Raw genomic sequence first — 57671 nt, forward strand, 5'->3', positions numbered from 1 at the left:
AACCTGTTCAAGCCCTTTTTCCAGGCGGAGGCGGCGGGGCCGCGCGTCATCGGCGGCACGGGCCTGGGACTGCCCATCGTGCAGCGCCTTTGCATGAAGATGGGCGGCGACATCTCGGTGACGAGCCAGCGCGGCACCGGCACCAGCATCCACGTCGGGCTGCGGCTGATCGTGCTGCCGGCGCCCGAGCTGGAGCCCGAGTCCATGACGGCTGCTCCGGAGATCTCCCCGGACCAGCGGCGTGAATACAGGCAGCGCTTCAATGTTCTCGTGGTCGATGACCATCCCGCCAACCGCCTGCTGCTGCAGCGGCAACTGGGCTTCCTGGGTTTCCACTGCGAGACGGCGGAAGACGGCAAGGTGGCGCTGGAAATGTGGGAGAAGCAGCCCTTCGACATCGTCATCACCGACTGCTCCATGCCGGTGATGGATGGCTACGTGCTCACCCGCACGATCCGCAGCATCGAACGCGCGAAGCGGCTGCCGCGCTGCCCGGTGCTCAGCTGCACGGCCCACGTGCAGGAACACGAACGCCGCAAGGCGCTGGACGTGGGCATGGACGAATGCCTGATGAAGCCGATCAGCGTCGATGGCCTGCTGGAAGCACTGCAACGCCATCTGCCCGAGGATGAGCAGGTGCACGCCCCTTCGGCGTCCGCGCCCGCAAGGAGTGCTGGCGGCCCATTCGACCTCGCCTCACTGCAGGATTTCTCCGGCGGCGACGCCAAGATCGAAGCCAGCTTTCTCGAGGCCCTGCTGCGCACCAATATCACCGACCTGGAAGAGCTCTCAGAGCTGGTGCAATCCGGCGCGGGCAAGGAAGTGGCGTCGTGCGCGCACAAGATCAAGGGCGCCGCGCGCATCGTCAAGGCGCAGGACGTGGTTCGGGATTGCGAACTGCTCGAGCAGGCCAGCGGCAACGAAGACGGTGCCGGCGTCGCGAAGGCATTTGCCGCCTTGCAACACAGCCTTGGCGAATTCAACGACGCGCTCTCCGCGCAGTTGCAGGTCTACGCGTCGCTGGCACACTAGTGTCCCAGTCCTGACAGCACGCGTTCGACGGGACGCGACAAGAAGCCCCACGCCATGTACCTGCCTCCGCAATTCAACGAGAAAGACCGCCACGTGGCGGTCGAACTGATGCGCGCGCATCCCTTTGCCAGTCTGATCACGACGGACGGGGAGGGCTTGCCCTACGCTACCCATCTGCCGATCGTGGTGAGCGAGGGGGAGGGCGAAGCGATGTCGCTGCTGGGCCATTGCGCCAAGCCGAATTCGCTGTGGCGCTACTTGCAGGCGCGACCGCGCGCCGTGGTGACTTTCCAGGGGCCGCATGCCTACATGTCACCCAGCGTCTACGCCGACCTGGCGCGCGTGCCGACCTGGAACTACCTTGCTGTGCATTGCACGGTGGAGGCGCGTCTCATTGAAACGCCCGAGGAAAAAGACGGGCTGCTCAAGCGCCTGATCATGGACCACGAGCCGGCCTACGCCCGGCAGTGGCAAGACTTGGGCGAGGAATTCCAGCTCAAGATGCTGGCCGGCATCGTCGGTTTCGAGCTGCGTGTCACGGCATGGCAATGCAAGATCAAGCTCAACCAGCATCGCCGCGAGGCGCATGCCGCCATGCATGCGCGCTACGAAGCCGGCACGCCCGACGAGCAGGCCCTTGCCGCGTGGATGCGCCGACTGGGCATGGTGGCCGATCCCGCGGCGGCGGTGGAGGGCGGCTGACATGCGCGCACTCGGTCTCGTCGGCTTGCTGATCGCGCTGGCCATCGTCGGCGTGACGATCAAGAAGCAAATGGGCGCCGCTGCGCCGACCGCGCTTTCCTCGCAGCCGGCTGGCGGCGGGGCGGCGACGATATCGGCCGGGGCCGCACCGGCCCAGCAGGTTCAGCAGTTCAAGCAGTCGCTCGACGCGGCCATGCAGCAGCCGCGCAGCCTGCCCGACGACGCCAGGTGACGGACGACGCGCACTGGATGGCGCTTGCGCTTTCGCAGGCGCGAGCCGCCCGGGAAGCCGGTGAAGTCCCCGTCGGCGCCGTCGTCGTGAAGGACGGGGCCGTGGTTGCCGTCGGGCGCAACGCCCCCGTCTGGCAGCGCGATCCGACGGCGCACGCCGAGATCAATGCGCTGCGCGCGGCGGCGGCCGCGCTGGGCAACTACCGGCTGGATGGCTGCGAACTCTTCGTCACGCTCGAACCCTGCGCGATGTGTGCCGGGGCGATGCTGCACGCGCGACTGGCCCGCGTCGTCTTCGGCGCGGCAGACCCCAAGACAGGGGCGGCGGGCTCGGTCGTCGACCTGTTCGCTTCCGCGCAACTCAATCACCAGACGGTGGTGCAGGGCGGCGTGATGGAAGAAAGCTGCGCCGAAGAGTTGCAGGCTTTTTTCCGCGACCGTCGGGAGCAGGCCCGCGCCCAGGCGCAACCGCTGCGCGACGATGCGCTGCGAACGCCCGAGAGCCGCTTCGACGGACTGGCCGGCGACATGGGCGCGCATGTCTATATCAGCTATCTCCCCCGCCTCAACGGCTGGCGCATGCACTACATGGATCGCGGTGATGGCGGGGAAACCGCCTGCCTGTGCCTGCACGGCGCCGGTGACTGGAACTTCGCCCATCGCCACGTGGTGGACGCATTGGCACAGGCGGGATGCGCGCGCGTGCTGGCGCCGGATCTCATCGGCTTTGGAAGAAGCGACAAGCCCAAGCGCGAGTCCGTTCACACCCTGGAATGGCATCGCGATGTGCTGCTGGAGTGGGTGGACCGGCTGGCCCTGAAGAAGGTGGTGCTCGTCACCAGTTCCAGCATGCAGGCGCTGGCCGATGCGCTGGTCAACGCCGCTCCCGCGATTTTTGCGGCCGCCATCCCCGCAACGGGCGAGCGGAAGAAGACACTCGATGACGCCTGGCGCGCACCCTTTCCCGATCGCGGATTCGAAGCCGCCCTGCGGGCCTTTGGCGGACGGGGCAAGGCGCGCGACATCCCGCCCGGGGAAGCGCAGGCGATTGCGCGCGCCGCGATGGGATACTTGGCGGCGTGACCAAGCACATCTATATCTACTCCCCCTCCAGCGCCGTGCGCGACAAAGCCGCCTTCAAACGCGGTGTCGCGCGCCTCAAGTCATTGGGCCACGAGGTCGAAATCGACGAGGCCGCGCTCACGAGCCACCAGCGTTTTGCCGGCGACGACGCCACCCGCATCGCAGCCATTGGCCGCGCTGCAGCCAGCGGCGCAGACATCGCAATGATCTCGCGCGGCGGCTACGGGCTGACGCGCATCCTGGACGCCATCCCGTGCAAGGCGGTGGCCAAGGCCATAGACAAGGGCACGGAGTTCGTCGGCCTCAGCGACTTCACCGCGCTTCAGTGCGCGCTGTTTGCCAAGACCGAAGCCGTCACCTGGGCCGGCCCCGCGGTGGGCGAAGACTTCGGCGCCGAGTCCGGGTCGGACGACATCATGGAAGCCTGCTTCGACGATCTCCTGAGCGGGCAGGGCGAGGGAACCGGCTGGCGCGCGCCGGCGCGTGACGCGGACTACATGTCAACGGTGCGCAGCATCCACGGCGCAACGCTTTGGGGCGGCAACCTCTGCGTGCTGGTCAGCCTGCTGGGCACGCCGTACTTTCCGTCCATCGACAAGGGCGTGCTCTTCCTGGAAGACGTGAACGAGCACCCTTATCGCGTCGAACGCATGCTTGACCAGCTGCGCCACGCCGGCGTGCTGGCACGCCAGAAGGCCATCGTGCTGGGCCAGTTCACCGGAATCAAGAAGGTGCCGCACGACCGCGGCTTCGGCATGACGGGTGTCGTGGACCGTCTGCGCACCCTGGTGAAAACGCCTGTGCTGACCGGCCTGCCGTTCGGTCACGTCCAGACCAAGGTGCTGCTGCCCTTTGGCGCGCACGTGGAACTGGCGGCCGACGGCCGCGACGTGTTCATGGTGTGGGGACATCGCCATCACGCCCATGACCACCATCATCACTGAGCAGGCAGGGCGGGGCGGCGCGCTGCGCCAAGGGAAGGGGAGGCGCTCAGGCTCCCGAGCGGCGGTGGTCGCGCGGGCCCATGGACTGGGGCAGGCGCCCCTTGAACATGCTGTTAATCTGCTTCATCTGGCGGCGGGCGGCGCCTTCGCCGTCGAAGTCGCTCAGGGCGGTCATCACGTCCTGGCGCAAATACCAGAGGGCTTCCAGGTCGTCCGCAAACTGGACTCGCTGCGCCACGCGTTGAACCGTGCGGCCGCTGTGCAGTTGCAGCATGGCGAGCATGGCATTGCGAATTCGCCCCGCATGGCGGTCTTCCAGCCGGCGAATGCCAATGGCGGGCATGGGCAGGAATCGAAGGAAGCTACGCAGTGACACCATGGTTCGAGAAGCGGCCGTAGATGAGGTTTGTTGCGGTCAAAGATTAAGTGGATGCAAGCGGGCACACAATATAGGAAACATTTAATCTTGTTTAAAAACAACATACTTCACACAAATGCTCATGGTCTTTGGAGTGAAGTGATACCTTGGTGCTACTTTTTCCGGGACGCGTATGAATATTTTTGATAACTATGTTTTCTCAAACGTATTTGTTGTGTCAAATCGAACGACAGCGTGATTCCCGCGGCATTTGGACGAGATTGCAGCGATCGCCATCGCTTTCGCGTCCATTTGCCATAATCGGATCGCGACTGGTCAAGAACCTACAGAAATAAATGGGCGCTCAAACCACGGTTGTCTTTGCAGATCTGACGGGCAGTACGCGGGTCTTCGAGGCCATGGGAAACGCGCGCGCCACGGAAACCGTCACGCGCCTGATCCAGTGGATCGGCGGCGTCTGCGAAGCGCACGGCGGGCGTGTCGTCAAATCGCTGGGCGATGGCGCCTTTGCGGTATTTGCCAATGGCGAAGCGGCCACCACCGCCGTTCTTGAACTCCAGCGCAACCATCAAAAACGCCTGCAGGCCTGGCCCGCACCCCTGCGCATGGACCTGCAGATCGGCGTGGCCAGCGGCGAAGTCGTCGAAGTGGATGGCGACTGCTACGGCGACGCGGTCAACCTTGCGTCGCGCCTGAGCGACCTGGCCGGCCCCGGCCAGATCTGGGCCACCGAAACCGTCGTCGACCAACTCGACAACATCGAGGTGCGCCACCGCAACCTCGGTCCCATCAACATTCGCGGCAAGAACGAGATGCCCGTCGTCTACCGCATCGACTGGCAGGACGACGTGTCGGACTTCCTCACGATGCCGGCGACCCTTGTGCCACCGCTGCGCCAGGCGGACTCCACCTTCGGGCAGATCGAGTTGGCCTGGCTGGATGTGCGCTCGCTGTTCAAGGCCACGGAGTTGCCGATTCACCTGGGTCGTGTCGACGACGCCCAGTTCGTGGTGAACGACCCGCGCGTCTCGCGCCTGCACGCGCGCATCGAGGCCCGCAAGGGCAGTTGCGTGCTGGTGGACGTCAGTACCTACGGCACATGGGTGCGTTTTCATGGCACGGCCGGCGCCAGTGGCGAGATTGCCTTGCGGCGCGACGAATGCGTGCTGCACGGCAGCGGTGAAATCGGCCTGGGCGCACCGCTGAGCGACTTCAGCGCGCCCACAATTTCCTTCAACACCACCGGCGGCAATTTGCTTCTTGCGCGACGCGATTCGCGCTGATCTCGCAACACCCGGGTGCCAAAACGTAGGGCGCCCGCGACATCCCCATCTCCCTGAAGCCTGAATCCGGGCGACGCAACTGCACTGAAAACGTGCATGGCATGTCGACTATCAGGCGCTCGTGGCGCATTCGCGCAGTATTCTGTGCCGCGCCGTTGACCTTTGTTTCAAATTTGCACCACACAGAGGGCGCAAGCAAGACAACATTGGGAAACATATTTCTGAATGAGACTGCCGGCCCGCGAAGTGGTCTGCGTCGACTACGCAGAAGAAGGGCGTCTGACTATGGGGATCCTCGCGGCACTCATTGACGGAATCGGCAGGCTGGGAGGAGTGGCCTTCGACAAGCCCGCGCCGTCCAGCCGCGATGCCTTCAAGCCCCAACGACAGGCGATGGCGCTCGAGCCGCGCATCATGTTCGACGGTGCCGCCGCCAGCGCGGCCGACCAGCACCACAACAACGATCCGGCCCAGGCGGCCGACTCCGCAGCTGAACATCCGGCAACGCCGCCGCGTGCAGTCGGGGAGCCCGCTGCCGCAACGGCAGCGCCCGCACCCGCGCCGGCTCACACTTTGCTGGTGGTCGACAGCCGCATCGAGCAATCGCAATCGCTGACGGCCACACCGCCGGCCGGCGTTTCCGTGCTCGTGGTCAAGCCGGGGGAAGACGGCCTCGCGGCCATCTCGGCGGCGCTCAAGCAATTGGGCCAGGTCGATTCCATCCAGATCCTGTCGCATGGCGCGGCGGGTCAATTCACCTTGGGCAGCCAGACGGTGTCGAGCGACAACGTGGATCAGCTGGCGCCCGTGCTGGAGAGCTGGCACGTCTCGCTGAAACCGGGCGCCGACATCCAGCTCTACGGCTGCGACGTCGGCGCCGGGCCCACGGGCCAGATCCTGGTCAACGAGCTGGCGCACTGGACCGGGGCCGACGTGGCCGCGTCCCGCGATGCCACGGGCAGCGCTTCCGCGGGCGGCAACTGGACGCTGGAAACCAGCGTCGGCGTGATCGACAAGCCGATCGCCCTGAGCGCCGGCACCCTCGCCAGCTTCGATGGCCTGCTGGACAATGCCAGCCCGACGGTGACCTTGTCCTCGGCAGGCACAGACGTCTTGCTGGGCGGCCAGTTCAGCTTCACCGCGAGCTTCACCAATCCGTCCTCGCAGGTCGGCTTCGCGCCTTTCATCGACGTGTTCCTTCCGGCGACCGGCAAGGACGGCGACGACGGCGCGACCTTCGTTTCGGCAACCTACCTCGGCCAGGCGATCAAGACCTACACGGTGACCTTCGACGCGAACGGCGACGCCACCCATCCGCTGGCCAAGGACATCACCGGCGCGGCGGTGGTCCTGCACGCGGCGAACTTCGGCATGCGGGCGGGCGACCAGTTGATCGTGTTGCAGCTGCCCAATGCGAGCATCACGCAGGGCCAGCCGAGCGTCGACATCGTCGTCACGGGACGGCTTAGCAACCTGGCGGACACCACGGCATCGGATCCGGCGCCGGACCTGCTGATCAGGGCGCGGGGCGGCTTCCAGTTCGGCAACGAGTCGGCAGACGACCCGACCCTCGACCCGACGCTTATCGAGGCCGGCACGCACAACTTCAACATCCATCCCACCGTTGTCAGCCTCTCGCAGTCGGTGCCGATGACCGACGGTCAGACGGTGACCGGGCCAAACTATCCGCACACCATCAACGTCACGGCGAGCGCAGCCGCCGGCCAGACCGTGACCGATGTGGTCATCAGCCAGGACGTGCCCAACAACATCCTGGTCACGGGCATCGCACCCGGGGCGGGTGGTGTGCTGAGTTCGATCACGACCTCGACGGGCGCGGTGCTCACGGCGCCCGGCGACATCCAGGCCGCGTTCACGGCCGGCGACTACATCACCAACTACACGATCACCTATGCCACGCTGACCGGCACGGCCGTCAGCACCGTCACCTTTTACGTGCCCGAGGTCGATGCGAACGGCGTGCCGGTGATCGACCCCGTCAGTGGCGCACCCGTGACCATCACGGTGGCGCCGCCGGAAGCCAGTGCCAGCTGGACGCCGCTCGATCCGCGCGATGTCGCGTCCGGCACCATCACGGCCAGCGGCACCGGTGGGTCAGCGAGCTTCACCGCGCAGCCCCTCGCGCTCTACAAGGAGGCCGTGGTCACGACCAATGTCGGCAGCCCCGCGCCGACGCCGGGTGACACGCTCACCTACACGATCCAGGTCAACATGTCGGACTACTTCGCCTTCGGCGAAAACGTGCTGACGGAGGGCGGCTTCACCGGCGTCGACGAATTGAGCGACGGCCAGACCTTCGTTGCCGGCAGCGGCGTGCTCAGCTACACGGTGGGCGGTGTCACCAAGACCGCCGCGATGGTGTCCACGGTCACGCCCCACCCGGACGGCACGACCACGCTGACGCTGGACATCGGCCAAACGCTGCGCAACGCCGGCGAGACCTCCGGCGCACTGGCCGGCGACCTGGCCTTCGATCCGGTGCGCGATGGCGCCACCACGATGACGATCACCTACAGGACCATCATCGGCCAGAACATCACCGTGCCGAACCCCGACCCGATCAACGAGGGGGACTCCGTCGGCAACAACGCCACGATTTCGGCGACCTTGCTGGAAGACCGCGTCAACCTCACGGGCGGCTCGGCAACCGACAGCGACACCACCGGCACCGAAGTCACGCCGAGCAGGGTCGACATCGAGATCGTGGACGTGAACGGAAGCCTGCCGCCAGGCACAGTGGAGCTGCACCCCGGCGACATCGTCACCTTCCAGATCAGCTACGACCTGGTCACGGGCGACTACGAGCAGTTCATCCTGACGGGCTACCTGCCGCTGCCCCTGTTCGACCTGTCCGCCGTGACCTGGGCCGGCGGCACCGGCGTGGGCCAATATGTGCTCGGGCCCGGCCATACGAGCCCGGACACGCTCTCAAGCGTGACGAACGGCGCGGGCAACTCGATCGTGTTCGACTTCGGCGACAACGACAACCCCGGCGTGAACGGCTCGCGCATCGAAGTGCGCTTCACGCTGAAGGTCAGCGACACGCCCTTCGGCGACCAGCGCTCGGTGACCGCGCAGGCGCAGTCGGACCAGTTGACGACCATCGACCAGACGCACCTGCTCTCGCAGGACGCGGTGGTGATCCAGTCCGTGGCCGAGCCGGTGCTGGGCATCTCGCACGGCGTGGTGTCGAGCACGGGCGGCAGCATCACCGGCACTACGGGCACCTGGGCCGCGCCCGGCAGCTCGGGCGTGCCCTTCACCGGCAGCGTGACCGATCTGCTTGCCGTCAACGGCGACATCCAGGGCTTCGACGGCGGCGACACGCTGCGGCTGGCCACCGCCATCGAGAACACCGGCGGGGGCGGCGCCTTTGATGTCACGACGTCCATCACGCTGCCTGTGGGCCTGAGCTTCGTGGGCGGTGCGCTGACTGACACCATCAAGGTGTACCGCGGCGACGGCACGCAACTGTTGCTCGGCACGGACTTCAGCGTGACGGGCAACACTGTCACCTTCCTCGACCCGGTCGGCTTTCCCTCGCTGCTGCCCGGCCGTGCCGGCAGCGCTGGCGACACCAGTGGCGCCAACCTGGTCGTCATCACCTATGACGTGGTGGTCGACGCTGCCATTGCGACCAGCAGCACGCTGCAAAGCACCGCAACGCTGAGCAACTACGCAGGCGCAAATGGCGGTGGCGACTTCACGCCGGCCGACCTGACGGAGGTCGCCCTCGAACAGGTCGGCGTGCCGACGATCACCAAGGTCTTTGCCGGCGGCACGCTGGACGACACCGATTCCAGTTCGGCCAGCACCACGGGTGCCGATGTGGTCATTGGCGAGACGATGCTCTACGACATCGTCGTCACCATGCCCGAAGGCACAGCGCTGAACCTGCGCGTGGACGACCTCGTGCCGCCCGGCATGAGCCTGGACACAAGCTTCAACGGCATCGGCTACCAACTCATCACCACGGCGGCTGGCAGCGGCGCGCTCACGGCCGACTTCAACGGCACGCTGACCATCGGTTCGGTGGCCGGCGTTGGCGGCACGGCAGGCGCCGACGGCGTCGATGCGCGGATGACTTTCACGGCCAATTCGACCGCAGCCGACAACGTCATCGGCAACAACAGCTTCGTGATCCGTGTGCGCTTGATCGCCGATAACGTCATTGCCAACCAGGCGGGCACCACGCTGGTGAACAACACCCAGCTGGTCTACAGCGACCCGGATTCCGACACGCCCAATGGCACCACGCCCATCGAGCGCGTGATAGCGCGCGGGGGCGCGCAGCCGACCGCCACCGTGCGCGAACCAACGCTCACCGTCACGCAGTCGACCAATGCCCTTCCTCCACTGGGCGTCGACTTCGGCGACGCCGTGGAGTACACGATCACCATCAGCAACGGCAGCAGTGCAAGCGACTTCGATGCCTATGACATCAGCCTCAACGACGTGCTGCCGGCCCAGCTGAACGGACTGACGCTTGCCGGGGTGACCTATGCGGGCGGCGCCACCAACAACGGCGGCAGCGACTTCGCCATCGTGGGCGGCGTGCTGCAAAGCGTGAGCGGCGCCAACATCGACATCGTCAAGGGCGGCAGCATCGTGCTGCGCGTCACGGGAACCGTTTCCGCGACAGCCCAGAACGTGCCCAGCATCGACAACACTGCCACGGTGCAATGGACCAGCCTGAACGGCGCCGACAGCACGGCGCAGGCTGGCGAGCGCACCGGCGTGGACGGACCGCTCAGTGGCGGCACGCTGAACAACTACCAGAACGCGGGCAGCATCCGCATCGAAGTGCTCAACGGCGTGGAATTGTCGCGCGTCGGCGGGCTGGTCGACACGCCCATATCGCCTGAAGGCACCGCCGGATTGGATGAGCAGGTGGCCATCGGCGAGATCGTGCGCTATCGCGTGGTGTCGGCGATCGGGGAGGGTGAAACCAACGACTACCGCATTCAGGTCACGCTGGACCCGGGGCTGCAATTCCTGAACGATGGCACGGTCAAGCTCGCTTTCATCTCGACGAGCGGCGCGATCATTGGCGCGCCCGGCCTGACCACGGGCGGCACGCTGAACGTCGTGGGCAGTCGCAACAGTGCGATTGCGCAGCCGATCACGCCTGATCTCAGCGGTGCCGCGCCCGACGCCACGATCGACCCGTCGCGCTTCACCGTGGGCACCGATGCGAACGGCCGCACCGTCATCACCTTCTTCCTCGGAACGGTGATCAACCCCGACCAGGATGCCGACCTGGAGGGCCTGACGATCGAGTTCTCGGCAAGAGTGGCCAACGTTGCCTCCAATCGTGGAAATCCGGCGAGCCAACTGGGGGCCACGGCGACCCACCTGGTGGGCGCAGTGGATGTGCGCTCGGTTGGTGAAACCTTGTTCGAATCGGTCGTGGAGCCCGGCTTCAATGGCGTGGTCAAACAGGTCGACAGCTTCACGCCAAACGCCACCGCCACCACCAGCCATGCCGACGTGTCGGTGCGCTTCACGCAGAACGGCACCGCGCCCGCCTACAACGTGCAACTGGTCGATGGCTTTGCGGGTGCGACCGGGTTCACGCCCGTCAGCGTGTCCATCGGCGGCACGGTCTACACGCCGGGCACCTTGCCGCCCGGCGTGACCTTCACCTCCGGCCCAGGTGGCGTGGCGGTCACTTTCGACCGGCTGGATCCCGGCGTTGCAGTGATCGTGCTGTACAGCGTCGACGTGCCCACCAACGCAGCCTTCGCCAACACCGATGCCACGCTGACGTGGAGCAGCCTGCCCGAAAACTTCACCACATGGGGCGGCTCGGTCGTCGGGGGCGACGGCACAGCGCAGGGCGAGCGGATCGGCACCGGCACCGCGCCCAACACCTACGTGCTCAGCGAAGGCGCGGGCCTTGGTCTGATCACCGGCACGCTGTGGGACGACTCGAACTCGGCGACGACCAGCACCACGCCGGACGGTCTGGCGCTGGCCGGCCAGACGGTGACGCTCACCTATGCCGGCGCGGACGGCGACCTGGCGACGACGGCCGACAACAAGACCTTCACCGCCACCACCAGTGCCACCGGCGTTTTCAACTTCAGCGCTCTTGCAGCAGGGCAGTTCCGCATCGATGCGCCCGGCGTGGTCACGCTCGCGCAACCGGTCGGCGAGCTGCGTGTGCGTATCGACACCGACACCGCCACGCCGCTGGGCCAGATGGTGGCCGACGTCGGCGAGGGCGCCACGGGCGTGGCCAATGTGGGCTATGTGCAGCGCAACGATGCACCGGTCAACACGGTGCCCGGCACGCAGAACGGCCTGGAGGACGTGCTGCTGCCCATCGCCGCGATCAGCATTGCCGACGTGGATGCGGGCACCGGCCTGCTCGATGTCACGCTGACGGTCACCCGCGGCGTGCTCGACCTGTCGCAAGCCACCACCGGCGTGACAGCCACCGGCAACGGCAGCGCCACGATGACGCTCAGCGGCACGCTGGCCGACCTCAACATCGCACTGGGCCGCGTCACCTACCTCGGCGCGCTCAATTTCAACGGCAATGACACGCTGACCGTGCTCACCAGGGACCGCGGCAACTTCGGCGATGCCGATGGCGACGGCATCCCGGCCGAGCCGGTCGAGGACCAGTTGCAGGACAGCGACGTGTTGCAGATCGTGCTGGAGCCCGTGAACGATCCGCCGCAGAGCGTGCCCGATGTGGCCAACGCGACCGAGGCCGGTGGGCCCTTCAATGGCACGCCGGGCGTGAACCCGACAGGCAACATGCTGGACAACGACCTTGACGTCGACATTGCCACCAACGCCGACACGCTTCACCTGCTGACGGTGAAGAGCATTGCGACCGGCATCACGGCCACGCCGACCCCGACCGGCACGGTCGACCTCGCCGGCCAGTACGGCACGCTGTCGTTCAGCCTGAACGGCGGCTACACCTACACCATCGACAACGGCAACCCGCTGGTGCAGGCGCTGCGCGCGACGGGCCAGACGCTCACCGAGTCTTTCGAATACACGATGACCGACGTGGAAGGCGCCACCGACACCGCCACTGCCGCGCCGACGCTGACCATCACCATCCTCCCTGCCAATGACACGCCGGTCGGGGTCAACGACGAAGGCGGTGCGGTCGAGGCGGGCGGCGTCAACAACGCCACCGCGGGATCGCCCGCAATCGGCAACGTGCTCACCAACGACACCGATGTCGACACCGTGGCGAACGGCGAGACCAAGACCGTCACCGGCATCCGCGACGTGCCGGAGGATGACCGTGGCGAGATCACGCCGGTGGCCGCGGGCGGCTCCACCACCATCGCCGGCCTCTACGGCTCGCTGCAGATCTTCGCCAACGGCAATTACACCTACACGCCGGACAACGCCAACCCGCTGGTGCAGGGCCTGAACGCGGGCCAGACGCTGGAAGAGACCTTCAGCTATACGGTGACCGACACCGGCGGACTGAGCGACCTGGCCAACCTTCACATCGTCATCACGGGCGCCAACGACGTACCGGTCGCCGTAGACGACGCGGCCACTGCCGTCGAGGCCGGTGGGGTGCTGAACGCGACGCCAGGAACCGACCCGGCCGGCAGCGTGCTCACCAACGACACCGATGCCGACACCGGCGATACGAAGACGGTGACCGAGTTCAGGACTGGCAACGAAGCCGGCACCGGTACGGCGGGCATCTTCGGCACCGAACTGCGCGGCACCTACGGCTGGCTCACGCTCAACGCCAACGGCAGCTACAGCTATCGCCTCGACAACAACCAGGCCGAGGTGCAGGCCCTGCGCACCAGCGCCAACACCTTGGTGGACAACTTCAGCTACACCGTGACCGACGCGGCCGTCACATCGGACAGGGCCACGCTCGCGATCACCATCCAGGGCGCCGACGATGCGCCGGTCGCCACGGACGACGCAGGCACCGCCATCGAGGCCGGCGGCGCCAACAACGCCACCGTGGGCGCCGTCGCGGCCGGCAACGTGCTCACCAACGACACCGACGTCGACAGCCCCGCGAACGGCGAGGTGGATGTGGTCGGCGGCATCCGCAGCGGCACCGAGGCCGCAGGGGGCGCACTCACCGCGGTGGCCGCGAGCGGCGTCACGACCATCGCCGGCACCTACGGCTCGCTGCAGATCAGCGCGGCAGGGGACTACACCTACACCCTCGACGACACCAACCCGGCAGTGCAGGCCTTGCAGGCCGGGCAGACGCTCGACGAGTTCTTCACCTACCAGGTCAACGACGTGGCGCTGCTGAGTGACCAGGCACAACTGCACATCACCATCCAGGGTCGCAACGACAACCCGGTGGCGGTCGACGATGCGGGCACTGCCGTGGAGGCCGGCGGCATCGCCAACGGCACGGCGGGCACCGACCCGGCCGGCAACGTCCTCACCAACGACACCGACATCGACACGGCCGACACGAAGACCGTGACCGGGTTCCGGACCGGTACCGAAACGGGCACCGGCACCGACGGCACGATCGGCACGCCGCTGCTTGGCGCCTATGGCACGCTCACGCTCAATGCCAACGGCAGCTACACCTACGCGGTCAACAACACGCTGCCGGCGGTGCAGGCGCTGCGCCTTTCCACCGACACGCTGGTCGACAACTTCAGCTACACCGTGGCCGACTCGCAGGCCGCCACCGACCGGGCCACGCTGGCCATTACCATCCAAGGCGCGAACGACACGCCGGTGGCCGTCAACGACACGGCGGATGCGATCGAGGCGGGCGGCATCGCCAACGGCACGCCGGGCCTCAACCCGACCGGCAACGTCATCACCAGCAACGACAGCGACGTCGATGCGAATGGCGAAGTGCTCAGCATCGCGAGCTTCACCGAAGGCGCAACGGCCGGCACCGTCGGCACCGCCTTCACCAGCACCTATGGCAGCCTGCTGCTCAATGCCGATGGCAGCTACACCTACACGGTCGACAACAACAACGCCGCGGTGCAGGCACTGCGCCTGCCGACCGACACGCTCACCGAAGTCTTCACCTACACCTTGCGCGATGCGGTCGGCGCCACGACCACCGCGACCTTGACGGTCACCATCCACGGCGCGGACGACACGCCCGCAGCGGTCGACGACACCGCGGACGCCATCGAGACCGGTGGCATCGCCAACGGCACAGTCGGCGACGATCCCACGGGCAACGTGCTCACCAACGACAGCGACGTGGACGCACCCGCCAACGGCGAGGCCTTGGCGGTTTCCAGCGTACGCACCGGCACCGAGGCGGCCGGCACCGGCACCGCCGGCATCCTCGGCCCCGAGTTGCGCGGCAGCTTCGGCTGGCTCACGCTCAATGCTGACGGCAGCTATGGCTACCGCGTCGACAACAACCAGGCCGAGGTGCAGGCGCTGCGCCTGTCCACCGACACGCTGACCGACAGCTTCAGCTACACCACCGCCGACACTTCCGGCGTCACGGACCGGGCCACGCTCACCATCACCATCCACGGCGCCAACGACACGCCCGTTGCGGTCAACGACACGGCAGTCTCCATCGAGGCCGGCGGCATCGCCAATGGCACGGCCGGCACCAACCCGAGCGGCAACGTCATCACCAGCAACGACAGCGACGTCGACAGCCCGGCGAATGGTGAAGTGCTCAGCATCGCCAGCTACACCGAGGGCGCGGCCGCGGGCACGGTCGGCACGGCCTTCACGACCACCTACGGCAGCCTGCTGCTCAATGCCGACGGCAGCTACACCTACACGCTGGACAACAACAACGCGGCGGTGCAGGCGCTGCGCCAACCGACCGACACGCTCACCGAAGTCTTCACCTACACGCTGCGCGACACTGCGGGCGCCACGACCACCGCGACGTTGACCGTCACCATCCAGGGCACCAACGACACGCCCGTTGCCACCGACGACACCGCCACCGCCGTCGAGGCGGGCGGCATCGCCAACGGCACGGTCGGCACCAACCCCGGCGGCAACGTGCTCACCAACGACACCGACGTCGATGGCGGCGCCGCCAGCCCGATCGACTACGGCGAGACACAGGCGGTCTCCAGCGTGCGCACCGGCACCGAAGCAGGCACCGGCACGGCCGGCACGCTCGGCACGGCGCTGGTCGGCGCCTATGGCTCGCTCACGCTCAACGCGGACGGTTCCTGGACCTACGTCGTCGACAACACGCTGCCGGCCGTGCAGGCACTGCGCCAGGCCACCGACACGCTGGTCGACAACTTCAGCTACACCGTCATCGACACCGCGGGCGCCACCGATCGCGCGACGCTGGCGATCACCATCCAGGGCGCAAACGACACGCCGGTGGCCGTCAACGACACGGCCGATGCGGTCGAGGCAGGCGGCATCGCCAACGGCACGCCGGGCGTCAATCCCACCGGCAACGTCATCACCGCCAACGACAGCGACGTCGATGCCAGCGGCGAAGCGCTCAGCATCGCGGGCTACACGCTGGGTGCGACCAACGGCACGCTGGGCACGCCGCTCACCACGACCTACGGCAGCTTCACGCTCAACGCCGACGGCAGCTACGCCTACACCGTAGACAACAACAACGCGGCCGTGCAGGCGCTGCGCACGCCCACCGACACGCTCACCGAAGTCTTCACCTATACGCTGCAAGACGCGCTGGGCGCCACGAGCACCGCCACGCTCACCGTCACCATCAGCGGACGCGACGACACGCCCGTGGCTGCCGACGACGCGGCCACCGCGGTGGAAGCGGGCGGCGTGAACAACGGCACGCCAGGCACCGACCCCACCGGCAACGTGCTGACCAACGACACCGACGTCGATGGCGGCGCAGCCGGGCCTATCGACTACGGCGAGACGAAGGCGGTGTCCACGGTTCGCACCGGCACGGAAGCTGGCGTTGGCGTTGCCGGCACGCTCGGCACCGAACTGCGCGGCGAGTTCGGCTGGCTGACGCTGAACGCCGACGGCAGCTACACCTACCGCGTCGACAACGACATGGCGGCCGTGCAGGCGCTGCGCACCGGCGGCAACACGCTCATCGACAACTTCAGCTACACCGTGGCCGACACGGCGGCGGCGACGGACCGCGCGACCCTTGTCATCACCATCCAGGGCGCGGACGACACGCCCGGTGCGGTCGACGACAACGCGCTGGCCATCGAGGCCGGCGGCATCGCGAACGGCACGCCGGGGCTGAACCCGAGTGGCAACGTGCTGGCCAACGACGGTGACGTCGACACCAACGGCGAGACCCTGTCCATTGCGGGCTTCCGCCAAGGCTTGACCGTGGGCACGCTCGGCTCACCCTTTGCAGGTGCCTACGGCACGCTCGTGCTCAACGCCGACGGCACCTACAACTACACCGTCAACAACGACAACGCGACGGTGCAGGCGCTTCGCGTACCCGGCGAAACACTCAGCGAAGTCTTCACGTACACGCTGCAGGACGCACTGGGTGCCACCAGCACCGCCGCGCTCACGGTGACCATCGCAGGGCGCAACGACACCCCCATCGCTGTCGGCGACCTGCTCCTGGCACGGGAGGCGGGCGGGCATTTCAATACGACGCCGGGCGTCGATCCCTCGGGCAACCTGCTGGGCAACGACACCGATGTGGATGCAGGCGACAGCAAGACGCTGGATGGCATCCGCACGGGTGCCGAAGCCGACGGCGGCGCCTTCACCGACGTGACCGGCACCATGGTGACGACGGGCCAGTACGGCTCGCTCACCGTGAACCCTGATGGAAGCTTCTACTACGCCGTCAACAACGACGCTTTCCTCGTGCAGCGCATGCGCCAGGGTGACACGCTCACCGAGACTTTCACCTACCGCATGCACGACACCGAAGGCGCCAGCGATGTTGCACAGGTCACCGTCGTCATCAACGGTGCGTGGGACGCACCGGTGGCCCGGGCCGATTTCGACTTCGCCGTCCCGGCGCTGCTGTTCGCACCCGGCGTCGACGCCACCGGCAACGTCCTGGCCAATGACTCCGATGTGGACCGCGACGATGTCGATATCGGAACCGGCATTCGTCCCGGCGCGGACATTGACCCCCTGCTCAGCTTCCTGTCGGTCGCGCCTGGAACGGACCGCGTCAATGGCGCCGTTCTGGTGGGCCAGTACGGCGAACTCATCATCGGTTCGAACGGAGACTACGTCTACCGTGTGAATCCCTTCAACCCGGTGGTTCTTGCGCTCCTGCCCGGCGAAACGGTGCTGGAGGAATTCGCCTATCGCATCACCGACCTGGGCGGCCTGGATGGCGTCTCCCTGCTGACCATCGTCGTTCGCGGCCGCAACAATGCGCCGTTTCCCACTGCGGACACCGCCACCGCCATCGAGGCCGGCGGCCTGGACAATGCCACGGGCGGCGTCAATCCGTCCGGCAACGTCATCGACAACGACACCGAATTCGACGGAGACATCCTGTCCATCACCGGGTTCCGCACGGGCGAACGAACCGGCACCGGCACCGAAGGCACAGTGGGTGGCTCCCTGCGCGGGCTCTACGGCGACCTCACGCTCAATGCCGATGGATCCTGGACCTATGTGGTGGACAACACACTGCCCCAGGTGCAGGCGCTGCGCGTGTCGGGGCAGACGCTGACGGACGTCTTTACCTACACGGACTCGGACCCGCTCGGCATGAGCAACGCCAGCACGCTGACCATCACCGTCGACGGCAACAACGACACGCCCATCGCCACGGACGACAACGCCATCGCGGTGGAGGCGGGCGGCGTGGCCAATGCCACGCCAGGCACCGATCCCACAGGCAATGTGCTGGACAACGACACCGATGTCGACAGCGTCGCCAACGGCGAAACGAAGCAGGTCGAGGTGTTTGCCAACAGCGCGGGCAGCCAGGCCGCGGCCGGGCAATCGCTCGCCGGCTTGTACGGCCGACTCACCCTCCGTGCCGACGGCAGCTACGGCTACGTGGTCGACAACGACAACGCGGCGGTGCAGGCCCTGCGCACCGGCGACGAGACGCTGACAGAGGTCTTCACCTACCGCATGGTCGATGCGGCCGGCGCGACGTCGATGGCCCGCCTGACGGTCGTCGTGCGCGGTGCGGATGACAACCCCATTGCTGCCGACGACAGCAACGTCGCCACCGACCAGGTCGTCGCACCGCAGGCCAGCGGCCGCGTGCTGCCCAACGACAGGGACATCGATGGCGGCGACGCCTTCCAGGTCACCGCCATCCGCGAGGGCACCGAGGCCGGCACGGGTGCCGCAGGAACGGTCGGTCAGCCGAGCGCCGGGCGCTACGGCACGCTGGTCATCAACCCCGACGGCAGCTACACGTACAGCATCGACCTGAGCAATCCTCAGGTGCTGGCCGCCGCCGGCTTCGGGCCGGTCCTGCAGGACGTCTTCACCTACACCATCACCGATCGCACGGGCGGCACCGACCAGGCGCAACTGTTGATCACCCTGGACATCTCGGCGCCTTTCATCCAGGCTGGCGGCGGCGACCAGCGATTCCTCGGGGATCGACCGGCTGAAGATGCGGTGCAGACGCTGGGCTTCGTGCCGGGCATCTTCGTGCGGCCTGTGGTGGAGCGCGACGCGGTGCTCGCCGCCGCCGAAAGAAAGGACCTGGACGGCAGCCACGTGGAGTTGGTCTTCGATCGCGGCATTCACAGCACGTCGATCGGCGCGGGGCTGGGCCGGGTGGGCGAGCAGTTCGTGCATGACGCGGTGTTCGCGAGCCAGGTCAACAGCCGGCTCGACCTGGCGCAATTCCTCACGCGGCATGGCCGCACCAGCCTGAGCGTGGACGGTCTGCTGAGCGATCCGTCGGTGTTCTCGGGCACGAATCAGGACCTCACACTGGGCCCAGCCCAGCGCGGAAGCAATGGCGACTTGGGCGCCGCGGCAGACCCCGAAGATGCCGGCGACGTCCAGACTGCTTCCCCCTTCACCGAGCAGCTCAAGATGGCTTCGCAGCGGCTCACCCCCTTCTGGTACCCATAAAAATAGCCATGCAATATCAGACACTCAAAGCTCAAGGCACCCTGTTCGTGGCGCTGTCGCTGACGGCCTGTGGCAACGTGGTCAAGCAGGAGCCCTACACGCAAGAGCAAACGGTTGAACGCGCCAAGTCCGACCAGGTGCGCATGTTTGCGGACCAGGAGCCGGTGACGGGCCCCATCACCTTCTATGAAGCGGCAGCCCGCGCGCTGAAGTACAACCTCGACTACCGCCTGAAACTGATGGAAAGCGCGCTGGCCGCCAACCTGCGCGATGTGTCGACCTACGAGATGCTGCCGCGCTTGGTGGCATCGGCGGGCCGCCTGGGGCGCAACAACGATTCCGGCGGCACGTCCATCGGCATCGAGGACCGGCAGGTGAGCTTGCGGCCTTCGACGTCGGAGGAGCGCTACCACTCCATCGCCAACCTGGGCCTGAGCTGGAGCGTGCTGGACTTCAGCGTTGCGTATTTCCGCACCGCGCAGAGAACCGACCAGATCCTGATGGCCGAGGAGCGGCGCCGCAAGGTGGCACAGGACGTGCTGCAGGACGTGCGCGGCGCCTATTGGCGGGCCTTGGGTGCCCAGCGCCTGTTGCCACAGGTCGATGGCCTGCTCTCGCGTACGCAGGACGCCATTCGGCAGGCACGCGAGGCGCAGGACAAGGGCCTGCTGCCGCGCCAGGAAATCCTGGCCTACCAGCGCGCGCTGCTGGACTCCGTGTCGCTGCTCACGGCGCGGCGGCAAGACCTGGAATATGCGCAGGCCGAGCTTCGGGCACTGATGTCGCTGCCGCCCAACCAGCCGATGAACCTCAAGGACGACCCCGACCCGCCCTTGCCCAAGCTGAGCCAGGACCTGTCCCAGCTGGAGCAGGTCTCGCTCGTCAGGCGCCCCGAGATCATGGAAGAGTGGTATCGCAAGCGGGTGAACGAGCGCGACATCGAGATCGCAAAAGCGCAGCTGTGGCCCAACGTGGGCATCAACCTGTCGACGCAGTACGACTCGAATGAGTTCCTCTACAACAGCCACTGGCGCACGGTCGGCATCGAGGTCTCGCTCAACCTGCTCAAGCTGCTGCAATACCCCTCGCTCAACGCCACGCAGGAATCGCAACGGCAAACCGACGACATGCGCCGCATTGCGCTGTCGATGGCCGTGCTGACCCAGGTGCGCATCGGTGCGCTGCGCTATTCGCTGGCCATGCAGGAGATGCAGTTCGCCAACGAAAGCCTGCGCGTCGACTCGCAGTTGCTGGACTACGCGCGCTCGGCCAAGAAGACGAACATGGGCTCCGACCTGGAAGTGATTCGCGCCGAGGGCCGCTATCTTCTTTCGCGCTACCAGCGCGAGGCCGCTCAAGCCACGGCCGAAGCCGCGTGGGGGCGCCTGTATAACTCGGTCGGCCTGGATGTGTTCCCGCCGGAGATCGGCAGCTTCGACATCAAGACGCTGGCCGGCGAGATCGAGAAGATCACCACCAACCTCGAAACCACCAAGCTCCTGGGCGCCGTGCCGGGAGACGGGAGCCCCAGCCTTGCGAAGCCTTGAACCACGCTGGGTGGCGCTGTGCCTGAGCGCCGCTGTCCTTGCCACCGCCACTTCCGCCCTTGCGCAGAAGCCGCCATCGCCGCCGCCTTCCGTCAACGCGTCCATCGACCCGTCGGCCATCCGGGTGCTGCTCGTCGCGGAACTGGAGACGACGCTCTCCGCGCAGATGAACGGCACGCTCGGTGACCTGAACGCCTCGCTGGGCAAGCAGGTCCCCAAGGGCGCGCTGCTCGTCGCATTGCAATGCAACGAAGCGCAGGCGCGCGCCAACGTGGCCGAGGCGGAACTCGCCATGTCCAAGCAGAACCTGGACGCCAAGCGCAGCCTGCGCGACCTGAACGCGGTGGGCGACCTGGAAGTCAACATCGCCATGACCGAGATGGCCAAGGCCACGGGGGCGCGCACCCTGGCCGTCACGCAGGCGGGCTACTGCAGCGTGCGCGCGCCCTTTGCCGCGCGGATCGCCAAGGTCTACGTCAAGCCCTACCAGACGGTGAGCGCCGGCACGCCGCTGTTCGACATCGTGAGCGACAGCGCGCTCAAGGTGCGGCTCAACGTGCCTTCGACGCTGCTCAAGCAGGTGCAGCCGGGGCAGGCGTTCAACGTGAGCATCCTGGAAACGGGCAAGACCTATCCGGCGCGCGTCAGCGCCATCAACGCGCGGGTGGATGCGGTGGCGCAAACGGTCGAGCTCGAAGCCAAGCTCGACGACAAGTACCCCGACCTGATCGCCGGCATGAGCGGCATCGCGCGCTTTCCGACTGCGCCGTGAACGATCGCGTCCAGATCCCGCCGCAGCTGTTGCTGAACCTGAGCGCGCTGCGCGACAAGGCATTGGCGGCGGATTCCCTCAACGCGCTGGCCTTCTCGATGGCCAACGACCTGTATCCGCTGCTGCACTTCCGGCAGGCATTGGTGCTGGCGCAGCGCGGCGAGGGCTTTGAACTGCTGTGCGTTTCGGGCCTGGCCAAGCCGCAGGAAGATTCGCCCTACCTCGTGTGGCTGCGTCGCGCATCGCGGTGGCTCTCCACGCACATCGCGGGGACCGAGCCCGTGTGGCTGTCGCGCGAATTGCTTAAGCCGGCCACGGAGATTGCGGATGGTTGGGCCGAATGGTGGCCCCCGGGCGTTTGGTGCATTCCCCTGCACGACAGGAATGGCCAGCGACTGGGGCTCGTGCTCTTCCTGCTCGATTCGCCTGTGCCGGAGCCCTTGACGCCGCTGCTGCAGAGCCTGTGGCAAACCTGGGCGTACTGCTGGTCGGCATTGATCGCCAGGCGGCGCATTCGTTGGCGGCCCGGTCGCCGCCAACTGTTGCTCGCGGCCGTGCTCCTGGCGCTGTGCATGCTGCTGCCCGTGCGGCAGACCGCACTGGCGCCGGCGGAGATCGTCTCGCGCGAGGCGCAGATCATCAGCTCGCCCATCGACGGCGTGATTGCGCAGATGCTGGTGCGCCCCAATCAGCCGGTGGAGGCCGGCACGCCCTTGTTCACGCTCGACGAAACGACTTTGCGCAGCCGCTCCGAAGTGCTGGCCAAGGAAGTCGCCGTGGCCGATGCGGAACTGCTGGCCGCAAGCCAGCGCGCATTCGACAACCCGCAGAGCAAGAGCGAACTCACGGTGCTCAACGGCAAGGCGCAGCAGCGCCGCTCGGAGTGGGCCGCCGTGCAGGCGCAACTGCAGCGCACGCACGTCGTGTCGCCGCGTGCCGGCGTGGCGGTGTACGCCGACCCCAACGACTGGATCGGCAAACCGGTGGCGACGGGCGAGCGCATCCTGCTGGTTGCCGACCCTGCACAGCCTGCGATGCTGGTGCAGTTGCCGGTGGCGGACGCGATTGCGCTGGAGCCGGGCGCGGAGGTCACGCTGTACCTCACGGCCTATCCGCTGGAGCCGCTGCACGGCAAGATCCTGGAGACGAGCTATCAGGCCCGCGCAACGGATGAAAGCGTGGTCGCCTACCGGCTGCTCGCCAGCATCGAAGGCGAGGGCGAACACCGGCGGCTTGGCCTGCATGGCACGGCCAAGCTCTATGGCCAGCCCGTGGTGCTGGGCTACTACCTGCTGCGCCGCCCCCTGGCGTCTGCACGGGCCTGGCTGGGCTGGTAGCAAGGCGCGGGTGTCCCATGCAAGCGATCGCCGATCTTCCCTTGCCGCCCTTGCGCGAAGACCTGCGTTTGAGCGAGGCGGCCGCAGGGCAGGGCGGCGAGCCGACCTGGGTCATCCAGGACACGGTGATCAATCGCTTCTACCGCATCGGTTGGCTCGAGTTTGAATGCCTTGTGCGCTGGGGCCAGACGCCGCGTCTCATCAGCGAGCAGATCGCCAGCCAGACGGCGCTGAAGCCGGATGTCGACCAGGTGCTGGACTTTCGGCGCTTTCTCGATCAGCACCAGTTGCTGCGACCCGGACCCGAGGCCGTTGACCGCCTGCGCCAGCGCAGCGAAGGCAATCCGTGGCTGACGTGGAAAGGGTGGCTGCACCACTACCTGTTCTTTCGCATTCCGCTGGTGCGGCCGCAGCGTTTGCTCGGCAGCATGGCGCGGCGCCTTGGCTGGCTGTTCCATCCGTTGACGGGCTTGCTCGTGATCGCGTTGAGCGTGCTGGGGTTGATCCTTGTTGCCCACCAGTGGGATGCGTTCAAGAGCGCGGTGGTCGAATCATTTTCGGCGGAAGGGGCGCTGGGCTTCGCGCTGGCACTGGCCTTTGGCAAGACCTTGCATGAACTCGGTCATGCGCTGGTCGCGACGCGCCTGGGCCTGAAGGTCGCGCACATGGGGGTGGCTTTCGTGGTGCTGTGGCCCATGCTCTATACCGACACGGGCGAGGCGTGGAAGCTGCGAAGTTCGAAGCAGCGCCTGGCCATTGCCGGCGCGGGCATCCTGACGGAGATGTCGCTCGCGGGCCTGTCCACCCTGGGCTGGGCGGTGACGGAGCCGGGCTCGTTGCGCGACGCGTTCTTCTACCTTGCCACGACCAGTTGGGTGCTGACGATCGCGCTCAACGCCAGCCCGTTCATGCGATTCGACGGCTACTTCATCCTGTCGGACCTGCTGGATTTTCCCAACCTGCACGAGCGCGGCCAAGCCATGGCGCGGGTGGCGCTGAGGCGCGGGATCCTTGGCCTGCCGGACGAATGGCCGGAGCCGTTTCCGGCATCGCAGCGGCGCATGCTGATCGCCTTTGCCATCACCACGTGGGTCTATCGGCTGGTGATCTTCACGGGGATCGCCGTCACTGTTTACCTGCTGTTCTTCAAGGTGTTGGGGATCTTCCTGTTCCTGGTGGAGATCACATGGTTCATCTTGCTGCCGGTGTGGCGCGAACTGAGTCAATGGGGTGCGCGACGCGCCGAGGTTTCCATGAAGCGCCGATTCATTCTTGGTCTGTTCCTCGCGGGCATCGTGGTGTTGCTGGCCTTGCCGTGGCAGACGCAGATCCACGCCTACGGCATGGCGCGTGCCGAACACCAGATGCGGGTGTTCGCGCCGTTTCCCGCGTTGATCCGGGACATTCGCAAGGTCGGCCCGACACGCAGCGGCGAGACGCTGGTGGTGCTGGAGCAGCCTGACATTGCCGAGCGCATGTCGCGCAGCGATGCGGGAGTTCGAAGTTACAGCGCGCGGCTTACGGGGCTGCTGGCCGAGCCGGCGGGGTTGACCGAGGAAGCGGCCACGCGTGAGCGGCTGGACGTTCAAATTCAAGAGGGGCGCGCAGCGCGTTCGGAGATTGCGCGCCTGACTTTGCAGGCGCCCTTTGCCGGCGAGTGGCGCGATGTCGATCCGAATTGGCAAACCGGCCAGTGGGCAGGGACGAAGACCGCCATCGGTGTCGTCGTCGATCCGTCGAGCTGGCAGGTCGATGGCTACGTCAAGCCCGATGAAGTGCATCGCCTGTCGGTGGGCGCGGGCGTGCGTTTCTATCCGCAAGGGCACTTCACACCCATTGAAGGCCGCGTGCTCGCCATCGGAAGCACGCGCGTCTCGCAGCTTGACCATCCGATGCTGGCCGCCAAGTTCGGTGGTCCGCTCGCGACGTCGAAGCAGGGCGAGGCGCTGGTGCCGACGCCGGCGCTGTTTCATGTGCTCGTGCAACTCGACGCGGCGCCGCCGGGCGAACAGGAAACGCGCGGGCATTTGCAGATCGATGGCGCGCGCCGAAGCTTGCTGGTGGAAGGGGGCACGCAACTGTTGGCTGTGCTCAGGCGTGAAAGTGGCTTTTGAGGATAGGCTGGCGTTCGACTTGCGAATGAGGGCGCGGGTGTCGTTTGCGGTGTGAAATGTTGGCCTGTGCCTTGAGCCTTGTGCCTTGTGCCTTGTGCCTTGTCGTTGTCGTTGTCGTTGTCGTTGTCGTTGTCGTTGTCGTTGTCGTTGTCGTTGGCGTTGACGTTGGGGGGGCGCCGCGGCAGGTGGTCTGCGGCGCGGGCTCATCCGGGGCGGTCGATGCTGCGCATCGACTGCACTGCGGTGCTCGGTCGCGGGGCGCGGTGCAGAACTCACTGCGCGCGCCTTCGGCCCGCTCCGTTCAAACAGCTGCACCGAGTCAGTTCACGAAGCGCGTGTCCTTCGGCACGCGCCGCCCCGCGCCCTGCGCTCCTCGTCGCCCCGGAAATCGCCCGCGTCGCAGACCACCTGCCGCGGCGAGATACGTCGTGCTTGTTCAAAGAGAGGGGAGCGGAATGCCGTGCAGCTATGACCGTTGTAGCGCACGGCGTCGGCGTCGCACCCCCACACCGTTTCCAGAGCAAAGGCGCCTGCGGACCCGGCGTGACGCGCCTCTGCAGCGCCGAGAAGCGGAGTGCGACCGGCCTGCACGCGTGCCGAAGGACACGCGTGCTTCGTGATCTGACTTGCCGCGGCTGTTCGAGCTCAGTGAACGCAGTGAACGTCGCGAGTTCCGCGGCAGGCCGGTCGCGCGAGCATCGGAGGGCAGTCGGTGCGCAGCACCGACCGCTGCAGTGGCGCGTCACGCCGGGTCCGCGGGCGCCTTTGCGTCGGGCGCAAACTCAGCAAACAGCGACACGGGCACCTCTGCATTGCGCGCACTCGCCCCCCAACCGCCAACTCAAATGCCCATCGTCATTCAGGGATTGACCACAACGTACTGAACCTGCGTCCCCACGTACTGCGGCTGGTAATACACGCCGCCGCATTGCTGGTACACGACGCCACCCATGTTCACCTGCGAGCAACTCGGCGGAAGGGTGCGGACGATCGAGCCCACGACGGCCGCAGTCGTCGCCACCGCTGCAGTGGCCACAGCGGCCGTGGCCACGGGGTGGTAGTGACGATCCACGTCCACGTCGACGTCCACGTGCCGGTTGGTGTTGACGTTCACGTTCCGGTTGGCATTGACGTTGGTGTTGCGGTTGACGTTGGCGTTGGTATTGCGGTTCACGTTCGCGTTGTGGTTGACCGAGGTGCGCGTGTTGCCCGCAACCTGGCGGGCCGCGGCCTCGTCAACCGTCGCCACAGAGAGCGCGGCGCACATGCCCAGCGCCATGATCCCTGGAACAAGAAATCGTTTCATCATGACTGCTCCGTTCAATTGGCGGCAACCTTCTTCAGCTCGATCTTGACGGCACCCTTGGATGGCTTGTAGGTGAACTCGGATGCCGCCGGATGCGCGTTCAGGTTCCAGCTCAGCACGGCCGAGTATTGCGGTTGCTGGGGCTGGTCGGTGGTGGTGATCACCATCTTGCGGGGCAGGGGCTGCGCGCCTTTCTGCACCCACACCTGCCAGTCCACGCCGGCTTGCCGCATGGCGAAGTGATCGCAGTCGACGCCGTTGACGCGGGCAGGTCCGATGTTGGCCGCGCCGGTGACGTTGTTCACGCTGTCCTCGTTGGTGCCCCACATGAACAGGTCCGCCATCGGCATCTCGATGTCGTAGTCGTTGGCCAGGCGCGTCACCAGCTGGCCGACCGTGCCGCTGACGGGAACGCTCGCGTAGTAATCCATGCGTGGCGCGGCCTGGGTCAGCGTCTTGCCGTCGAAATAGAAGTCGCGCCACACGCGGTCGCTGCGAACGCCGGCACGCAGCTTGTCGGGACTCACGAAGCGGTATTCGACGGCGCCGGCAAACTGAATCTTTTGCCCGCTGTCGAGCACTTCGTCCGTGGTCGTTTGCGCGGTGACCACGAATGACTTCAGCGTGCGCAGATAGGCGCTCATCTGCTTGAGTCGATCGAGCACGGCGGTATCGCGCTCCACCGGCGCGCTTGCGGCCGGTGCAGCCGCTGGTGCGGGTGCGGGTTTCGAAGCCTGGCCCGAAGGCGCGGCGGGCCCCGCCGCCGGTGTCTGCGCGCACGCTGCCTGCAAGACAGCGGCACCGACAATCACGGCCCTCAAAACCCATGGGCGTGTGCAAGGTGGCGCTGCGTGGAAGGGTGGCTTTGTCACTACCGGGCTCCTTTTGAAATCGATTCCCAAAGGTGTTGATGAACGCTGTTCATCGGCACGTACAGCCACGCTGCCAAACCAGTCTCGCAGGGCGATTTGTGCTTGTCAAACCAGATTGGTAACGAGCTAAACACCAACGCTTTCTTGCCATTTCATGTATGCAATGGACACCACGACGCCCAGCACAAGGTAGAGAAGGATCGCGACGGCGATGCTTTGATTGCCTGGATAGTTCGCGGTCGCCAAGCCGATGGCGATGCCCGGATGGCGCGATGCCGTCGACATCGCGAGCACGATGCGGTCCTCGCGCACGGGACCACCGAGCAGGTGGCCGACGACGAGGCCGATGACGATGAACGCGAACATCGCGATCAGCGTTGCCTGCACGCCGACCAGCGAGAGGATCGCTTCGCGCACCGCATAGAGAACGACAAGGCCCGCCACCGCCAGCAGGATGCCCGCGATCAACTTCATCGGGCGCGCAATTCGTTGCGCAATGGCGGGCGCGATGCCGCGAAAGATCATGCCGACCACCAGCGGTGCAATGGCCCCTTTCAACACCATCAGCGCGATGACATGCGGTGGCATGGCCAGCGGTCTGGAAAAGTAATGGCCCAGCACATTCAGCGAAAAGGGAATGATGGCAACTGCCAGGATGGCCATCGTGACCATCAAGCCCAGCGCAAAGGATGCGCTGCCGCCTGCCTTGTCCTGCTTCTTTGGCAGCAGCGGCGGAATGGGCGAGATCGCGAGGCACACCAGCGCGATCTTGACCTCGTCCATGACACCCAGCGCCCGGCTCAGGCCCAGGGCGACGACCGGCATGATGATGAACATGGCGACCAGGGCGCGCAGCAGGCGCGTGGGCCGGCGCCACACATACATCACGTCGCGGACCGTCGCTTCCAGCCCGAACGCGAAGACCGTCACCATGACGCTCGCTTGCAGGGTGAACAGGATCAGATCATGAGGATTCATGGCGGTCCGGCTGAAGTCCAGTTCCGCGCGATCAAACCACATCCGGCCTTCATCGTCCATTCGCAAGCGTCATGCGTTCGGCGACACTAGCGCGGCGATCCGGGCCGCTATCACAACGCAATCGGTGACGAGGTACTCAATGAGTGAAGCAATGAAACTCGTGGAACAAGGCGTTCCTGTCGATGCCCCCGAGGCGGGGATGCCGCACGCGAATGGCCGGCGGCTCCGGCGTATGGCGATGTGGCTGGCTCTGTCGCTGCTGCTGATTTTCCTTGGGGGCATCGTGCGCGCCGCCGATACGCCGGCCGAAGACGATGGCGTGCCGTTGACGGTGGCCAACCGCAAGGTCTTCATCTTTCATGCGCCGCTCTTCGGCCTCACGCCGCAGCAGCGGGCCAAGCGCGCCAAGGAGCGCATCGATGCCTTGCCGGAATCGCGCTTGCGCTCGCCGGTGGTGATCGAGCCTTTCATGCGCGAGGGCACGCCCGGTGTGGCGGTCATGATCGAGGGCGCACCCATCTTCTCGCTGGTCGAACGCGACCTCGAGCCGGGCGATCCGCCGCTGGAGCAGGTCGCCGCCGCGGCCGGACAGCGCCTGCACGACGCGCTGCAGGTGCGCTGGGACCGGGGCGGCAAGCACCTTCTCGTCATGTCCATCGTCTGGGTGGCCGCGGCGACGGCGGTTGCGGTCCTGCTGCTGGTGGGCTTGCAGCATTTCGCCGTCGTCGTGTTCGATCGCACGTTGCGGCTTCGCCAGCGCGTCGCGCAGCGCTCCTTCATGGACGTGCGCCGCATCGGCGTTTCGGTGCTCGTGCACCTGATCGACTGGGTCAAGTACGCATTGATGTTCGTGGTCGTCTACGTGTGGCTGGCTTACTCGCTCAGCCAGTTTCCCTACACTGAGCCTTGGGGGGAGAGCCTGGGCAGGTGGCTGCTGTCGATTGCCGAGCGCGTGGTGCTGGGCGTGATCCACGCGGTGCCGGACCTGGTCATGGTGGCGTTCATCGCAGTGGTCACGCACCTGCTGGTTCGGGGCCTGCATGCGCTGCTGGATGCTGCACAGGCCAGCGGCGTGCGTTCGGCTGCGCTGCAGCCCGACACCATCGGCGCGACGCGGCGCCTGTCTTCGGTGTTCGTGTGGTTGTTCGGGCTGGTGGTGGCCTATCCCTTCCTGCCGGGATCGGGGTCGGACGCCTTCAAGGGCGTGAGCGTGCTCTTTGGCCTGCTCGTCACGCTCGGGTCGTCGGGGCTGGTCTCGCAGGTGATGGGGGGCTTCGTGCTGATCTACACGCGGGCACTGCATCCGGGCGACCTGGTGCAGATCGGAGACACCGATGGCCGTGTCGTGGAACTCGGTGCCTTGTCGACCAAGATCCGCACGCGGCTGGACCATGAGGTAACCATTCCCAACTCGGTCGTGATCAGCTCGCGCATCGTCAATCTCAGCGAAACGACCGATCGCGCGGGCTCGTCGCTGGCCACCTCGGTGACGATCGGCTACGACACGCCATGGCGCCAGGTGCATGCCATGCTCGAACTGGCGGCCGGGCGCACCACCGACGTGCTCAAGAAGCCGGCGCCATCCGTGCGGCAGACGGCGTTGCAGGACTTCTACGTCGCCTACGAGTTGAACGTCTTCATGCGGCAGGAGGCGTCCAAGGCGGAGACGCTCACCGAGTTGCACAGCCACATCCTGGATGTGTTCAACGAGCACGGCGTGCAGATCATGTCGCCGAACTTCCGGGCGCAGCCTGATCAACTGGTGCTGGTGGACAAGCAGAACTGGTATGCAGCGCCGGCCCGGCAGGCTGACGCGACTTGAGGGGCGTTACTCGCCGATTTGCGCAAACCCGAACAAATGCACACTTCGATGCTCCGGATTCGACAGCATCCACTGCAAGCCGGCCGGCTGCCAAGGGCAGCGCCGCCCATCTGACGTCCGCTACAGCACTCACCAAATCCGAACACCTCCCGCAGTCGTTTTCCCTAGACTTTCGGGTTGACAAGAAACCCGCCGAATCGGAGGAGGACATGACCTGGCAGACGCACGAAATCACCAACCAGTTCGACGAACTGAAGGACTACAACCTCTACGACACCGACGCTGTGCTGCGTGAGGCCATGGCACGCGCCGGCGCCGGCTGGGCCGAGCCGCAACTGAGCGCCTTCGGCCAAACGCTGGGCAAGGCCGAGACCTGGCAAGCCGGTGCCGATGCGAACCACTACAAGCCCGAGTTCAGCGCCTTCGACGCTCGCGGCCGTCGCATCGACAGCGTGACCTTTCATCCGAGCTGGCACCAGCTGATGGCGGGGTACCGAAGCGAAGGCCTGGTTTCGCTGCCGTTCCGTGACGTGCAGCAGCAAGGCCGCTGGGCCGCCTGGGCCGCAGGCTTCTACCTGCAAGGCCAGGTCGAGGCCGGCGTGTTGTGCCCGGCCACGATGACGCAGGCCGCCATCCCGGTGCTGCAGAAAGAGCCGGCGCTGTGGGAGAAGTACGGCGCCAAGCTGATGAGCAACGAGTACGACCCGCGCGACATCCCCATGGACCAGAAGAAGTCCGTCTGGATCGGCATGGGCATGACCGAGAAGCAGGGCGGCTCCGACGTGCGCGCCAACACCACCACCGCCACGCCCATCAGCGCGGGCGGTCGCGGTGGCGAATACCTCATCCGCGGCCACAAGTGGTTCTTCTCGGTGCCGATGAGCGACGCGCACCTCGTGGTCGCGCGCACGCAAGAGGGCGGTCATTCGTGCTTCTTCGTGCCGCGCTGGAAGCCGGACGGCACCAAGAACCCGGTGCAGATCCAGCGCCTGAAAGAGAAGGTCGGCAACCGCAGCAACTCCAGCAGCGAAGTCGAGTTCCAGGACGCGTGGGGCGTCATGATGGGCGAGGAAGGCCGCGGCATTCCGACCATCATTGAGATGGCGACGTACACGCGTCTGAACTGCGTTGTCGGCAGCTCGGGCTTCCTGCGGCAGGCGACGGCGCAGGCCATCGGTTATGCACGCAAGCGCAAGGTGTTCGGCAAGCTGCTGGTCGAGCAACCGCTGATGCGCGGCGTGCTGGCCGACCTGGCGCTGGAAAGCGAAGCGGGCCTCGTGCTGTCGATGCGCCTGGCCGAAGCCTTCGAGCACGGCGACGACCCGGCGCAGCGCGTGTGGAAGCGCGTGATGACGCCGGCCGCCAAGTTCTGGATCTGCAAGCGCGCGGTCGAGATTTCGGGCGAAGCCATGGAAGTCTTCGGTGGCAACGGCTACGTGGAGAGCGGCCCCATGGCCCGCATGTTCCGCGAGGCGCCGGTCAATTCCATCTGGGAAGGTTCGGGCAACGTGATGTGCCTGGACGTGATGCGCGCCATCGCCCGCGAACCCGATGCCGCCCATGCGCTGCTGGAAGAACTGGCCGCCGATGCGGGTGGCGACAGCCGCATCCTGGGTGAACTGCAAGCGTTGCGCGACATGCTCATGCAACCGCCCGAGCAACTCGAAGCGCTCGGCCGCCGCTTCACGCAGCGCCTGGTGATCGCCGCACAGGCGACGCTGCTGCGCAAGGTGTCGCCGGGCTTCGTCGCCGATGCCTTCGTCTCGACTCGCCTGGACCCGCAATGGGGCCGCGTGGTGGGTGCGATCGACACGCGCGCCATCGACGTCGACGCCTTGCTCCAGCGCGCACTTCCGGCCTGAGCGCTCACCGTTTGAACACAGCCTGCGCAGCACAGGCGGATGTGCTGCACCCCAAAAATTCCATTGAATGGAGGAGACACCATGAACCTGATTTCAATTTTCGACGCCAACGTGCGCAAGTCGCCGGAGAAAGCCTGCCTGCGCTTTGCAGGTACCACCGCAACCTATGAGCAAGTGCAATCGCGCTCCCGCCAGGCCGCCCATGCGCTCGCCGGCCTGGGCGTCAAGCGCGGCGACCGCGTCGCGCTGATGTGCTTCAACACACCCGGCTTCGTCTACGCGTTGATCGGTGCGTGGCGGCTCGGCGCCACCGTGGTGCCGGTCAACCACAAGCTGCAGGCGCCGGAAGTGCGCTACATCCTCGAGCACAGCAAGTCACGCATCTGCATCGGCGACGGCGCACTCGCACCGGTGATCAGCACGCTGACGGACGCCGCCACGTGCCTGAGCACCGATTCGCCCATCGCCGGCCTGCAGGACTTCGACGCGCTGCTCGCAGCTGCACCCTCGACGCCGCTCGAAGACGAACTGGCCGATGAGAACGCGGTCGCCGAGATCCTCTATACCTCGGGCACGACCGGCCGGCCCAAGGGCTGCGTGCACAGCCACCGCACCGTCGTGCTCTCGGCCATCAATGCGGCGCTCGGCGTGTCCATCACGCGCGACGAAGTGACGCTGATGGCCATGCCGATCTGGCACGCCTCGCCGCTGAACAACTGGCTCAACGGCACGCTCTACATGGGCGGCACGGTGGTGCTGCTGCGCGAATACAAGCCGCTCGACTTTTTGAAGGCGGTGCAGGACGAGCGCGTCACGCTGTACTTCGGTGCGCCCGTTTCCTTCGTGGCGCCGCTGCAGGTGGTGCCGAACTTCGCCGAGTTCGACTTGTCGAGCGTGCGCGCCTGGATCTATGGCGGCGGCCCCATCGGCGCGGACCTGGCGCGCAAGCTGGCCGTGGCCTACAAGAGCGAGACCTTCTTCCAGGTCTACGGCATGACCGAAGCCGGCCCCGTCGGCACGACGCTGTATCCGGAAGAGCAGGTCGCCAAGGCCGGCTCCATCGGCCGCTCGGCCGGGCCGGCGGTCGACATGCGCGTGGTGCGCGAGGACGGCCGCGACGCATCGCGCGGCGAGACGGGCGAGATCTGGCTGCGCACCGAATCGGCCATGCAGGGCTACCTGGACGACCCCGAAGCCACGCGCAAGGCCTTTGCCGACGGCGGCTGGTACAAGAGCGGCGACATCGCACGCATCGACGAAGACGGCTACCTCTTCATCGTCGACCGCATCAAGGACATGATCGTCACGGGCGGCGAGAACGTGTATTCGAAGGAAATCGAGGACGTGCTGAGCGGCCATCCCGAAGTGGCCGACGTCGCCGTGATCGGCGCGCCGCACCCTGAGTGGGGCGAAACCGTGGTGGCGCACATCGTGGCCGCCAAGGGCTGCAGCCCGACGGGTGAATCGCTGCGCGAATACCTGGGCGACAAGCTTGCCAAGTACAAGATTCCGCGCGATTGGGTCTTCGCCAATACCTTGCCGCGCACGCCCACCGGCAAGTTGCAGAAGTTCCTGCTGCGCAAGTCCTGAAGCCCATTTCAACAAGATCCGGGCCTGCAAAAGCAGTGTCCCAGGGAGGAGATCCATGATCAGGATAAGCATTTGTGCAGCCATCGCTGCATTCGTCGCCGGCGCTGCGATGGCGCAAGCCCCGCAACCTGCGCCGGACCCGGCCGCGAGCGATCCCGCGGCCCTGGGCTGGATGCAGGGCTCGCCGCCCGCGGCCGACAAGACCATTCGCTACATCGACGGCAGCTTCTACAAGTTCCCGCAGACGCGCTGGTCGTTCGCGCACTGGAACCAGTTCATGCCTTCGACCGACATTCCGCGCGGCGACGGCAAGGTTTTCCAGTTGCCGCGTGCCGAGCGCAAGGACATCGCCGCCTTGAGCTTCCAGCCCGCCAACGGTGGCAGCGCCATCACCTGGGAACAGGCACTCGCGGCCAACTACACCGACGCCGTGGTCGTGCTGCACAAGGGCCGCATCGTCTACGAAAAGTACTTCGGCGTGATGACGCCGCAAACGCGCCACATCGCGTGGTCGGTCACCAAGTCCTTCTTCGGCACGCTGGCCGAGACGCTGGTGAGCGAAGGCAAGCTCGATGCGAACGCCAAGGTCACGCAGTACATCCCGGAACTGAAGGACTCCGGCTTCGGCGACGTCACGGTGCGGCAGGTCATGGACATGACCACCGGCATCAAGTTCTCCGAGAACTATGCCGATCCGAACGCCGAGATCTGGGGCTACGTGCGTGCCGGTAGCGTGCTGCCGCGCCCGCCCGGCTATGCGGGCCCGCAGAACTTCTACGACTTCGCCAAGACGGTGCAAAAGGATCCGGAGACCCAAAGCAATTTCCGCTACCAGACCGTCAACACCGACGTCATGGGCTGGCTGATCCGCCGCGTGACGAACAAGAGCGTGGGTGACTTGCTGTCCGAGCGCATCTGGTCGCGGATGGGCATGGAGCGCGACGCCATGATGGTCGTGGACCCCAGTGGCAACGAGTTCGCCGGCGGCGGTCTGCTGCTGACCACGCGCGACATGGCGCGCTTTGGCGAGATGATGCGCAAGGACGGCCAGTTCAACGGCCAGGCCATCCTCCCGAAGGCCGTCATCGACAGCATCCGCCAGGGCGGCGATCGCGCCGGCTTTGCGCGTGCCGGCTACACCACCTTGCCGGGCTGGAGCTACCGCGACATGTGGTGGGTGTCGCACGACGACCATGGCGTTTTCGCGGCGCGCGGCGTGCATGGCCAGACCATCTACATTGACCCGAAGGCGCAGATGGTCGTTGCGCGCTTTGCCTCAGCGCCCGTCGCGGCGAACGGCGCCAGCGATCCGGCGATGCTGCCGGCATTCAGGAAGCTCGCCGACCACCTGATGGGCGCGGATCAGTAAAGCCGCAGGCTCGCGGCCTGCGCCGCGAGCTCTTCGCGGAACGCCGGGTGCGCGATGCCGATGAGCTCATGCGCGCGCTGCTTCGCCGACTTGCCGCGCAACTGCGCCACGCCGTATTCCGTCACCACGTAGTTGATGTCGTTCTTGCTCGTGGTGACGTGCGTGCCCGGCGAGAGCACCGGAACGATGCGCGAGATGGTGTCGTTCTTCGCCGTGGAGGGCAGCACGATGAAAGCCTTGCCGCCCCTGGACCGGTTGGCCGCACGCACGAAGTCCGCCTGCCCGCCAGTGCCCGAGTAGGGCGATGAACCCAGGCTTTCCGATCCGCATTGCCCCAGCAGGTCGATCTGCATGGTCGCGTTGATGGCGATCAGGTTGTCGTTCAGGCCGGCCAGCGCGGGGTCGTTGGTGAAGTTGACCGGGTGCATCTCCAGCGCCGGGTTGCGGTGCATGTAGCGGTAGAGCTTGCTCGAGCCCAGCGCAAAGGTCGCGATCATCTTGCCGGGCAGGTAGTTCTTGCGGCTGTTGGTCACGGTGCCGCTTTCGACCAGCGACATGATGCCGTCGCCGATCATCTCCGTGTGAATGCCCAGGTCGCGCTTGTTGGTGAGTTGCATGACCACCGCGTCGGGGATGCCGCCGTAGCCGATCTGCAGGGTCGATCCGTCGTCGATCATGTCGGCGACGTACTTGCCGATGGCCTGCTGCACGATGCCGATCTTGGGCAGGCCCACTTCCATCACCGGGCTTTCATCCTCGATGAGCGCGGTGACCTGCGAGATGTGGACGCGGCACGCGCCAAAGGCAAAGGGCACGTTGGGGTTGACCTCCAGCACGATGGCGCGCGCCTTCGCCACGGCCGCCATGGTGTAGTCGGCGCCCAGGCTCAGCGCCAGGTAGCCTTCTTCGTCCATGGGCGAGGCCATGCTGAAGACGACGTCCGCCGCCATCAGGCCGCGTTCGATCATCACGGGGATCTCGGAGAAATAGTTGGGAATGAAATCGACCCAGCCCGCCTGGCCGCCTGCGCGTGTGGCGCCGCCGTAGAAATACGCGACGTGGCGGATGTGTTCGGTCGTCTCGGGGTCGATGTAGCCGTACTTGCGCATGGCCAAAATTTGCCCGACCTTCACGTCCCGGAAATCGAGCTTTTGCTCCGACAGCGCCGTGAGCAGGTTGGGCGGTTCGCCGACGCCCGTGGGCACGACGATGAAATCGCCGTTGCGCACATGGCGCACGGCCTCTGCGGCGGTGGTGCGCCGCGCCTGGTAGTCCTCACGTGCCGTCATGTCCCGGATCCTTGAACGCGATGATTGAGCAAGCCTGATTTAACCCAAATTTCGTCCCCACCGCACTTCGTAGAATCGAGCGATGGTTTTTCACAATCACGATTACGCGCCGGATGCGCTGGAAGTCAAGATCTCCGAATTGCTCGTGGCCACGCCCGACGCGAGCGATGCCCTGATCGACGAGTCCGTTCCCGAGGTGCTGCGCCTGCTGCGCGAGCACCTGAAGATGGACGTGATCTTCGTCTCTGAATTTGTGGACGGGCGCCGCGTGTTCCGCCGCGTCGAGGCGCGGACCGACGCCCGGGTGATCGAGGCCGGGCAGTCCTCGCCGCTGGAAGAGTCCTTTTGCCAGCGCGTCATCGACGGCCGGCTTGCGCGGATGGTGCACGACGTCGCGGCGCTCGCCACCTTCGACGAACTGCCGACGACGGACTTTCCGATCGGTGCGCACCTGAGCACCCCCATCGTGCTGAACGACGGCCGCGTCTACGGCACGCTGTGCTGCTTCAGCTTTGCGCCGAACCACGAACTGACGCAGCGCGACCTGCGCAAGCTCGAACTGTCGGCGCAGCTCACGGCCAAGAAGATCAACGAGCGACTGGCGCGCGAAGCCGAGAAGACGATGGCGAAGTGGTCGCTTCAGCCGCAGACGGATTTCTCCAGGCTGCGCTGATCGGCGCCGGGCTGCTCAGCCCAGCACCGACGCCCCGTGCTGCTGCCAGAAGGCCGCGTCAGGCATCGCGCCCATGCCGGCCTTGGCGTTGTCCGCCATGTGTTCCGCACGGCCGGTGCCGGGGATCGTGCAGGTCACGGCAGGGTGGGTCAGCACGAACTTGAGCAGCACCTGCGCCCAGCTCGTGCAATCGATTTGCGCCGCCCAGTCGGGCAGCGGCTTGCCCCGCAGCTTGCGCAGCAATCCACCCCCGCCGAAGGGCATGTTGACGATGGCCGCGACGCCGCGTTCGGCCGCCAGCGGCAGCAGGCGCTGTTCGGCCTCGCGCTGGTCCAGCGAATAGTTGATCTGCAGGAAGTCGAGCTTCTCGGCGCGCAGCACCGCCTCGACGTCGCCATAGGCCGACGAGGTGTAGTGCGTGACGCCGACGTAGCGCACGCGGCCCTGCGCTTTCCAGGCGCGGATGGTCGCGAGCTGGGTGCGCCAATCGACGAGGTTGTGGACCTGCATCAAGTCCATCTTCGTGGTCTTCAGGCGCGCGAAGGATTGCTCCATCTGCGCGATGCCGGCGTCGCGCCCGTTCGTCCACACCTTGGTGGCCAGGAAGGCCTTGGGATGCGTCTTCGCGGCGGCCAGCAGATCGCCGGTGGTGGTCTCCGAGCGGCCGTACATGGGCGAGCTGTCGATCATGCGGCCGCCCGCTGCGAACAAGGCGTCGAGCACGCCGGCAAGGCCTGCGTATTCCGGCGTGCCGGGTGAACGGTCGAATCCCATCCACGTGCCGCAGCCGATGACGGGCATTGCTTCATTCGTTGCTGGAATGGGGCGGGTGTGCATGGTGCTGGTGGCGGCGGCGACGGGCCGCGCCAGGCTCAAGGGTAGCGCGCCACGCACGCAGGCGCCAAGTGCCATCCGCAGCAGCCGCGCGCGTGTCAGGCCTTCGCCCATGGCACGGACAGGAAGGGCAGTACGTGTTCCAGCAGCACGTCGGGCGCTTCTTCGGCGATGTAGTGGCCGCAGGGCAGGGGCTGGCCGCGCACGTCGCGCGCTGCCTTTTGCCATTCTTCCAGCGGCTTGAAGCACTTGTGGACCACGCCCTGTGCGCCCCACAGGGCCAACATGGGCTGTTGCACCAGGCGCGCGGCGTCGCGGTCGGCGCGGTCGTGCTCCAGGTCGATGCCGGCTGCCGCGCGGTAGTCCTCGCAAACGCCGTGCGCAGCGCCGGACAGCGCGATGCAGCGCTCGTACTCGGCAAGCGCCCGCGGATCGAAAGGCGACAGGCCCGCGCTTCGACGGCCCATCACGTCGCGAATGTAGGCTTTCGGGTCCGCCTCGATCAGCCGCTCGGGCAGCGGCGCGGGCTGGATCAGGAAGAACCAGTGCCAGTAGGCCCGCGCAAAGGCTTCGCTGGTTTGCTCGTACATGGCGACGGTGGGCGCAATGTCCAGCGTGACGAGCCGCCGCACGGCCTGCGGATGGTCGACGGCCAGCCGGTGCGCGACCCGCGCGCCACGGTCGTGGGCCAGCACGTCGAACTGCGTGAAGCCCAGATGGCGCATCAGCGAAATGAAGTCGTTCGCCAACGTGCGCTTGGCGTAGTTGGCGTGATCTGCGTCACCGGGCGGCTTGGACGAATCGCCGTAGCCGCGCAGGTCGGCGGCAACGACGGTGAAACGCTGGGCCAGCGCCGGCGCGACCTTGTGCCAGATGGCGTGGGTCTGCGGATGCCCATGCAGCAAGAGCAGCGGCGGCCCGTTGCCACCGACGACGGCAGCAATGTGGATGCCTTCGCTGACCTCGACGAGGCGGTCTTCGAAGCCGGGGAACAGGGCCTGGGTGACGGGGCTGGCGGTGGTCATGGCGCGATTCTGCGCGCCGTTCAGTCCAGCATCCAGTGGGCCATGCCGTCGAGCACTTCCTGCATGACTTCGGCGTCCGTTCGGCCGGTGCGCTTGAGCACGTGGAAGGAATGGTCAGCGTGCTCGATCTTCATGAGCGTGGCGATGGGGCCGAGCTTTTCGACCACGGGCACGAGGTGCGTCCAGTACGCGAGCTTGTCCTGCGTGCCCTGCACGAAGAGCATGGGCACCTTCACGTTGGCAAGGTGCTCGGCGCGCGTGATCGCCGGTTGGTCCGCGTTGTGCAGCGGAAAGCCGACGAAGACGAGCCCGCGTACGCCGGGCAGCGGCTCCAGCGCCTGGGCCTGTGAAGTCATGCGCGCACCGAAGGACTTGCCTCCCGCAAACAGCCGCTGCGCGCCCGGCAGGTCCGCCGCGAAGCGCACCGCCGCTCGCACGGCCGCATGCGCGACCGCAGGCGTGTCCGTGCGCTTCTTGCCTTGCTCCATGTACGGAAACTGGTAGCGCAGGGTGGCGATGCCGCGACTGGCCAGTCCCGCCGCCACCTCCGCCATGAAGGAGTGCGCCATGCCGGCACCCGCGCCGTGGGCGAACACGTAGCAGGCCTTGGCATCGGCGGGCGCCTGCACGATGCCGGAAACCGTCTGGTCGTCGCTGACCTGGATCTGGACGTTTGTCGTGGGGTCGTTCATGGACCCGATGATGAAGGAACCCTGCCAGCCTTACCAGTTGACTTCACGCTCCGGCGTGGCCGAGACGTGGTGGATCGACAGGTCGGCGCCGTTGTATTCCTCTTCGTGCGACAGGCGCAGGCCCATCGTGGCCTTGAGCGTGCCGTAGACCACCGCGCCCGCGACCAGGGCCCACACGACGCCGATGGCCACGCCGATGACTTGGGCAGTCAGGCTCACCCCGCCGATCCCGCCCAGTGCCTTCTGCCCGAAGATGCCCGCCGCGATGCCGCCCCAAGTGCCGCACAGGCCGTGCAGGGGCCAAACGCCCAGCACGTCATCGACCTTCCACTTGTTCTGCGTGAGCGTGAACATGACGACGAAGATCGCGCCCGCCACGGCGCCCACCACCAGCGCACCCAGCGGGTGCATCAGGTCGGAGCCCGCGCAGATCGCGACCAGACCCGCCAGCGGGCCGTTGTAGACGAAGCCGGGGTCGTTCTTGCCGAGCGCCAAGGCCGCCAGCGTGCCGCCCACCATGGCCATGAGCGAGTTCACCGCGACGAGGCCCGAGATCTTGTCGATGGTCTGCGCGCTCATCACGTTGAAGCCGAACCAGCCGACGCACAGCACCCACGCGCCCAGCGCCAGGAAAGGGATGTTCGACGGCGGATGCGCGCTCAGCGAGCCGTCGCCGCGATAGCGGTTGCGGCGCGCGCCCAGCAGCACCACGGCCGGCAGCGCCAGCCAGCCGCCCACCGCATGCACGACCACCGAGCCGGCGAAGTCATGGAACTCGTGGCCCGTGACGGAGGCGATCCAGCCCTGGATGCCGAAGGCCTTGTTCCACGCGATGCCCTCATAGAGCGGATACACAAAGCCCACGATCACCGCCGTGGCGATGAGCTGCGGCCAGAACTTGGCGCGCTCGGCGATGCCGCCTGAAATGATCGCGGGAATGGCCGCCGCAAAGGTCAGCAGGAAGAAGAACTTGACCAGCTCATAGCCGCTCTGGCGCGCCAGGTCTTCGGCGCCGACGAAAAAGTGCGTGCCATAAGCCACGCCGTAACCCACGAGAAAGTAGACGACGGTGGAGACCGAGAAATCCACCAGGATCTTGACCAGCGCATTGACCTGGTTCTTCTTGCGCACCGTGCCAAGCTCCAGAAAAGCAAAGCCCGCGTGCATGGCCAGGACCATGATGGCGCCGAGAAGAATGAAAAGGGCGTTGGCGCCCTGAAGTAGTGCATCCATGAAGATTGAAGGTCCGTAAGTGCTTTTGAATGGTGCGTACCGAATCCCTGAACGGTATCGGTGCATCTGAAGCAACTTCGGTGCCTGCAAGCATTCTTGTGGTGCGTCAGCCTTGAGATGGTGCGCACCTGAACGATGCGCGGCGCGCGGCGGTCAGCCGGCTTTGCGGAACGTCAGGTTGATGCGGCGCTCGCCCAACAAGGGATGGACGCCATGCTTGAGCGCCTCGACGCCGTGGTAGCGCAGGCGCGCCGCGCCGCCCCAGACCACCACGTCGCCGTGCGCGAGAGGCACCTTGAGCGGCCGTTCCTTGCGCGTCGGTCCGCCGAAAAGAAAGACGGCCGGCAGGCCCAGCGACACGGAGACGATGGGATGCCCGTAGTCCCGCTCGTCCTTGTCCTGATGCAGCGTCAGCCGCGCGCCGGGCTCGTAGATGTTGACGAGGCAGGCGTCGGGCTCGAAGTCCGGGAAGCCCGCCATTTCGGCCGCGTGCCGGGCCAGCGCGCGAAAGGCGTCCGGCATCGCCGGCCATGCAGCGCCGCTGAGGGGATCGGCGGCCGCATATCGGTAACCCCGACGATCGCTGACCCAGCCCAAGGGGCCGCAGTTGCTCATGGCCACGGACATGCGCAGGCCGCCCGGCGTTTCCATGTGGCGCGGCGGTGCGGCGGCCAGCACGTCGTGCACGCCCGCCAGCAGCGCGTCCTGCGTCGGCAGGGCGGCGCGTCGCAGCACGACGGCGCCGGGCGCGAGCGGGATCACCGAAGGCCGTTGCGCGTCTGCGTCGTCGACGTCCGCAAACAGGGCCATCGTCTGGCCGGTCGTCATTTCAGGTCGCATCGTGAAAGATGATGCCTGCCGTATGCCTCTTGCCCCGCAACAGCCGGCTGACCCCGTGGCGAAGATTGACGCGGTAAATGCCCCGGGTGCCGCTCACCGGTCGATGGTGCACCGCGATCACGGCGGCGTCGCCTTGTCGAAGGGGCAAGACCATCGGCCGCGATTGCATGCGCGGGCGCTGCTCTGTCATCACGAACTCGCCGCCTTCGAAATCGCGCCCCGGCTCGGACAGCAGCAGCACGAGCTGCAGCGGAAAGACATGCTCGCCATAGAGATCCTGGTGCAGGCAGTTGTAGTCGTCCACGCCGTACTGGAGCAGCAGCGGAGTGGGGAGCAACTGGCCGGCGGCGTGACACCGTTCAATGAACTCGGCATGGCGCGCGGGAAAGCGCACGTCGATGCCCATGGCGTGGTGCCAGCGGTTGGCAATGGGCGTCAGGTGCGGGTAGACGGACGCGCGAAGGCTGGCCACGATCGGCGGCAGCGGGTAGTCGAAGTACTTGTATTCGCCGCGTCCGAAGCCATGCCGGGCCATCACGACGCGGCTGCGGAACACGCCTGCGTTCAGGTCTTCATCGACGGTGTACAGGGCTGCGAGCTGATCGCATTCGTCGGGCGTGAGCAAGCGCTTGATGAGTGCGTTGCCCTCGGCGTCGAGGTCGTCGGCCACGCGAGCCCAGTCAAGTGCATCGACGCGTGCGGGGATGTCCGGCACGCGCGTCGCCGCGTCGGGCGCAAGCGCCAGCGCCTTCATGCGGTCGCCTCTTCGCGCGCTTCCCGCGCCAGCAGGGCGCGCTTGCGTTCCACACCCCACCGATAGCCGGACAAGGCGCCATCGCTGCGCACCACGCGGTGGCACGGAATCGCCACCGCCAGCGTGTTGGCGCCGCAAGCCTGCGCCACCGCGCGCACTGAAGAGGGCGAGCCGATACGTTCGGCGACCTGCGCGTAGCTGGCCGTCTCGCCGGCGGGAATGTCGCGCAGGGCCCGCCACACACGCTGCTGGAAGGCGGTGCCGCGCACGTCCAGCGGCAAGTCCAGGCCCAGGGACGGCGCTTCGACGAAGCCGACCACCCGGGCCACCAGCTGCGCGAAGTCCGCGTCGTCGCCCACCAGCGTTGCGTTCGCAAAGCGATCCTGCAGTTCGCGCGCCAGCGCATCCGGATCGTCGCCGAGCAGGATCGCGCAAACGCCTCGCTGGCTGCGGGCCACCAGGATGGCGCCCAGAGAACATTGGCCGATGGCAAAGCGGATCTCGACGTCCGTGCCGCCCGCACGGTAGCTGGTGGGCGTCATGCCCAGCAGTTGGTCCGCCTCGCCATAGAAGCGGCCGCCCGAGTTGTAGCCGGCGTCGTAGATGGCGTCGGTCACGGTGCCCTTTCGCACCAGCCCTTCGCGAACGCGCCGGGCCCGTTGCGCTGCCGCATAGGCTTTGGGCGTGACGCCGGTGATCCGCTTGAAAAGGCGATGCAGGTGCCAGGCGCTCATTTGCGCTTGGTCAGCCAGCTCTTCCAGGGTCGGCGCCGTGTCGGCCGTCTCGATGTAACGGCAAAGCTTCGCGATCAACTCCGCCTGCACCTTGAGTGGCGAGATCTGGTCCGGCTTGCAGCGCTTGCAGGGGCGAAAGCCTGCGCGCTGCGCTTCTTCCGCCGTGGCGTGAAAGCGGATGTTTTCGGGCTTGGCCGAGCGTGCGCCGCAACTGGGCCGGCAGAACACGCCGGTCGTTCGTACCGAATAGAAGAAGTGGCCGTCGACGCTGGCATCGCGCGCCTGCACTTGCGCCCAGCGGGGGTCTGCCATCGTTGCCGCGGCGAGTGTTTGGGTGTCGTTCATGGGATTGCCTGCCTTTGTATTTGAAACGAATGGGGCCACTCTAGGCGCGAGTGGCCGGGGAAACACTCCGGCTCTTGCTGTCAAATTCAGGCGGCCCATGCGGCAGGTAGAAGGCGAAAATGCCGGAACGCTGACTCCGGAGCCGTGACGCATGGACGATTGGCAACTTCCCTGGGACGGCGGCTGTCGCTGCAGCCAGACCCGCATCCGCATCACCGAGCCGCCCCTGCTCGCGATGGCGTGTCATTGCACCGGTTGCCAGCGCATGAGCGCCAGTGCCTTTTCGCTTTCCATCGCCATTCCGCGCAACGGCTTCTATGTGACGTCGGGTGATCCGGTCATCGGCGGCATGCACGGCGCGACGCGGCACTTCTTTTGTCCGCATTGCAAGAGCTGGATGTTCACGTGGCTCGACGTGAGCACCGAATTCGTCAATGTGCGCCCCTCGACGCTCGACCACCATGACTGGTTTGTGCCTTTCGTCGAAACGTACACTGACGAAAAGCTGCCTTGGGCCAGCACGCCAGCCGTTCACAGCTATCGCGGCTTGCCCCATCTGGATGACTATGCGCGGCTCATCGAAGCCTATGCGCGGCAGGCCGCACGCCCCGGAGTCAGGTCATGAGCAAGATACTGAAGATTGCCCGCTGTGTCTGGTTCGATGGCCTGCGCCGGATGATGCGCTTCAAGGAACTCGACGGCTCGACATGGCTCACACGACGATGAACGACACGCCCAACTTCCGGGGCATGCCCCGACGCACGATTGCTGCCGCGGCCCTGGTCGCGTTTCCTTCCCTCTGGCTCGGCGCCCGCGCACAACAGCCTGCAGCGCGCCGCGCCACGCCGTCGCAGACCGAGGGGCCGTTCTACCCGGTCAGCCTGCCCGCGGATTCCGACAACGACCTGTTGCACAACGGCTCGCTCAACTACCAGCGCGGCGAGGCCACGTGGGTGGATGGCGTGGTCACCGATCTCGCGGGCAAGCCGGTGAGCGGCGCGCTGGTGGAAATCTGGCAGTGCGACGAGGCCGGCCACTACCACCATCCGGGCGACGGCGACCGCGCCGACCGGGCCTTCCAGGGCTTTGGCAAGGTGACGGTCGATGCGCAGGGACGCTATCGCTTTCGCACGATCCGTCCCGTCGCGTACAGCGGGCGAACGCCGCACATCCACGTGAAGGTCAAGCTCGCCAATCGCGAATTGCTGACGACGCAGCTTTACATCAAAGGCGCGCCAGGGAACGCGCGCGATTTCCTGTGGCGCAGCATGCCCGAAGCAGACCGCGCCGCAGTCACCGTTCCGTTCGATCGCGCAGCCGATGGATGGAAAGCGAACTTCCCCATCGTCGTCGCCGCCTGAGCGCCTTTTCTCCCTCTCTTACTCCCTCTCCCTCCGGGAGAGGGCAGGGGTGAGGGCTCCGAGCAGTCGAACACGTGAGGCGCCGGACAAGCCCGCAGCCCTCACCCTGACCCTCTCCCAAACGGGAGAGGGAAATGAATACCTCATGCCGCCAGCAACCGCAAGCCACTGTCCCGATCAAACACATGCACATGCGCCGCCTGCGGCCGCACCGAGATCCGCTCACCAGGACGCACAACCACCCGTTCACGAAACGCCGCGACGATATCCTGCGCACCAACGCGCAACGCAATCTGCGTCTCACTGCCGGTAGGCTCAACCACGATCACCTCCGCAGGCAAGCCATCGCCGTGCTGCGTGATCTCGAAGTGCTCAGGCCGCGCGCCATACACCACGCGATGGCCATGCGTCACGGCCGGCGTGCCTGGCAGCGGTAAGCGAAGCCCGTCGTCCGTGATCACCTGCGCGACGCCAGCCTCGCCCGACAGATCGATGCGTCCCGCGAGGAAGTTCATCGAAGGCGAGCCGATGAAGCCGGCGACGAAGGCATTCACCGGCCGGTCATACAGTTCCAGCGGCGAGCCAACCTGTTCAATCACCCCGTCTTTCAGCACCACGATGCGATCCGCCATCGTCATCGCCTCGACCTGGTCGTGCGTGACGTAAAGCGTCGTGGTGCCCAGCCGCTGGTGCAGCGCCTTGATCTCGGTGCGCATCTGCACGCGCAGCTTGGCGTCGAGATTGGACAGGGGCTCGTCGAAGAGAAAGGCGCGCGGCTTGCGCACGATGGCGCGGCCCATCGCCACACGCTGGCGCTGGCCGCCCGAGAGCTGCCGCGGAAAGCGCCCGAGCAAGGCATCCAATCCGAGAATGGCCGCCGCCTCGCCAACGCGCCGCCGGATCTCTGCCTTGTCCAGCCGCTGCAACGAGAGCGAGAAGCCCAAGTTCTGCTCGACCGTCATGTGCGGATACAGCGCGTAGTTCTGGAACACCATCGCGATGTTGCGATCCTTCGGCGCCACGTCGTTCACGAGGTCGTTGCCGATGCGGATCTCGCCATCGGAGATCGGTTCGAGCCCCGCCAATGCACGCAGCAGCGTCGACTTGCCGCAACCCGAAGGCCCGACGAGCGCGACGAACTCGCCCTCTGCGATGTCCAGGTCGATGCCGTGAATGACGGGCGTCGTGCCGTAGTGCTTGACGATGTTGCGAAGCGTTATGGAAGACATGAAATCAATCTTTGATGCCGCCGGCGGTGAGTCCGCGAACGAGCCAGGTGCGCACGAGGACCGTGAAAATGACGACGGGGAACATCACCAGCGTGCCGCTTGCGGCGATCTTGGTCCACTCCCATCCCTCGTACTGGAGGAAGTTGACGATGGCAACCGGCGCGGTGATGGCGTTGGTCCGCGTGAGGATCAGCGCGTAGAAGAAGTCGTTCCACGAGAAGATGAAGCACAGCACCGCCGTCGCCGCCAGCCCCGGTGCAGACAGCGGCAAGGTCACGCGCCAGAAGGCTTGCCAGATGCCGCAGCCGTCGATGTATGCGGCTTCCTCTAGCGCGGTAGGCACGGCCTCGAAGAAGGTCTGCATGAGCCAGATCACGATCGCCAGATTGAAGGTCAGGTAGACGATGGCCAGGCCCGCGATGGTGTCCTGCAGCCCCAGATAGCGATAAGCGAGAAAGAATGGAATCGTGAACGCGATCGGCGGCGCCATGCGTGTCACCAGGATCCACAACGCCACCTTGTCGCGGCCCTTGAACTTCCATCGCGTCAGCGCGTAAGCGGCAGGCACGCCGATAACGAGCGACAGCCCCGTCGAGATCGTGCTCACCAGCAGGCTGTTGCCAAAAGACTTGAGGAAGTTGCCTTGCAGCAGGCTGATGAATCCGTCCAGCGTCGGTGTGAAGAGCAGGGCGTCGTCGAAGATGTCGGCGGCGGGCCGGAACGCCAGCTGCACCAGCCACAGGAACGGGAACATCACGATCAGCAGGAGGGTGACCGCCGCGAGTGGCCGCTTCCATTCGCGCTTTCTGCGCGGCGCACGTACGGCCGGCTGAGTCGGAGCCGTAACGTTGGCATCCACGGGCCGCCGTGGCGATGGCTGCGTCGCCTCGGCCCGTCGTCCCGCAACGAGCCCATCGGCCGTCAACGAATCAATGCTGCTCATGCTTGCTCCATCCCAGCTTGCCGACGAGCGCGCTCAGCAGGAACACGCCCGCCAGCATCACCGTCGCAATCGCGCTGGCATATCCCCAATAGGAAAAGTTGAAGGCCTGGATGAAGCCGTAGTAGTTCGTCACTTCGGTCACCGTGCCCGGGCCGCCGTTGGTCAGCACGTAGATCAGCGGAAAGGCCTTGAAGCTGTCGATCAGCCTGAAGAGCCCGCACACGATCAGCACCGGCCGGATGTACGGGAACACGATGTAGCGAAACAGTTGCCAGCGGTTCGCGCCATCGAGGCTCGCCGCCTCGAGCGGATCGCTCGGAATCATCTGCAGCGAGGCCAGCACCATCAACATCGTGAAAGGAAACCATTGCCAGGTGTCGGCCACAACGATGGCCCACAAGGCGGTCTTCGGATTGGCGATCAGCGACGACACCGGCAGGTTCAGCGCTTCCAGCGCGTGGTGCATCGGGCTGATGTCGGGCGTGTAGAGGATCTTCCAGATCAGCGCGACCACGATCGGCGGCAGCACCATTGGAATGAGGAACACGGTGCGCGTCGCGCGCAGGATGAGCGACTTGCCGTCGATCAGCAGCGCCACGCCCAGCCCCACGCCCAGTTGCAGCACGACGCTGGCCGCTGAAAGCTTCAGCTGCGTGCCGATCGAGCCGATGAAGCGTGGGTCGTGCAGCAGCGCCCGGTAGTTGACCAGCGGATCGTCGAAGTTGAAGCTGCGCGCCGCATCCGTGAGGCTCAGCGGCGTGAAGCTGGCGATGACCAGCGCCACTGCAGGCAGCAGCGTGATCGCCACCAGCACCACCAGCGCAGGCGACAGGCCCCAGAGAAAGGCACGCCGGCGCTGGCCTTCCCAGCCGCCGGCATTGAGTGCAAGGCTCATGGCCGCGTCACAAACCCACGCCTGCGCGCTTGAGCTCCGCGATGGAAGCGGCCTGCGCCTGTTGCAGCGCCTGCTTGGCGGACAACTGGTTCGTCGCAATCAGCTCGATGGCCTTGTTGAGCTGCTGGTCCACCTGCGGATAGACCGACACGGTGCGGTACTTCATGTGGCCCGTCTTTGCCGCGAGCTCGAGCGAATCGATGGACAGCTGCGCGAGGTCCGTCCCGTTGATGACCTGTTTTGCGCGGAACTCCTTCGAATCGATGTCCGAGCGCCGTGCGGGCGAACCGTAGCCGGCCAGTACCGCCTTGCGCGTGGTCTGCTTCGACAGCGCCCATTGAATGAAGGCCCAAGCCGCTTCCTTGTTCTTCGACCCCGCGGGAATGCCCAGCCCATGCACGGCCGTTCCGGGAAAGCGGCCCGCGGGCCCCTTGGGAACGAGACCGAACTTCACGGTCTTGATCGTCTTGCTGGTGGCAGGATCGCCCAGTTGCGCGAGATGCAACTGCCCCGCATCCGTGAAGTTGACGCGGCCCAGCTTGAGTGCCTGCGTCACCTGGTCCGGCTGGTACGTTACCGCGCCATCGGGCCCGAACTCACGCAGCAGGCTCGCGTAGTACTCGGCAGCCGCCACGGCTTCGGGCGTGTCGAGCGTCGGATAGAGATCGTCGGGCGCCTTGCGGAACACGTCGCCGCCAAAGGCGTGCAGGTAGGGCACGAAGGTCCAGCCGTAGTGGTTGTCCGCGACGAAGCCCGCCACGCGATCCTTCTTGTGGACGGCACGCAGCACTTTCACCAGGTCGTCCGAGGTGTCCGGAAACTGCAGACCCGCCGCCTGCACGAGGTCGAAGCGCGACGACGCGGTGAGCAAGGCTTCCGCCGTCCACGGCACGCCGTAGAGCTTGCCGTCCTTGCCCGTTTCCGGCGCACGCGCGGCGGGCAGGAAGTCGTTGATGTCGAAGTCCGCAGCCGTCAGGTTCGGGTTGCGGATGAAGTCGTCCAGCGGCGTGAGCCAGCCCGAGTTGATCCAGCGGCTCGAATAGATGAAGGTGACGTTCACCACGTCATATGCGGCGCCCTTGGTCGACAGTTCCAGGTCGGCGCGCTGGTTGTAGACGGGGAAAGACGGTGCGTCGTAGTTCACCTTGGCGCCGGTGAGCGCCTCGAACTCGGGCAGCCACTTCTGAAGCAGTGTGGGATAGGCGGCGCTGAAGGTCGAGACGTTCAGCGTCACGCCGGCGAACTTCTTCGCGGCGCCTTGTGCGGTGGCGAGCGTGGGCAGCAGCGTGGAAGCGCCCAGCGCGGCGGAGGCCTGGAGCAGATGTCGGCGGGTGGTCATGGTGCTTTTCGTGCCTCTACGTTCACGCGGCTTGCGCGATGGCGGCGCTGATCTGCTCGTCGTTGACCGCTTCGGGCCGGCGGCGCGTGCGGCTGCGTTGTCCATCGATGGCGGTGGCGCGCTCACCCTCGACCGTCACGCGCCGCACCACGCGCGGCTGGTTGCCGTAGTCGTTGATGGCGTAGTGCTGCGTGGCACGGTTGTCCCAGATGACCACGTCGTCCTGCTGCCAGTTCCAGCGCACGGTGTTCTCCAGCGCAATCACGCGGTTTTGCAGGACCTCGAAGAGGCGCGCCGATTCGTTGGTCGAAAGCCCCGAGATCTTCTTGATGAAATGGCCCAGCAACAAGGCGCGCTCGCCCGACACCGGATGCACGTGCACTACGGGATGCTCTGCCTCGAACACGGCCGAGACGAAGACGTTCTGATGGTGCTTCAGGCGCTCCTGCTCCACCACGACACGCGAGGCGCCGTAGTCATAGTCATTGGTGTGCACGGCCCACAGGCCATCGGCGAGGCGCTTGAGATCGGCCGGAAGTCGCTCGTACGCGGCAGCGGTGTTGGCCCAGACGGTGTCGCCGCCATAGGCCGGAATGGTCACGCCCCGAAGAATGGAAATCTTCGGAAAGGCGTCGATGAAGGTTACGTCGGTATGCCACGAATCCGCACGGCCGCCGCCCTTGGACGCGTCGAGTTCGAAGAGCTTGGTGCCTTCCGGCGCTGGCACGGTGGGGTGCGCCACGGTGCGGCCAAAGCGCGCACCAAAGGCCTGATGCGCGGCGTCATCGAGCTGCGATTGACCGCGAAAGAACAGCACCTTGTGCTTGACCAGCGCGGCGTGCAGCGTATCGATGGCGAGGTCGTCGAAATCGGCACTCAGCTTCAAGTCCAGCACTTCGCCGCCGATGTTTCCGGCAACACGGCGAATGCGCAGGCCGTCAAAAGAAGTGTCGATGTTCGATGCGGGAAATTGGCTCACAGTGAGGCTCCTTGTTGAAGCCGCGGAGTCTAGAAACGCGCGCTGCAATCACCAACCAATCAATTTCGATTTGCAAACATCGCAAACATCTGAGCGACGCGGTGCAAAGGAATCTGGCAATATTTGCGCGTTCATTGGCATGCGCTGGAGAACCCGATGCAAGCTGCTTCAACCCCCTCGGTGAAGGCCATTCGTCCCGCCATCGAAGTGGCAACCAGCCAGGGGCTGCCTTATTTCGTGGGCATCTCGGGTGACAGCGCAGGTGCGCAGGGCCTGTCGATGCACGTGGTGGTGATCCCGCCCGGTGCGCGCTCGCAACCGCATCTTCATGTGGGCCACGAAACCGCGATCTACGTGCTGCACGGACGTGTGCAGACGCTTTATGGCCCGCAGCTGGAGGAATCGGTCATCAGCGAGGCGGGCGACTTTCTTTTCATTCCGCCTGATGTGCCGCATGTCGCCATCAACCTGAGCACCTCGGAGCCGGCGCGTGCGATCGTGTCGCGCAACGATCCGGCCGAGCAGGACAAGGTCCGGCCCTACATCAGCGGCGAGACGCAGTAGCTCAGTCGCCCAGGCAGGCGACTGCGGCGTGCACCGTTACAGGGACTTGCTCAGGGTCGGCTTGGAAGCGTTCTCGCGACCCATCAGCCGTTGAATGGCGGCGACCACGCCCACCTTGTCGCGCAAGCCTGCACCGATGGGCACCTCACGGTACAGCGCGCGTTCTTCTTCAAGCACGCCGTGCAGCGCCGCCAGGTTGTGCTGGCTGTAGGGCCAGATGCCCGAGACCACGAAGTGACCGGGCAGGGCGTTGGCCTTGGGGGTCATCTTGACGTTGATGGCGCCGATGCGCGCCATGGTTTCGGCGCGCGCCAGCGCCTGCTGCTCGCCCGCGCCCAGCACGTCGACCTGGCGCGAGAACACGAAGCTGATGGCCTGGATCTGCGGGTAGTGCTCGGCGATGAAGGCGCAGATTTCCAGGAAGATGAGCCGGCCGACGTGGCGGGGCTCCTCGCTCACGGCACGGGCCGGGGTGAAGGCTTCGACGAAAAGCTCCGTGCCGCTCTTGAGCAGCGGCACAGGGTCCAGCGTGCCCAGCAGCAAATCGCCGTCGTACACGTGCATGGGCTGGCCCAGCGTGTAAGGCGTTGCATCGGGGCCGGTGATCCTGAGTTTCTTGTCGTTCATCGAGGGGCGCGCGGACCGCTTTTTTTGGTCCATTTCTTGCAAACAAATGGCGAGACGTTGCCAGTCGTTAAGGGTCTGTTGAACTGAATATAGTTTCAATGAGTAACAACTTGCGGCCTTGGCGCGGGGCTCGCGATGTTGTCCGACGACGAATTTCACGGATCAGCGAAAAGATCGGATTCGAGGCACACTTTGAATTAAGTGATACCAATTTGTGTGTTGCAGCGATTAATTCTTTAGCAATAGCCGGAGGGCCTTCGAGCATGGATCCCATTGTTTCCATCGACCGTTACGAGCCCGATTTCGCGACCCCATGCGAGATTTGTGGTGCGACGCCTGTGGTCACGGGCACCAAAGCGGGGAAGACTGTCTATCAGGCCCTGATGTGTGGCCCCTGTCTCTGGAACGAACCCAAGGCCACCGATCCGGTGACTTGGAACGAGCAGTCGGTCGACTGACCACTGCCAGGCACGTGTCAGGCGCCGAGCTTGTTCGGATCTCGCCAGGCCCGTTCGAAAGGCAAGCGCCAGGCGTGCGGCGCGATGAGTTGATGCACCGCCTTGGGTCCCCACGAGCCCGCTTCGTACAGGCGCACCGGCGGTGGTGATTCGAGAAGGTGCGATGAGACTTCCCACAGCCGCTCGATGCCTTCGGCGGTGGTGAAGAGGGTGCGGTCGCCGCGCATCGCGTCCAGGATGAGCCGCTCGTACGCCTCCAGCACTTCGCCGGCCATGCCGGTGTCGCGCATCGCGAACTGCAGGCTCAGCTTGTCCAGCCGCATGCCGGGGCCGGGGCGCTTGCCGTAGAAGGACAGCGACATCTTCGACGCATCGGCCAGGTCGAATGTCAGGTGGTCCGGCCCCTGCGCGCCAACGCCCGAGCCCGGAGGAAACATGCTCTTGGGCGGTTCGCGAAAGGCGATGGAAATGATGCGTTGCCCCTCGGCCAGGCGCTTGCCGGTGCGCAGGTAGAAGGGCACGCCCGCCCAACGCCAGTTGTCGATGTGGCACTTCAGCGCAATAAAGGTCTCGGTGTCCGAATCCGGGTCGACGCCTTCTTCCGTGCGGTAGCCGCTGTACTGGCCGCGCACCACGTCGTGCGGCTGGATCGGCTCCATGCTGCGGAATACCTTGTTCTTTTCTTCGCTGATGGGCGCGGGCTCGAGTGCCGTCGGCGGCTCCATCGCCATGAAGGCGAGGATCTGGAAGAGGTGGGTGACCACCATGTCGCGGTAGGCGCCCGTCTGCTCGTAGAAGCCGGCGCGCTTGCCCAGGCCCAGCGTCTCGGGCACGTCGATCTGCACGTGGTCGATGAAGTTGCGATTCCAGATTGGCTCGAACAGGCCGTTGGCAAAGCGGAACGCCAGGATGTTCTGCGCCGGCTCCTTGCCCAGGAAGTGGTCGATCCGGAAGATCTGTTCTTCCTGGAACACTTCGTGAAGCTGGCTGTTGAGCGAGACCGCGCTGCTGAGGTTGGTGCCGAAAGGCTTTTCCATGACGATGCGCGAGCGCTCCACCAACTGCGCTTCGCCCAGCATGCGCACCACCTGAAGCGCCGCGCTCGGCGGCACGCTCAGGTAGTGCAGCCGGCGGCACTCGACGCCCAGCGACTGCTCGGCGCGCTCGACGGCCGCCTTGAGGGCGCCGGCGCCGCCCGACAGCGGCACATAGTCCAGCGTCGCGGCGAAGGTGTCCCAGGCGGCCGGGGAGATCTTCCGGCTGGCGAACTCGTCCAGGGCCGAGCGGGCGGCGGCACGGAAGCCGTCCGCATCCATCTCGTCGAGCGAGACGCCGATGATCCGGCAGCCGGGAATGAAGCCGGCGCTGCACAGGTGGAACAGCCCGGGCAGGAGCTTGCGCCGCGCCAGGTCGCCCGTGGCGCCGACAAGCACCACCACCTGCGGAAAACGCGGGCCGACGCCGGGAGGGATCTTCGCCATGGGAATCACCTTTCGAGTTGTTGTGCCGGGGTCAAGCGATTTCGGTGCCAACAGCCGGCCACTACCTGAGTTTTGCGGCCCACGCGCATACTTTGCTCCTTTCGCAACAGTGTGTGGAGTGTCTGGATGAACGCAATGCGCATCGGCCTGGTGGCCAATCGCCTGCATCGACAAAGCGCCGATGGCGCGCTGGCGGGATGGGCCCGGTCCTGCGAGGCTGGCATCCGCCAGTTGGGCTTGGGCCTGCATGCCGTCGGCGGCACCTATGACGCACTCAGAAGCCAGGACCTACTGTCGGGGTACGAGCCCCTGGTTCGATTGCCTTCGGGCGTGGAAGGCGGGGTCATGCGGCTCGCCTCCTGCATTGCGGGCGGGTTGACGCCGGCGGACGAACTCGATGGCGTGATCTACCTGCTCGACCCCGTCGACCCGTCATCGCTTTACCCCGAAACGCAGGCGCTCAAGCGGCAGTGCGTGATTCATGGCAAGCCTTTCATCTCGACGGCGGCAGGCGCTGCGGAGTGGATTGCCGTGGAACTGGTGCATGCGGGGCAGGACGGCGCGAGCCTTTCAAGATCGTTCGAGGGGCAGACGGTGGCGCTCATCGCGCACGACGCGCTGAAGCCGCGAATGATTGAGTTCGCGGCGAAGTATTTCGATGTGCTCTCGCGCTTTGCGATACGGGTGGGCACGGGCACGACGGGCGGACTGCTCAACGACATGGCCTGGTCGCGCGGCTGGCCTGCGGACAAGCCGTGGATCACGCGCTATATGAGCGGTCCGATGGGCGGCGACGCGCAGATCGCGGAGCTGGTGCTCGACCGGCGCTGCAACAAGGCGATCTTCTTCGAGGACCCGCACGTGGCGCGGCAGCATGAGGCGGACATTCAGCTGCTGGAACGGGCCGTGTGCGCGGCGACGCATGACACGACGTGCTTCAACTCGCCGGCGATGGCTGAGCGGTGGGCGGAGGCGGTGTCGCGGGGGTAGAAAGGCTCAGTTCAGTAGCTGTACTTGGCGACGGCCTTTTCGTTCCAGGTGATGCCTTGGCCAGGGCGGTCCGGCATGTGCAGGAAGCCGTTCTTGATCTCGTAAGGCTCTTGCAGCACGGGGTCTGCCCAGTCCTGCCACTCGAGCCAATGGGCTGTGTCCGTCACCCGCATGAGGTGCGCGGCGATCTCGGGATACAGGTGCGTGGACATCGGGATTCCCGCTGCGCTGGCGATCGCCGCCGCGCGCAGCCATCCGCTGACGCCGCCTATGCGCATCATGTCCGGCATGACAAGATCGCCTGCGCCAGCGAGCACCGCGTGGTACATCTGGCGTGGACCGTAGAAGTTCTCGCCAAGCTGAACGGGCGTCTTCAGTTCGCGGGCGAGTTGTGCGTAGCCGGGGATGTTGTCGTACGTGATGGGCTCCTCGAACCAGTAGAGGCCGTGGTCGTCGAGCGCATGGCAGCGCGCGAGTGCGTCGCCCAACGTCAAGCCCTGGTTGAAGTCGCACATGAGCTTCACATCAGCGCCCACGGCCTCCCGGACGGCGGCGATGCAGGCGAGGTCATCGCTGAGCTTGTCGCGGCCCAGGCGCAGCTTGAGGGCGGAGAAGTTGGCTTCGCGAATGAGCTCATCGGCTTCTCTGGCGATGCCTTCCAGAGGGGTCAGCCACAAGCCGTTGCTGTTGTATGCGGGAACGGGGCCGATGGTTCCGCCGAGGTACTCTGCGAGCGGCATGTTCCCAGCTTGCGCCAACGCATCCCACGCCGCCATGTCGAGCGCGGAGACGGCGATCAGTGACAGGCCTTCGCGACCGACGAGGTGGAGCGAACCGATGGTTTTCTTGTAGGTATCGAACGGGGCGACCCGCTGTCCTTTGAGAGCCTGGGCAAGGTCTTCGATCATCGGGACGATGTAGCGCGCCGAGAGTTCAAGGTAGGGCTCGAGGTAGCTGCGACCGACGACGCCTTCGGCTGTTTCCAGGTCGATGAGGATGAGCGGCCAGTCCTGGAAGAGTCCAACGCGCGAAACGATGGGGCGCTTGAGCGGTACCAGCACGGGGCGAGCGCGTATGCCGCTGACCGTCAGCTTGGGATGGGTCATCGAGGGCCTCCACAGCGAATGGGTGGGTAAGGATCGCGGAAATCCTGGGCTGGGTCAAAAGCGTGGCGGCTGTTGTGGCGACCAACTGCGGTCGGCTGAAGGACCGGCGGACGCTTTCCCTGATGCGAGTCGCGCTTCAGAAAGTTCCCACAAGAGATTTTTCTGAAGCGTTGACCTTCTGTTGGCAATCCATGGGTTGGCCTGATGCAAACTCCCCAGACAAGAATTATTTGCCAGGGAGAGAAGAGACATGCCCGCACTACGCGGCGCAGCTGCGCGCACGCTTCAGATCAGCAGCCCCGCAATACCCACCGTTCTCGGCCGACCCGCACTCGAAGCCGTGCGACTGTCCGGCCGGGAAGGGCTGAACTCCCTGTTCGAATACGAGCTCCTGCTCAAGACCCCCGATGCCTTGAGTCCGGGTGCGAGCGGCGCGGTCGATTTCGACCTGGATGGCTTCATCGGTCGTGAAATCAGTTGCCTGATTGAACTCGACGGCGTTGGTGAATTCGTTGCCGGCGCGGTGGGTGCGAGCGTGGACCACCTCGGCGCGGGCGTGCGCGAGATCAACGCGCTCATCACCGAGGCCGCGCTGTGGGGCGAGGAAGCCCGGCGACCAGGCGGAAGTCGCCAAGGCCCTCAAAGAGCAGAACGAAGCAATCAAAGGCGAAGGAGCTGCAAACGCCGAGGCCGGCGTATTCCCCGAACTCCAGGAACCACACCTGGTGCTGGCCTCGCCTGCGGGCATCGAGACCACCAGCCAGTTCAGCACGCACATCGCGAGCAACGAGCACACGGCGATCACGAGTGGCAAGCACACCAGCATCACCAGTGGCGACAGCCTGCTGGCGGTGGCCTTGCAGGCCATCAAGCTCTTTGCGGCGCAGAAGGGCATCAAGGTGGTTGCGGCGCAGGCGGATATTGAAATCCAGGCGCTGAAGACCTGCATTCATCTGCTGGCCAAGGAGGAGATCACCCTCAAGGCCAACAAGATCACCATCCAAGCGGCGAGCGAATTGCTGATCAACGGTGGCGGAAGCTACGCGCATTACAAGAGCGGAAGCATCACCAGCGGGACCACCGGTAACGATGTTCGCCATGCCGCGAGCCACAGCATGACTGGGCCTGACAGCAAGGGCAGTCCGGGGCTGAGGGATCCACTGCGAGCAGGCCAACCAAATCCATAACGCTTGATGGTGCATTGAAGGGTCGACCCCTGGAGGCCACTCAGGTGATGGCACATGAGGTCGGACATGCCTTGTATCCCTATAAAGACGACTTTTCGTCCAAAGCAGCCTACGTTGGAGGAGCTTTGGCCGACGAGGCAGCCGCGACGATGAATAACATCAAGGTTCAGCGAGAAATAATTTCAAATGGCGGTCCTGATATTGGAATTGCAGGCGACATGAAGAATCATGAGACATATAACTCCGCATATGACAAATTTCTTGCTACTGGAAACGCCGAAACGGCCAGGAATTCCATCGGAACGCAGATAGGGAGGGGTGAGATCACGTCAAATTCGAAGGAGCCTTATGCAGTTTACTACGGCAACTGGTATGAAAGAACGTTTCCTGCCCGGAAGTAGATTATCTTTAATTGTATGCATTTTAATTGCAGCTGGCGTATCTGGATGCTCGAAAATGAAAATTGATTCCAAGGACTCCATGGGCCACAAAAAACCTGGACTATGGGAAATGGTTCGCTCCCTTTCGAGTGAAGCCCCATTCACAAGAGAAAAAGTGCAAACCGCGATTTCAGTCGAGTTGCTGGAGGCCGAGTCAAATGGCGGGCCATTTCGGTTCTATCGGGCAGGCCCGATTCAATTGGACGAGGGCGTGGTTCTCTCAAAGGTGGACTTGCGCATCAAGCGAACAGGCGTCCATCCAGGCTTTCTTGTGCTGGAAGTCGGTGGGGCGTGCCTTCCCCTTGCAAAAGTCCGTGAGCAATACGGAACGATGCACGTCACAGGAGCACCTCGCGGTCGATCTCCCGACGACGCAACGACCTACTCCTCCCCTGAGCCCTGGGGGCATTTGTCGTTCGGTTTTCGAGAACGCAGCCCTGA

45 protein-coding genes (2 of these 45 cut by a window edge) are annotated in these 57671 nt (G+C 65.7%); 24 read left to right on the plus strand and 21 right to left on the minus strand.

Going from position 1 to position 57671, the window contains the following annotated elements; translation table 11 throughout:
- The 5 genes in view from QTI66_RS00445 to QTI66_RS00465 are tightly spaced (at most 54 nt apart) and all read left to right on the plus strand, a layout consistent with a single transcriptional unit that may run on beyond the window.
- A protein-coding gene (locus QTI66_RS00445) for an ATP-binding protein (protein WP_286556677.1) crosses the window boundary here: on the plus strand, window positions 1-1032 show its 3' portion. The gene continues 672 nt to the left of window position 1, outside the view; the window shows 1032 of its 1704 coding nt (coding positions 673-1704); its start codon lies beyond the left edge, outside the window; it ends in the stop codon at window positions 1030-1032.
- A gap of 54 nt (window positions 1033-1086) precedes the next feature.
- A complete protein-coding gene (locus QTI66_RS00450; RefSeq protein WP_286556679.1) occupies window positions 1087-1734 on the plus strand; it encodes an FMN-binding negative transcriptional regulator in 648 nt (215 codons plus the stop codon).
- A gap of 1 nt (window position 1735) precedes the next feature.
- Window positions 1736-1966 carry a hypothetical protein gene (locus tag QTI66_RS00455; RefSeq protein WP_286556680.1) on the plus strand — a complete coding sequence of 77 codons (231 nt, stop codon included), beginning with the start codon at window positions 1736-1738 and terminating at the stop codon, window positions 1964-1966.
- Window positions 1963-3048, plus strand: a complete 1086-nt coding sequence (tadA, locus tag QTI66_RS00460) for a tRNA adenosine(34) deaminase TadA (RefSeq protein WP_286556682.1) — start codon at window positions 1963-1965, stop codon at window positions 3046-3048. The genes QTI66_RS00455 and tadA overlap by 4 nt, the downstream gene beginning before the upstream one ends.
- On the plus strand, window positions 3045-3992 hold the full coding sequence (locus QTI66_RS00465; RefSeq protein WP_286556683.1) for an LD-carboxypeptidase: 948 nt from the start codon (window positions 3045-3047) through the stop codon (window positions 3990-3992). The genes tadA and QTI66_RS00465 overlap by 4 nt, the downstream gene beginning before the upstream one ends.
- A 46-nt stretch (window positions 3993-4038) precedes the next feature.
- Here QTI66_RS00465 and QTI66_RS00470 read toward each other — a convergent pair whose 3' ends face one another.
- Window positions 4039-4335, minus strand: coding sequence for a hypothetical protein (locus tag QTI66_RS00470; protein WP_286556684.1), 297 nt, complete (start codon window positions 4333-4335; stop codon window positions 4039-4041).
- Between the two features lie 371 nt (window positions 4336-4706).
- On the opposite strand from QTI66_RS00470, the gene QTI66_RS00475 reads away from it, so the two are divergent.
- The 6 genes from QTI66_RS00475 to QTI66_RS00500 all read left to right on the plus strand — a co-directional run bounded on the left by QTI66_RS00475 (window position 4707) and on the right by QTI66_RS00500 (window position 25413).
- Window positions 4707-5654 carry an adenylate/guanylate cyclase domain-containing protein gene (locus tag QTI66_RS00475; RefSeq protein ID WP_286556686.1) on the plus strand — a complete coding sequence of 316 codons (948 nt, stop codon included), beginning with the start codon at window positions 4707-4709 and terminating at the stop codon, window positions 5652-5654.
- A 225-nt stretch (window positions 5655-5879) separates the two neighbouring features.
- Window positions 5880-19643, plus strand: coding sequence for a cadherin-like domain-containing protein (locus QTI66_RS00480; RefSeq protein WP_286556687.1), 13764 nt, complete (start codon window positions 5880-5882; stop codon window positions 19641-19643).
- An 8-nt stretch (window positions 19644-19651) separates the two neighbouring features.
- The gene (locus QTI66_RS00485) at window positions 19652-21190 is read left to right on the plus strand and encodes a TolC family protein (RefSeq protein ID WP_286556688.1); all 1539 of its coding nucleotides are present in this window, start codon (window positions 19652-19654) and stop codon (window positions 21188-21190) included.
- Window positions 21177-21962, plus strand: a complete 786-nt coding sequence (locus QTI66_RS00490) for an efflux RND transporter periplasmic adaptor subunit (protein ID WP_286556689.1) — start codon at window positions 21177-21179, stop codon at window positions 21960-21962. Before QTI66_RS00485 ends, QTI66_RS00490 begins: the two co-directional genes overlap by 14 nt.
- Window positions 21959-23299, plus strand: coding sequence for an efflux RND transporter periplasmic adaptor subunit (locus tag QTI66_RS00495; RefSeq protein WP_286556690.1), 1341 nt, complete (start codon window positions 21959-21961; stop codon window positions 23297-23299). The genes QTI66_RS00490 and QTI66_RS00495 overlap by 4 nt, the downstream gene beginning before the upstream one ends.
- Window positions 23300-23316: 17 nt before the next feature.
- Window positions 23317-25413 carry a site-2 protease family protein gene (locus tag QTI66_RS00500; protein WP_286556691.1) on the plus strand — a complete coding sequence of 699 codons (2097 nt, stop codon included), beginning with the start codon at window positions 23317-23319 and terminating at the stop codon, window positions 25411-25413.
- Window positions 25414-26272: 859 nt separating this feature from the next.
- On the opposite strand, the gene QTI66_RS00505 is transcribed toward QTI66_RS00500, so the two are convergent.
- The 3 genes from QTI66_RS00505 to QTI66_RS00515 form a co-directional block, all read right to left on the minus strand.
- Window positions 26273-26722 (minus strand): hypothetical protein, encoded by a 450-nt coding sequence (locus tag QTI66_RS00505; protein ID WP_353506173.1) that lies wholly within the window; start codon window positions 26720-26722, stop codon window positions 26273-26275.
- 11 nt (window positions 26723-26733) lie between these two features.
- Window positions 26734-27531: a DUF2092 domain-containing protein gene (locus tag QTI66_RS00510; protein WP_286556692.1), complete on the minus strand. Its 798-nt coding sequence runs from the start codon at window positions 27529-27531 to the stop codon at window positions 26734-26736.
- A gap of 186 nt (window positions 27532-27717) precedes the next feature.
- Window positions 27718-28569, minus strand: coding sequence for a bile acid:sodium symporter family protein (locus QTI66_RS00515; protein WP_286556693.1), 852 nt, complete (start codon window positions 28567-28569; stop codon window positions 27718-27720).
- A 151-nt stretch (window positions 28570-28720) separates the two neighbouring features.
- Between QTI66_RS00515 and QTI66_RS00520 the strand changes: the two genes are divergently transcribed.
- From QTI66_RS00520 to QTI66_RS00535, 4 genes are all read left to right on the plus strand, one after another.
- Window positions 28721-30391: a mechanosensitive ion channel family protein gene (locus QTI66_RS00520; RefSeq protein ID WP_286556694.1), complete on the plus strand. Its 1671-nt coding sequence runs from the start codon at window positions 28721-28723 to the stop codon at window positions 30389-30391.
- Between the two features lie 209 nt (window positions 30392-30600).
- The gene (locus tag QTI66_RS00525) at window positions 30601-32253 is read left to right on the plus strand and encodes an isovaleryl-CoA dehydrogenase (RefSeq protein WP_286556695.1); all 1653 of its coding nucleotides are present in this window, start codon (window positions 30601-30603) and stop codon (window positions 32251-32253) included.
- Window positions 32254-32334: 81 nt separating this feature from the next.
- Window positions 32335-33843, plus strand: coding sequence for a class I adenylate-forming enzyme family protein (locus QTI66_RS00530; protein WP_286556697.1), 1509 nt, complete (start codon window positions 32335-32337; stop codon window positions 33841-33843).
- A gap of 55 nt (window positions 33844-33898) precedes the next feature.
- A complete protein-coding gene (locus tag QTI66_RS00535; protein WP_286556698.1) occupies window positions 33899-35212 on the plus strand; it encodes a serine hydrolase domain-containing protein in 1314 nt (437 codons plus the stop codon).
- On the opposite strand, the gene QTI66_RS00540 is transcribed toward QTI66_RS00535, so the two are convergent.
- The gene (locus QTI66_RS00540; protein ID WP_286556699.1) at window positions 35206-36501 is read right to left on the minus strand and encodes an acetyl-CoA hydrolase/transferase family protein; all 1296 of its coding nucleotides are present in this window, start codon (window positions 36499-36501) and stop codon (window positions 35206-35208) included. The two genes, QTI66_RS00535 and QTI66_RS00540, sit on opposite strands and share 7 nt — an antisense overlap.
- 82 nt (window positions 36502-36583) lie before the next feature.
- On the opposite strand from QTI66_RS00540, the gene QTI66_RS00545 reads away from it, so the two are divergent.
- The gene (locus tag QTI66_RS00545) at window positions 36584-37174 is read left to right on the plus strand and encodes a GAF domain-containing protein (protein ID WP_286556701.1); all 591 of its coding nucleotides are present in this window, start codon (window positions 36584-36586) and stop codon (window positions 37172-37174) included.
- A 15-nt stretch (window positions 37175-37189) separates the two neighbouring features.
- Here the strand turns inward: QTI66_RS00545 and QTI66_RS00550 are convergent, their stop codons facing one another.
- The 7 genes from QTI66_RS00550 to ada form a co-directional block, all read right to left on the minus strand.
- On the minus strand, window positions 37190-38110 hold the full coding sequence (locus tag QTI66_RS00550; RefSeq protein ID WP_286557781.1) for an aldo/keto reductase: 921 nt from the start codon (window positions 38108-38110) through the stop codon (window positions 37190-37192).
- Window positions 38107-39033, minus strand: a complete 927-nt coding sequence (locus QTI66_RS00555; RefSeq protein ID WP_286556703.1) for an alpha/beta fold hydrolase — start codon at window positions 39031-39033, stop codon at window positions 38107-38109. The genes QTI66_RS00550 and QTI66_RS00555 overlap by 4 nt, the downstream gene beginning before the upstream one ends.
- A gap of 20 nt (window positions 39034-39053) precedes the next feature.
- On the minus strand, window positions 39054-39725 hold the full coding sequence (locus tag QTI66_RS00560) for an alpha/beta hydrolase family protein (protein ID WP_286556705.1): 672 nt from the start codon (window positions 39723-39725) through the stop codon (window positions 39054-39056).
- A gap of 30 nt (window positions 39726-39755) precedes the next feature.
- Window positions 39756-40958, minus strand: coding sequence for an ammonium transporter (locus QTI66_RS00565; RefSeq protein ID WP_286556706.1), 1203 nt, complete (start codon window positions 40956-40958; stop codon window positions 39756-39758).
- A gap of 153 nt (window positions 40959-41111) precedes the next feature.
- On the minus strand, window positions 41112-41786 hold the full coding sequence (gene alkB / locus QTI66_RS00570) for a DNA oxidative demethylase AlkB (protein ID WP_444814931.1): 675 nt from the start codon (window positions 41784-41786) through the stop codon (window positions 41112-41114).
- Between the two features lies 1 nt (window position 41787).
- The gene (locus QTI66_RS00575) at window positions 41788-42552 is read right to left on the minus strand and encodes a 2OG-Fe(II) oxygenase (protein ID WP_286556708.1); all 765 of its coding nucleotides are present in this window, start codon (window positions 42550-42552) and stop codon (window positions 41788-41790) included.
- A complete protein-coding gene (gene ada, locus QTI66_RS00580) occupies window positions 42549-43631 on the minus strand; it encodes a bifunctional DNA-binding transcriptional regulator/O6-methylguanine-DNA methyltransferase Ada (RefSeq protein WP_286556709.1) in 1083 nt (360 codons plus the stop codon). The genes QTI66_RS00575 and ada overlap by 4 nt, the downstream gene beginning before the upstream one ends.
- Before the next feature lie 151 nt (window positions 43632-43782).
- On the opposite strand from ada, the gene QTI66_RS00585 reads away from it, so the two are divergent.
- Both QTI66_RS00585 and QTI66_RS00590 read left to right on the plus strand, forming a co-directional pair.
- Window positions 43783-44256 (plus strand): GFA family protein, encoded by a 474-nt coding sequence (locus tag QTI66_RS00585; protein ID WP_286556710.1) that lies wholly within the window; start codon window positions 43783-43785, stop codon window positions 44254-44256.
- Window positions 44257-44338: 82 nt separating this feature from the next.
- A complete protein-coding gene (locus tag QTI66_RS00590) occupies window positions 44339-44992 on the plus strand; it encodes a dioxygenase family protein (RefSeq protein ID WP_444814932.1) in 654 nt (217 codons plus the stop codon).
- 143 nt (window positions 44993-45135) lie between these two features.
- Here the strand turns inward: QTI66_RS00590 and QTI66_RS00595 are convergent, their stop codons facing one another.
- The 5 genes from QTI66_RS00595 to QTI66_RS00615 are packed head-to-tail and all read right to left on the minus strand — an operon-like array spanning window position 45136 to window position 50377.
- Window positions 45136-46221: an ABC transporter ATP-binding protein gene (locus QTI66_RS00595; RefSeq protein WP_286556711.1), complete on the minus strand. Its 1086-nt coding sequence runs from the start codon at window positions 46219-46221 to the stop codon at window positions 45136-45138.
- Between the two features lie 4 nt (window positions 46222-46225).
- Window positions 46226-47164: a carbohydrate ABC transporter permease gene (locus QTI66_RS00600; protein WP_286556712.1), complete on the minus strand. Its 939-nt coding sequence runs from the start codon at window positions 47162-47164 to the stop codon at window positions 46226-46228.
- A complete protein-coding gene (locus tag QTI66_RS00605; RefSeq protein WP_286556713.1) occupies window positions 47151-48059 on the minus strand; it encodes a carbohydrate ABC transporter permease in 909 nt (302 codons plus the stop codon). The genes QTI66_RS00600 and QTI66_RS00605 overlap by 14 nt, the downstream gene beginning before the upstream one ends.
- Before the next feature lie 7 nt (window positions 48060-48066).
- Complete coding sequence (locus QTI66_RS00610) at window positions 48067-49398, minus strand: ABC transporter substrate-binding protein (RefSeq protein WP_286556714.1); 1332 nt, start codon at window positions 49396-49398, stop codon at window positions 48067-48069.
- A gap of 22 nt (window positions 49399-49420) precedes the next feature.
- A complete protein-coding gene (locus tag QTI66_RS00615) occupies window positions 49421-50377 on the minus strand; it encodes a TauD/TfdA dioxygenase family protein (RefSeq protein WP_286556715.1) in 957 nt (318 codons plus the stop codon).
- Window positions 50378-50533: 156 nt separating this feature from the next.
- On the opposite strand from QTI66_RS00615, the gene QTI66_RS00620 reads away from it, so the two are divergent.
- Window positions 50534-50941 carry a cupin domain-containing protein gene (locus tag QTI66_RS00620; RefSeq protein ID WP_286556716.1) on the plus strand — a complete coding sequence of 136 codons (408 nt, stop codon included), beginning with the start codon at window positions 50534-50536 and terminating at the stop codon, window positions 50939-50941.
- Window positions 50942-50977: 36 nt separating this feature from the next.
- Here QTI66_RS00620 and QTI66_RS00625 read toward each other — a convergent pair whose 3' ends face one another.
- Window positions 50978-51568 carry a hypothetical protein gene (locus tag QTI66_RS00625; protein ID WP_286556717.1) on the minus strand — a complete coding sequence of 197 codons (591 nt, stop codon included), beginning with the start codon at window positions 51566-51568 and terminating at the stop codon, window positions 50978-50980.
- Between the two features lie 263 nt (window positions 51569-51831).
- Between QTI66_RS00625 and QTI66_RS00630 the strand changes: the two genes are divergently transcribed.
- Window positions 51832-52026: a hypothetical protein gene (locus tag QTI66_RS00630; RefSeq protein ID WP_286556718.1), complete on the plus strand. Its 195-nt coding sequence runs from the start codon at window positions 51832-51834 to the stop codon at window positions 52024-52026.
- 17 nt (window positions 52027-52043) lie between these two features.
- Here the strand turns inward: QTI66_RS00630 and zwf are convergent, their stop codons facing one another.
- Window positions 52044-53507, minus strand: coding sequence for a glucose-6-phosphate dehydrogenase (gene zwf / locus QTI66_RS00635; RefSeq protein WP_286556719.1), 1464 nt, complete (start codon window positions 53505-53507; stop codon window positions 52044-52046).
- A gap of 135 nt (window positions 53508-53642) precedes the next feature.
- Here zwf and QTI66_RS00640 point away from each other — a divergent pair, with 135 nt between their 5' ends.
- Window positions 53643-54497 carry a methylglyoxal synthase gene (locus tag QTI66_RS00640; protein WP_286557786.1) on the plus strand — a complete coding sequence of 285 codons (855 nt, stop codon included), beginning with the start codon at window positions 53643-53645 and terminating at the stop codon, window positions 54495-54497.
- Between the two features lie 11 nt (window positions 54498-54508).
- Here the strand turns inward: QTI66_RS00640 and QTI66_RS00645 are convergent, their stop codons facing one another.
- Window positions 54509-55603: an enolase C-terminal domain-like protein gene (locus QTI66_RS00645; protein ID WP_286556720.1), complete on the minus strand. Its 1095-nt coding sequence runs from the start codon at window positions 55601-55603 to the stop codon at window positions 54509-54511.
- Between the two features lie 259 nt (window positions 55604-55862).
- Entirely contained in the window at window positions 55863-56237 is a 375-nt protein-coding gene (locus tag QTI66_RS00650) for a hypothetical protein (RefSeq protein WP_286556721.1), read from the minus strand.
- A 91-nt stretch (window positions 56238-56328) separates the two neighbouring features.
- Between QTI66_RS00650 and QTI66_RS00655 the strand changes: the two genes are divergently transcribed.
- The 3 genes in view from QTI66_RS00655 to QTI66_RS00665 are tightly spaced (at most 55 nt apart) and all read left to right on the plus strand, a layout consistent with a single transcriptional unit that may run on beyond the window.
- Window positions 56329-56790 (plus strand): DUF2345 domain-containing protein, encoded by a 462-nt coding sequence (locus QTI66_RS00655; RefSeq protein ID WP_286556722.1) that lies wholly within the window; start codon window positions 56329-56331, stop codon window positions 56788-56790.
- 47 nt (window positions 56791-56837) lie between these two features.
- Window positions 56838-57191, plus strand: coding sequence for a hypothetical protein (locus QTI66_RS00660; RefSeq protein ID WP_353506174.1), 354 nt, complete (start codon window positions 56838-56840; stop codon window positions 57189-57191).
- A gap of 55 nt (window positions 57192-57246) precedes the next feature.
- A protein-coding gene (locus QTI66_RS00665; RefSeq protein WP_286556723.1) for a hypothetical protein crosses the window boundary here: on the plus strand, window positions 57247-57671 show its 5' portion. It continues 37 nt past the right edge of the window; the window shows 425 of its 462 coding nt (coding positions 1-425); its start codon is at window positions 57247-57249; its stop codon lies off the right edge, out of view.

It is taken from the genome of Variovorax brevis, from assembly GCF_030317105.1.
Lineage (GTDB): Bacteria > Pseudomonadota > Gammaproteobacteria > Burkholderiales > Burkholderiaceae_C > Variovorax > Variovorax brevis.

Coding starts and splice junctions, on each gene's coding strand:
- QTI66_RS00450 (WP_286556679.1), top strand. CDS start 1,087: ATGTACCTGCCTCCGCAATTCAACGAGAAAGACCGCCACGTGGCGGTC.
- QTI66_RS00455 (WP_286556680.1), top strand. CDS start 1,736: ATGCGCGCACTCGGTCTCGTCGGCTTGCTGATCGCGCTGGCCATCGTC.
- QTI66_RS00470 (WP_286556684.1), bottom strand. CDS start 4,335: ATGCCCGCCATTGGCATTCGCCGGCTGGAAGACCGCCATGCGGGGCGA.
- QTI66_RS00475 (WP_286556686.1), top strand. CDS start 4,707: ATGGGCGCTCAAACCACGGTTGTCTTTGCAGATCTGACGGGCAGTACG.
- QTI66_RS00480 (WP_286556687.1), top strand. CDS start 5,880: ATGAGACTGCCGGCCCGCGAAGTGGTCTGCGTCGACTACGCAGAAGAA.
- QTI66_RS00485 (WP_286556688.1), top strand. CDS start 19,652: ATGCAATATCAGACACTCAAAGCTCAAGGCACCCTGTTCGTGGCGCTG.
- QTI66_RS00500 (WP_286556691.1), top strand. CDS start 23,317: ATGCAAGCGATCGCCGATCTTCCCTTGCCGCCCTTGCGCGAAGACCTG.
- QTI66_RS00505 (WP_353506173.1), bottom strand. CDS start 26,722: ATGATGAAACGATTTCTTGTTCCAGGGATCATGGCGCTGGGCATGTGC.
- QTI66_RS00515 (WP_286556693.1), bottom strand. CDS start 28,569: ATGAATCCTCATGATCTGATCCTGTTCACCCTGCAAGCGAGCGTCATG.
- QTI66_RS00520 (WP_286556694.1), top strand. CDS start 28,721: ATGAAACTCGTGGAACAAGGCGTTCCTGTCGATGCCCCCGAGGCGGGG.
- QTI66_RS00525 (WP_286556695.1), top strand. CDS start 30,601: ATGACCTGGCAGACGCACGAAATCACCAACCAGTTCGACGAACTGAAG.
- QTI66_RS00530 (WP_286556697.1), top strand. CDS start 32,335: ATGAACCTGATTTCAATTTTCGACGCCAACGTGCGCAAGTCGCCGGAG.
- QTI66_RS00535 (WP_286556698.1), top strand. CDS start 33,899: ATGATCAGGATAAGCATTTGTGCAGCCATCGCTGCATTCGTCGCCGGC.
- QTI66_RS00540 (WP_286556699.1), bottom strand. CDS start 36,501: ATGACGGCACGTGAGGACTACCAGGCGCGGCGCACCACCGCCGCAGAG.
- QTI66_RS00545 (WP_286556701.1), top strand. CDS start 36,584: ATGGTTTTTCACAATCACGATTACGCGCCGGATGCGCTGGAAGTCAAG.
- QTI66_RS00555 (WP_286556703.1), bottom strand. CDS start 39,033: ATGACCACCGCCAGCCCCGTCACCCAGGCCCTGTTCCCCGGCTTCGAA.
- QTI66_RS00560 (WP_286556705.1), bottom strand. CDS start 39,725: ATGAACGACCCCACGACAAACGTCCAGATCCAGGTCAGCGACGACCAG.
- QTI66_RS00565 (WP_286556706.1), bottom strand. CDS start 40,958: ATGGATGCACTACTTCAGGGCGCCAACGCCCTTTTCATTCTTCTCGGC.
- alkB (WP_444814931.1), bottom strand. CDS start 41,786: ATGACGACCGGCCAGACGATGGCCCTGTTTGCGGACGTCGACGACGCA.
- QTI66_RS00575 (WP_286556708.1), bottom strand. CDS start 42,552: ATGAAGGCGCTGGCGCTTGCGCCCGACGCGGCGACGCGCGTGCCGGAC.
- ada (WP_286556709.1), bottom strand. CDS start 43,631: ATGAACGACACCCAAACACTCGCCGCGGCAACGATGGCAGACCCCCGC.
- QTI66_RS00585 (WP_286556710.1), top strand. CDS start 43,783: ATGGACGATTGGCAACTTCCCTGGGACGGCGGCTGTCGCTGCAGCCAG.
- QTI66_RS00590 (WP_444814932.1), top strand. CDS start 44,339: ATGGCTCACACGACGATGAACGACACGCCCAACTTCCGGGGCATGCCC.
- QTI66_RS00595 (WP_286556711.1), bottom strand. CDS start 46,221: ATGTCTTCCATAACGCTTCGCAACATCGTCAAGCACTACGGCACGACG.
- QTI66_RS00600 (WP_286556712.1), bottom strand. CDS start 47,164: ATGAGCAGCATTGATTCGTTGACGGCCGATGGGCTCGTTGCGGGACGA.
- QTI66_RS00605 (WP_286556713.1), bottom strand. CDS start 48,059: ATGAGCCTTGCACTCAATGCCGGCGGCTGGGAAGGCCAGCGCCGGCGT.
- QTI66_RS00610 (WP_286556714.1), bottom strand. CDS start 49,398: ATGACCACCCGCCGACATCTGCTCCAGGCCTCCGCCGCGCTGGGCGCT.
- QTI66_RS00620 (WP_286556716.1), top strand. CDS start 50,534: ATGCAAGCTGCTTCAACCCCCTCGGTGAAGGCCATTCGTCCCGCCATC.
- QTI66_RS00625 (WP_286556717.1), bottom strand. CDS start 51,568: ATGAACGACAAGAAACTCAGGATCACCGGCCCCGATGCAACGCCTTAC.
- QTI66_RS00630 (WP_286556718.1), top strand. CDS start 51,832: ATGGATCCCATTGTTTCCATCGACCGTTACGAGCCCGATTTCGCGACC.
- zwf (WP_286556719.1), bottom strand. CDS start 53,507: ATGGCGAAGATCCCTCCCGGCGTCGGCCCGCGTTTTCCGCAGGTGGTG.
- QTI66_RS00640 (WP_286557786.1), top strand. CDS start 53,643: ATGCGCATCGGCCTGGTGGCCAATCGCCTGCATCGACAAAGCGCCGAT.
- QTI66_RS00645 (WP_286556720.1), bottom strand. CDS start 55,603: ATGACCCATCCCAAGCTGACGGTCAGCGGCATACGCGCTCGCCCCGTG.
- QTI66_RS00660 (WP_353506174.1), top strand. CDS start 56,838: ATGGCACATGAGGTCGGACATGCCTTGTATCCCTATAAAGACGACTTT.